The organism is Paraburkholderia ginsengiterrae, assembly GCF_001645125.1.
GTDB classification, from domain to species: Bacteria; Pseudomonadota; Gammaproteobacteria; order Burkholderiales; family Burkholderiaceae; genus Paraburkholderia; species Paraburkholderia ginsengiterrae.
Window position 1 is genome coordinate 1 of the sequence record NZ_LXKA01000110.1, and the last position, 57,671, is coordinate 57,671.

A 57,671-nucleotide genomic window follows, 5' to 3' on the forward strand; every position below is an offset into this window, starting at 1 on the left:
GTCTTGTCTATGCTGGAGGTATTCTTTAGTTTTTTTGTCTTGGGGGCGCTTTTTGTTGTGGTCTTTTGGCCGTGGGCTTTCCTTGTATTCACGGTGGTCTATTAGCGTTGCCCCTGTGCGGGGCGGCACCTACTTTCTTTGCATGCCGCAAAGAAAGTAGGCAAAGAAAGCGGCTTCCCACCGCTAATTCTTAAGCGGGCCCCTTGGCTTGGAAGGGGCAGTGGTGCATCTGGAATCCGTGCGCTCGCACATTCCCCGTCAGTGACTAGGCAGTCATTCTTCCGGCGGCGCTTCGCGCGCCGTCGCGGTAGTTCTTCAACCACCCGCCAGATCCTCCGTTCGTAGTAGTTCTAAGCGGCCAGTTTGTCCCTGCGTCAGAGACACACCGCCTTAAGCAGCAATCCTCCTCAAATCACTTGGTGTTTCCTCAGCCTAATGGTTCGCTGGAGCACGGGCGCGTCGGAACACACGCCCCAATCCACCCATCGTTACGGCGCTTCGCCGAGGCGAAGCCGATGGCCCCCACCGCCCGGCAGTGAAGCCGCCGGTTTTCCCGGCAGACCGTTCCGGCGAGCGCGCAGCGCGAGGCGGGAAGAATGACTGCCTTGTCACCGGGGCGGAGTGCGCGGGAGCACCGATTCCAGATGCACCACTACCCCCTCCAAGCCAGGGGACCCGCTTAAGAATTTGCGGTGTGAAGCGGCTTTCTTTGCCTACTTTCTTTGCCGCGGCAAAGAAAGTAGGTGCCGCCCCGCACAGGGGCAACGCTAATAGACCACCGTGAATTCAAGGAAAGGCCAACACCAACAGAAGACAACCAAACACGCCGAGCAGGCAAAAAACCCCATATCCCCGCCAGTACCCCCCAATTACTTTGACGTCGTCAACTCCGCCGATCATCGACTTTCATCCAGAAACAGAAACCACCTGCATCGAACAGCCGCGAACCCCACCGCCGCGGGCAAAAAACTTAAATCCGCCCATGGTGCAGACCAGGAAATAAACCGCTAATCTCGACGCTTCAAAGCCTCCCAAAGCCCCGCGCAGCGTAAAAAAAGCGTCTATACTGCACGAACGTAAAGGCCATAAAACAGCCACACCGCGCAGCGGTAAAAAGCACCCCTGGAGTACCGTTTGGAAAATTCAGCCGTCCCTGAAGACTGGATCGCCCGCAGCCTGCGGGCCGTCTGGCACCCCTGCACCCAGATGAAACACCACGAACGCCTGCCGCTCGTGCCCGTCGCGCGTGGCCAGGGCGCGTGGCTGTACGACCGTGCCAACCATCGTTATCTGGATGCAATCAGCTCCTGGTGGGTCAACCTGTTCGGTCACGCCAACCCGCGCATCAACGCAGCACTGAAAGATCAGCTCGACACGCTCGAACACGTCATGCTCGCCGGATGTACGCATGAACCGGCCATCGAACTGGCGGAGCGCCTCGGCGCGCTCACCAACAACACGCTCGGCCACGCGTTCTTCGCGTCGGACGGCGCGTCCGCTGTCGAAATCGCGCTGAAGATGAGCTTTCACTCGTGGCGCAACCAGGGTTTCGCCGACAAGCAGGAATTCGTCTGTATAGCCAACAGCTACCACGGCGAAACCATCGGCGCGCTCGGCGTCACAGATGTCGCGCTCTTCAAGGACGCCTACGATCCGCTGATCCGTCACGCGCACGTCGTGGCATCGCCGGATGCACGCCTTGCGCAAGCAGGCGAAACCGACGCCGACGTCGCGCGCCGTGCGCTGGATCACGTCCGCTCGCTATTCGAAGCTCGCGCCGCGAAAATCGCCGCGCTGATCGTCGAGCCGCTCGTGCAGTGCGCGGCCGGCATGGCCATGCACGACGCGTCGTATATCGCCGGATTGCGCGCACTCTGCGATCAGTACGGCGTGCATCTGATCGCCGACGAAATCGCCGTGGGCTGCGGCCGCACCGGCACCTTCTTCGCGTGCGAGCAAGCCGGTATCTGGCCGGACTTCCTGTGCTTGTCGAAGGGCATTAGCGGCGGTTATCTGCCGCTCTCGATCGTGCTGTCGCGTGACGAGATTTTCGCGGCCTTCTATCACGACGACACCGCGCGCGGCTTCCTGCACTCGCATTCCTATACCGGCAATCCGCTCGCCTGCCGCGCGGCGCTCGCCACGCTCGATCTGTTCGCAAGCGACAACGTGCTGGACGTCAACGCGCAAAAGTCCGCGAAACTGAAGGCGGCGCTTGCGCCGCTCGCTGATCATCCGCAAGTGCGCAATCTGCGCCAGTGCGGCACGATCTTCGCGTTCGACGCCGTGATCGACGATGCTCAGCAGACCAAAACGTTCTCGCGCCGCTTCTTCGAGAACGCCTTGCAGCGCGAACTGCTGCTGCGCCCGATCTCGACCACGGTGTATCTGATGCCCCCTTACATTCTCGACGACGAAGAACTCGCACTGCTCGCCTCGCGCACCCGCGACACCTTCGACGCCACGCTCGCGGAGACCCGCTAATGCATCTGCTCGACACACTCGCGGAAGGCCTGAAGGAGATCGACGCGCGCGGCCTGCGCCGCCGCCGCCGCACCGCTGAAACACCGTGCGCCGCGCACATGACGGTCGACGGCCGCGCGATCATCGGCTTCGCCAGCAACGACTATCTCGGCCTCGCCGCACATCCGCAGCTCATCGCTGCGATTGCCGAAGGCGCGCAGCGCTACCGCGCGGGCAGCGGCGGTTCGCATCTGCTCGGTGGCCACTCGCGCGCGCATGACCAGCTCGAAGACGACCTCGCGGCATTCGCCGGCGGATTCGTGGACACGCCGCGCGCGCTCTACTTCAGCACCGGCTACATGGCGAATCTCGCCACGCTCACCGCGCTCGCGGGCCGCGGCACGACGCTCTTCTCCGACGCGCTGAATCACGCCTCGCTGATTGACGGAGCGCGTCTGTCACGCGCCGATGTGCAGATCTACCCGCACTGCGATATGGAAGCGCTGAGCGCGATGCTCGAGGCCTCGGAGGCCGAGGTCAAAGTGATCGTCTCCGATACCGTCTTCAGCATGGACGGCGATATCGCGCCGCTCAAGCGCCTGCTCGAACTCGCGGAACAACACGGCGCGTGGCTGATCGTCGACGACGCGCACGGTTTCGGTGTGCTCGGTCCGCAGGGACGCGGCGCCATCGCGCAGGCCGCGTTGCGTTCGCCAAACCTCATTTCGATCGGCACGCTCGGCAAGGCGGCGGGCGTGTCGGGCGCGTTCGTCGTGGCGCATGAGACCGTGATCGAATGGCTCGTGCAACGCGCGCGTCCCTATATTTTCACCACCGCGTCGGTGCCCGCCGCGGCGCATGCGGTGTCGGCAAGCCTGCGCATTATCGGTGGCGAAGAAGGCGATGCCCGCCGCGCACATCTTCAGCAGCTGATCGAACGCACCCGCACGATGCTGAAGGCCACGCCGTGGATGCCGGTCGATTCGCACACCGCCGTGCAGCCGCTCATCATCGGCTCGAACGAAGAGACGCTGGACATCGCCGCGACGCTAGATCGCGCGGGTCTGTGGGTGCCGGCGATCCGTCCGCCAACCGTGCCTGTCGGCACATCGCGTTTGCGCATTTCGCTTTCGGCGGCGCACTCACAAGCTGATCTGGACCGGCTCGAAGCAGGCTTGCAACAGCTCGGAGCGAAAGCGGCATGAGCGGCACGAGCAACCTGGGGCAAAACGCCCTGTCCCTGTTCGTCACCGGCACCGATACGGAAATCGGCAAGACGTTCGTCTCGTCGGCGCTGTTGCGCGGTTTCGTGCGCGAGGGCCTGCAAGCCGCCGCGATGAAGCCGATCGCCGCCGGCGCATTCGAACTGGACGGCGTGCTGCATAACGAGGACGCGGATCAACTCGATGCCGCCTCCAACGTGCTGCTGCCGCCCGAGATGCGCACGCCGTATCTGCTGAAGGAACCGGCCGCGCCACACATTGCAGCCGCGCTGGAAAACGTCACCTTCGATCTCGGCCACATCATCGACTGCCACGCTCAGGCTGTGACGCGCGCGGAGATTGTCGTCGTGGAAGGCGTGGGTGGCTTTCGCGTGCCGCTGACCGCGACGCAGGACACGGCCGATCTCGCCGTCGCCCTGAAGCTGCCCGTCGTGCTGGTGGTCGGCATGCGGTTAGGCTGCATCAGCCATGCGCTGCTCACCGCCGAAGCCATCGTCGCGCGTGGGCTCACGCTGGCCGGCTGGGTCGCCAATCGCGTCGATCCGGACATGACCTTCCCCGACGAAAACATCGCATCGATCCGCGAGCATCTCGCGCGCGAGTACGACGCGCCCTTGCTCGGCATCGTGCCGTATCTGAGTCCGGCCGCGCCCGAACTCGCGGCGGATCAACTCGACATCAACCGGCTTTTGCAGACGCTGCGCCATGCGCAGCGCTGAATCACCATTACATGCATCCAGGAGGATTGACGACATGACGCAACTGAACATCACCCCGGCATCCGACAATGCCGCCGCCAACAGCAACGCCGCAGCAGGCACGAAACAGGTCGCGCGCTGGCGCGTCGCCGATATCGTCGCGCTGTACGAACTGCCGTTCAACGACCTGATGTTCCGCGCGCAACAGACCCACCGCGAGCATTTCGACGCCAACACCGTGCAATTGTCGACGCTGCTGTCGATCAAGACCGGCGGTTGCGAAGAAGATTGCGCGTACTGTCCGCAGTCGGTACACCACGACACTGGCCTGCAAGCCGACAAGCTGATGCCGGTCGACGAAGTGCTCGCAGCCGCGAAGACCGCCAAGGAAAACGGCGCGACGCGTTTCTGCATGGGTGCCGCGTGGCGCAATCCGAAAGACCGCCATCTCGAGCCGATCAAGGACATGATCCGTGGCGTGAAGGCGATGGGCCTCGAAACCTGCGTGACGCTCGGCATGCTCGAAGCGCATCAGGCGCAAGGCCTCGCCGAAGCGGGCCTCGACTACTACAACCACAACCTCGACACGTCGCCGGAGTTCTACGGCCAGATCATTTCGACGCGCACGTATCAGGACCGTCTCGACACGCTCGAACGCGTGCGCGACGCGGGCATCAACGTCTGCTGCGGCGGCATCGTTGGCCTGGGTGAATCGCGCCGCGAACGCGCCGGCCTGATCGCGCAACTGGCGAACATGGACCCGTATCCGGAATCGGTGCCCATCAACAATCTGGTGCAGGTTGAAGGCACGCCGCTGACCGGCACCGAAGCAATCGATCCGTTCGAATTCGTGCGCACCATTGCGGTTGCGCGCATCACCATGCCGCGCGCAATGGTGCGTCTGTCGGCCGGCCGCGAGCAGATGAACGAAGCGCTGCAGGCCATGTGCTTCCTCGCCGGCGCAAATTCGATTTTCTACGGCGATCAATTGCTGACCACGAGCAACCCGCAAGCGGAAGCGGACCGCAAGCTGCTGGAGCGCCTCGGCATTCGCGCCGAAGCCGCACAGCAGATGCCGCTCGATCAAAGCGGCTGCGAGCACGGCTGCGATAAACACGCCGCGCCGAATTGAAGCGGGCTGGACCGGGCTCAGTTGAGCTGGGTTACGTTGAAGCAGCGCGCGCGATAAGCCGCGTGCAATGAAAAGGGCGCCTCGTTTCTCCGAGGCGCCCTTTTCAGCTTCAGGAACCGGTCCTTCTTATCGTGCCGGAGACCCGCGCGTTCGCCACTTCACACCAGCGCATGCTGCGCGGCCTCGAACGACTCCTCACGAAAGCGCAGCGGCGCCGCGCAATGCGCCAGCGTGTCGATGAAATACTTCGCGCGCGGCCACGGACCGAAGCCGGCTGCGGTATTGATATGCCCCGCGTCGCCGAGATTGACGAACGCGCTGCCGAAACGCTGGGCGAGATCGCGCGAACCGGCGAGCGGCATCCACGGATCGGTTTCGCTGCCGATCAGGATCGACGGCACGCCGAGACGCCGGGCGTCGAACGGTCCCGCGAACGCGAACTTCTGCGGGCTGGCGGGCGCGACGAACAGCACGCCGACCACGTCGCTTGCGTATGAGGCCTGCTGCAAGGCATGCGCGGTCGCGAGGCAGCCGAAACTATGCGCCGCCAGCACGAACGGCCCACGCTCGCGTGCGAGCAGATCGCGCAGCGACTTCGCCCATAGCGCGAGGTCTGGCGCGTCCCAGTCGGCCTGCTCGACGCGCAGCGAGCGCGCGAACTGCCGCTCCAGCCATGTCTGCCAGTGCGCGCCTTCGCTGCCGTGCAGACCGGGCACGGTGACGAGCCGCGGCGGCCATGTCGATTTGGTGCATGAAAGCATGTCTGCCCCTCGCTGCGGGAATTCGGGTACTGATTGTCGCGCCGGGCGCCGCGTGGGCGAACCAAGATTTAGTGCTTTGGTTATGGGGCAAATGCGGGGGCAAATGCGCGGACGAGCGCGCCGCCACCGCAGCCCGCCCGTGTGGGCCGCAACCTCACCAAACCGCACGTCCGTGCGCAAATGCGCGCGATGCGCGTCGAAAAAGTAGAATGAAGCCTATCCATAAAAGGAGGAGGCCTCATGCCGCCAGCGTCGTCCGCCGCGCCGCAGCCGTCGCAGCCGACATACGGGGGCTTCGCACGGGTTTTCCTTCTTACTCGACCCAGTCTCGCAGGCACCACCTGGACCGTATGAAAATCCTCTTTTACATGCCGCACTCCGACGCCGCCGCGTGGCTGGACGACTTCGCTCGCGCGCTTCCGGAGGCCGAGTTGCGCGAATGGCGGCCGGGCGACACGGCGCCCGCCGACTTCGCGGTCGTGTGGCGTCCGCCGCGTGAGATGCTGGCCGGGCGCGACGATCTGCGCGCAATCTTCAATCTCGGCGCAGGCGTCGACGCGATTCTCGCGCTCGAACACGAGCATCCCGGCACTTTGCCGCGCAACGCGCCGTTGATCCGGCTGGAAGACACCGGCATGGCGCCGCAAATGGCCGAGTACGTGGCGCACGCGGTGCTGCGCTACCTGCGTCGCTTCGACGAGTATCAAACACTGCAGAACGAACGCCGCTGGGAAGTGCTCGAGCCGCATCCGCGTGAGACGTTCACGGTGGGGGTACTGGGACTCGGCGTGCTCGGCGCGCATGTCGCGCAGACGGTCGCGGCGCTCGGCGTGCCGGTGCGCGGCTACAGTCGCGGCGCACGGCAAATCGACGGCATTGCGACGTTCGCCGGCGAGGCTCAGTTCGACGCGTTTCTCGACGGCGTGAAAGTGCTGGTGAATCTGCTGCCGCACACGCCGGACACGGTCGACGTGCTGAACACGCGCACTTTCGCGAAGCTCGCGCGCGGCGCCTATCTGATCAACGTCGCGCGTGGTGGGCATCTGGTTGAAACGGATCTGCTCGACGCGCTCGCAAGCGGTCAGCTCACCGCCGCCACGCTCGACGTGTTTCGCAATGAACCGTTACCACAGGACCATCCGTTCTGGCGTGAACCGCGCATCACGATCACGCCGCACATCTCCGCGCTTACGTTGCGCGAAGAAAGCGTCGACCAGGTCGCACTAAAAATCGGCGCGCTCGCGCGCGGCGAGAGCGTCAGCGGCGTGGTGAGCCGCGAGCGCGGATATTGAACAACATTGTTGGAGACACATCATGGCCTTGCCCCAGCAGGTAAAAATCGTCGAAGTTGGTCCGCGTGACGGATTGCAGAACGAAAAAGACTTCGTTCCAACCGCCACCAAGATCGAGTTGATCAACCGCCTGTCGGCGGCGGGATTCCGCAACGTCGAGGCGGCCTCGTTCGTGTCGCCGAAATGGGTGCCGCAAATGGCCGACGGCGCCGACGTGATGGCCGGCATCGAGCGCCGTGCGGGCACGATCTATTCGGTGCTGACGCCGAATCTGCGCGGCTTCGAAGGCGCGCTCGCCGCGCGTGCCGACGAGATCGTGATTTTCGGCGCCGCCAGCGAAGCGTTTTCGCAGAAGAACATCAACTGCAGCATCGCGGAAAGCATCGACCGGTTCGTGCCTGTCGCGCAGGCGGCCAAGGAGCACGGCCTGCGGATTCGCGGCAGCGTGTCGTGCGCGCTGGGCTGTCCGTACCAGGGCGAGGTGCCGGTGGCGTCGGTCGTGGATGTCGTCGAGCGCTTCGCGGCGCTTGGCTGCGACGAGATCGATATCGCCGATACGATCGGCGTCGGCACGCCGAAGCGCACGCGCGAAGTGTATGAGGCGGTCACCAAGGTGTTTCCGCGCGAACGTCTGTCGGGCCACTTCCACGACACTTACGGCCAGGCGCTCGCGAACATCTATGCGGCGTTGCAGGAAGGCATCGAGATTTATCACGCGTCGGTGGCGGGGCTCGGCGGCTGTCCGTATGCGAAGGGTGCGACCGGCAACGTCGCGACCGAAGACGTCCTGTACCTGATGAACGGCCTTGGCATCGAAACGGGCGTCGATCTCGCGCAAGTGGTGGCAATCGGCGATTTCATCTCGACCTCGATCGGCCGGCCCAATGTCTCGCGCGCGGGCAAGGCGCTGCTCGCCAAGGCGCGCAGCGAAGCGGCCAACTGCGTCTGAGGCCCGGCCAACGAGCTCGCCCAACATTCACGCCATTCCATCATCAGGATCTGAATCGATGACAGACCACGCTTCTCTCGAATCCGACGATCTCACCGCGCTGCCCGACTCGGCGCGCCGCGTCGCGCTGCTGTTGCGCGAACGCGGGCATGCCGGCCACGTCGTGATGCTGCCGGAAACCGGCAAGACTTCAGCCGCAGCCGCCGCCGGGCTCGGCTGCTCGGTCGCGCAGATCGCCAAGTCGATTCTGTTTCGCCGCCGTGAAGACGACGCCCCGGTGCTGGTGGTCGCCAGCGGCGCGAATCGCGTCGACGAACACAAGGTCGCCGCGCAAGTCGGCGCCATCGGCCGCGCGGACGCGAAGTTCGTCCGCGAGAAAACCGGCTATGCGATTGGCGGCGTCTGCCCGATCGGTCACGCCACCACGCCCGTCACGCTGATCGACGCCGATCTGCTCGAACTGGACAGCCTGTGGGCGGCGGCGGGCCATCCGCACGCCGTATTCAATCTGACGGCGCAGGAGCTGGTTGCGCTGACGGGCGCGCCAGTGGTCGACGTGGCGTTGCGCGAGACCGCGTGACGCCATGACAGCAGGCATCGACCGCGAAGACGACGGCTCCGTGCCGTCGCCTTGCATCAGCGTGTGCAGGATGGACGCATCGACCGGCTGGTGTGAAGGGTGCCTGCGCACCATCGACGAAATCGCCGGCTGGTCGTTGTTCGACGACGACGCCAAACGCGCGGTCTGGGACGCGATCGAGGTGCGCCACGCACAGTTCATGGCGAACCTGCCGAAGGTCCAGCGATGAAGCCCGCGCCGCGCATCGTCACGATTGGAGAAACATTCAGCGCGACGCTGACGTTATCGGCCGAGTCGGTGAAATCGTTCGCCTCGCTCGTCAACGATCACAACCCGCTGCATCACGACGAAGCGTATGCCGCGCAAAGCCGCTTCGGCGGCCTGATCGCGTCGGGCACACAGCCGACCGCGCATTTCATGGCGTTGCTGGCGACGCATTTCTCGACCTACGCGCAGCCGCTCGGACTCGAATTCGATATCAAGCTGAAGAAAGCCGTCCACGCGAACGACACGCTCACCGTCAACTGGCGCGTCAAGGATGCGTTCTGGAAGTCGAGCCTGAATGGCGACCTGACGCATCTCGAGGGCACGGTCGTGAATCAGCGCGGCGACACCATGCTGACCGGCACGTCGACCATTCTCGTGATGCCGAAACCCGAGGCCTCCTCGAACACGGACGCCCTACCCCAACCAACATGATCACACTGCCGGAATCGATTCGGGTTTTCGAACGTGGCTGGCTGTCGTCGAACAACGTGCTGCTGGTGGACGACACTTGCACCGCGCTCGTCGATACCGGCTATGCGACGCACGCGCCACAAACCGTCGCGCTGGTGCGGCAGGCGCTCGGCGCGCGGCCGCTCGATCTGATCGTCAACACCCATCTGCATTCGGACCACTGCGGCGGCAATGCATTGCTGCAGGCGACCTGGCCGTGCCGCACAGTCATTCCCGACTCCGAAGCCGACGCCGTACGCGACTGGGACGAGGCACGCCTCACGTTTCGCGCCACCGGCCAGACCTGCGAGCGTTTCACCTTCACCGGAACGATTGCGCCGGGCGCGCGGCTGCGGCTTGGCGCGCTCGACTGGCAAGTGCTCGGCGCGCCGGGCCACGATCCTCATTCGCTGATCCTGTACTGCGCGGACGAGCGCATCCTCATTAGCGCGGACGCGTTGTGGGAAAACGGCTTCGGCGTGATTTTTCCCGAGCTGGAAGGCGAAAGCGGATTTGCGGAGGAACAGGCGGTGCTCGAAACGATTGCGAAGCTCGACGTGCGCCTCGTGATCCCCGGCCATGGCGCACCCTTCACTCATGTCGAACAGGCGCTTGAACGCGCGTTTTCGCGTGTCGCATGGTTGCGTGCCGATCCCACGCGCAACGCGAGAAATGCGTTGAAGGTGCTGATCGTGTTCAAGCTGCTCGAGGTCCGCGTAATGGGTTTCGACACCTTATTGCAGATGCTCGACGACGCCGCGGCAATGCGCGCCGCGGCATCCATGCTCAAACCGCGCGCGGAATGGCACGCGCTGGTGAAAGACATTGTCGGAGAATTGGCCGCGAAGAATGGGCCGCTCGAAGTGGATGGCGAGCGTATCGTCGCGCGCAAGGCGTAAGGCGCCGCGGAGGCCGGTGTGAGTCACGTTTTCCGTCGCCACAAAAAGAAAACCGCTCGCCCCTTAAAGGCGAGCGGCGGAAATTCTGTAGGACGTGATCAGCGTCAGGGTGAATGATACGCGCGCCGGTTTTTTGGCCGCATCGGTAATTTCCCTACAGAAGTTTGACGTTTGCTTTCAAAGCCGCATACAGCTCATGCTACGAAGGCCCGTAGCCGTGCATCTTTCGAATCATTACTCCGCTCATATGAGCAATTCAGGCAGCCCATTGCTCTGGAATCCGTAGCATTGCCGCCTGCCGTCTCGTCCAAGCACGAGACGTGTCAGGTCGATGACAGGCGCTTCTGCGGCACGATTCGCCAGCCGAGATTGACACCGGCCGCCGCCAACAGAATCAGCACCGCGCCGAGCACCTGAATCCACGCGAGCGTCTGCCCGAACGCCACCCGGTCGACGATGATCGCCACCACCGGATAGATGAACGAAAGCGCGCCCGTCATCGAAGTAGGCAGCTTCTGGATGGCGCCGTACAGCAGCACGTACATGAGACCGGTGTTGACGACGCCGAGCACCACCAGTTCCAGCCACTGCACGCCGCTCGTGGGCAACGCGTCGAAACGCACGAACGGTGCGAGCATCACCACGCCGAGCGACACCTGAATCAGCGCGATCAGATGCGGCGGCGTGCCCTTGAGCCGCTTCGTAATGATCGACGACACCGCATACATCGCTGCCGCGCCCACGGCATACGCGACGCCGACGAGATATTGCCCCGGCACCGCCAGCACCGCCGGCTCGACCTTCACGACGAACACGAGGCCGATGAACGCGACCACGAGCCAGGCCACCGTCGACGCGGTGATGCGCTCGCGAAACACCAGCGCGCCGAGCCCCACCAGCATGAAAGGCTGCGTGTTGTAGACGGCCGTGGCCATCGAGATCGACGCGCGCGAATACGCCGCGAACAGCAAGACCCAATTGACCACGATTGCCGCGCCGCCGAGCAAGGCGAGGCCGAGCATCTTCCACGAGAAGAGCTTGCGCCGGAACAGGCCCAGCACGGCGCATACGAGCGCCAGCGTCGCGCCGCCGAAAATGCAGCGGAAGAACACGACATTGAACGGGCTTTGCTGCGACGACACCACCAGCCAGCCGATGGTGCCGGACATCAGCATCGCCATGCTCATTTCCGCGGCGCCGCGGCGAATTTCATTTGAAGCCATGATTCGAACCTCGAATTGATTCCTTCATGACGAGCAGTGTAATTAATCCGCTCGCCCGAATACATGGTTAAACTTAAGCGTTCTTGCCGTTTCACCTAACAATCGAAGGGCATTATGTCCAAACGCCTTCCCCCTTTAGTCCAGGTTCCCCTCGACGAAACCGACCGCGCGCTGCTCGCCGCACTTGCGGAAGATGCCCGCCAGCCGGTCAGCGAACTGGCGCGCCGCGTCGGTCTGTCCGCGCCGAGCACGGCGGAGCGCATCCGCCGGCTCGAAGCGCAAGGCGTGATCGAGCGCTTCACGGTGCAGATCGATCCGCGCGCGCTCGGCTACACGCTGCAGGCGATCGTGCGCGTCAAGCCGCTACCCGGTCAGTTACATCTGGTGGAAGAGGTGATCCGGCGGATTCCGGAATTTGTCGAATGCGACAAGGTGACAGGCGACGATTGCTTTGTCTGCCGCCTGTACCTGCATTCCATTGAACAGCTCGACGAGATTCTGTCGAAAGTCACCGAGCGCGCGGAGACCAGCACCGCCATCATCAAGTCGACGCCGGTCGCGCGCCGCCTGCCGCCGCTCGCTTGAACGAGGTGCGGCCGCCGCGCTCGGGCCTCGGTAACACCCGGCGGCTTACTGCTCGACCGCCTCGAAGAAAGACAGCATTTCGGCAACGAGCTCGTCCGATGCTTCTTCGGGTATGTAGTGCCCGCACGAGAGCGGCCGGCCGCTGACGTCGCGCGCCACGTGACGCCATTCCTCCAGCGCGTCGAAGCACTTCTCGATCACACCCTTGTCGCCCCACAGCACGCGTAGCGGACAACCGATCTTGTGGCCGCGCTCGATGTCGGCGCGGTCGTGCTCCAGGTCGATGCTCGCCGACGCGCGGTAGTCCTCGCACATCGCGTGTACTGCCCCCGGCTGCGCGAGCGCCGAACGGTACGCAGCGAGCGAGGCGGGATCGAACGGCGCGAGACCCGAATGACGGCCGCCCATCACCGCATCGACATACGCGGCCGGGTTCGCGCCGATCAGCGTCTCAGGCAGCGGATCCGGCTGGATCAGGAAGAACCAGTGGAAGTAGGCCGTCGCGAAGGTGCGGTCGGTGGACTCGTACATCGCCAGCGTCGGCGCGATGTCGAGCAGCATCAAACGTTCGACGGCGTCGGCATGGTCGAGCGCCATGCGATGCGCCACGCGCGCGCCGCGATCATGCGCGCAGACGAGAAATCGTTCGAAGCCGAAATGGCGCATCACGGCGACCTGATCGGCCGCCATCACGCGTTTCGAATACGGCGTGTGCTTGTCGTCGCTCGGCGGTTTGCCCGATGCGCCGTAACCGCGCAGGTCGGTGGCGATGACAGTGAAGTGTTCGGCCAGCTGCGCGGCGCAGTTTTGCCAGATCAGATGCGACTGGGGGTGGCCGTGCAGCAGCAGGAGAGGCGGCCCTGCCCCACCCTTCACTCCAAAAATATCGACATCGCCCACAGCGACGCGAAAAGGCGTGAAATTGTCGAAGGCCATAGCGTCTCTCGTGTCATTTGGAATCCCTGCATTGTAGAAGCGCAAGGTGTCTAAACCAGGTGGGATAGCCCACGCAAACATAGAACCTGAACACTCCTTCCAACTGTTAAAAACCACCTGCCCGGCGCGAATGCCATACTTCGCCTATAATCGAACGACCGTGCTTAAATTTTCGGACGGCTGTGGCAGGAAGAGCAGTGCAAGCCGCATTGCAAACCCGTATTGCAGACCCGCTTTGCAGACCATATGCCGCTAAACTCGTTTATCGCCGGTCGCGCATCGACGCACCGGCCCGCTTAAATCAGGAGACTCGCACTATGGCATTGCCCGCCGTCCTGCAAAAACTCGCGCTGCCCGTCGTCGCCTCGCCGATGTTCATCGTCAGCTATCCCGAGCTGGTGCTGGCCCAATGCAAGGCCGGGATCGTCGGTTCGTTCCCCGCGCTGAACGCACGCCCCGCCGAATTGTTAGACGAATGGCTCACGCAGATTCAGGCGCAGCTCGCCGAGCACAAGGCGGCCAATCCCGACGCCATCATTGGGCCGATCGCGGTCAATCAGATCGTTCATCAGTCGAATGTGCGCCTCGAACACGACGTGCGCGTGTGCGTCGAACACAAGGTGCCGATTTTCATCACGAGCCTGCGGGCGCCGGCGCGCGAAATTGTCGACGCCGTGCATAGCTACGGCGGCATCGTGCTGCATGACGTCATCAATCTGCGCCATGCGCAGAAGGCGCTCGAAGCGGGCGTCGACGGGTTGATCCTGGTGGCCTCCGGTGCGGGCGGCCATGCGGGCACGACTTCGCCGTTCGCGCTGGTCGGCGAAGTGCGGCGCATGTTCGACGGCCCGATCGTGCTGTCGGGCTCCATCGCGAACGGCGGCTCGATTCTCGCGGCTCAGGCCATGGGCGCGGACCTGGCCTACATGGGCACGCGCTTCATCGCGACCAAGGAAGCGCACGCGGTCGACAGCTACAAGCAGGCCATCGTCAACTCCACGGCCTCCGACATCATCTACACGAACCTGTTCACCGGCGTGCACGGCAACTACATCCGCGAAAGCATCCTGAACGCGGGGCTGGACCCGGACGCACTGCCGGAATCGGACAAGACCAAGATGAACTTCGGCAGCGACAAGGCGAAGGCGTGGAAAGACATCTGGGGCGCGGGCCAGGGCGTCGGCCTGATGGACGACGTGCCGAGCGTGGGCGAGCTGGTGCAGCGTTTGTCGAAGGAATATAACGACGCAAAAGCGCGGCTGGGGATTGCGCGCTGAAACTTGCGCCGGGGTGTCGCGTCGGTGCGTCTCGCGTCAGCTGAACCCCCACGAGTGAAGCACTTTCGCCGCGGCCGTGGTTTCTGACTGCGGCGCGGCGCTTAACGTGCACGGCTCACATATTGCGGCGGTACTGCCCGCCCACTTCAAACAACGCGTGCGTGATCTGCCCGAGCGAGCAGACACGCACGACGTCCATCAGCGCCGCAAACACGTTGTCATCGTCGATCACCGCGCGCTTCAGGCGTTCGAGCGCCGCCGGCGCCGCTTCGCGATGCCGCGCCTGAAACGCATGCAGGCGGGTCAGCTGGCTCTGTTTTTCGTCCTCGGTGGAGCGGGCTAGCGCGATCGGCGGCGGCGCTTCATGCGGATGCGCGCTCAAAAACGTATTCACGCCGACAATCGGATACGAGCCGTCATGCTTGCGATGCTCGTACAGCATCGATTCGTCCTGAATGCGCCCGCGCTGATAGCCGGTTTCCATGGCGCCGAGCACGCCGCCGCGCTCGGTCAGCCGGTCGAATTCAGCCAGCACCGCCTCTTCCACCAGATCGGTCAGCTCCTCGATCACGAAGCTGCCCTGATTCGGGTTCTGATTCTTCGCCAGCCCCCATTCGCGGTTGATGATCAGCTGGATCGCCACCGCGCGGCGCACCGATTCCTCGGTGGGCGTGGTGATCGCTTCGTCGAAGGCATTCGTGTGGAGCGAATTGCAGTTGTCGTAGATCGCGATGAGCGCCTGCAACGTGGTGCGGATATCGTTGAAGTCGATCTCCTGCGCGTGGAGGCTGCGCCCCGACGTCTGCACGTGATACTTGAGCTTCTGGCTGCGCTCGTTCGCGCCATAGCGTTCGCGCATGGCGACGGCCCAGATGCGCCGCGCGACACGGCCGAGCACCGTGTACTCCGGGTCCATGCCGTTCGAAAAGAAAAACGACAGGTTTGGCGCGAAGTCGTCGATCGACATGCCGCGCGCCAGATAGGCCTCGACGTAGGTGAAACCGTTCGCGAGCGTATAGGCGAGCTGCGAGATCGGATTCGCGCCGGCTTCAGCGATGTGATAGCCGGAGATGGACACTGAATAGAAATTGCGCACCCCGTGCTCGACGAAATACGCCTGAATGTCGCCCATGACTTTCAGGCTGAACTCGGTCGAGAAAATGCACGTGTTCTGCCCCTGATCTTCTTTCAGGATGTCGGCCTGCACCGTGCCGCGCACGTTTTCCAGCGCCGTGCGGCGCGTCGCGGCGAGTTCGTCGTCCGTGAGCGGGCGGCCTTGCTGCTGCGTCATGCGCGCGATCTGCTGATCGATCGCGACGTTGAAGAACATGGCGAGAATGGTCGGCGCGGGGCCGTTGATCGTCATCGAGACCGACGTTTCCGGCGCGCACAGATCAAAGCCGTCGTAGAGCGCCTTCATGTCGTCGAGGGTCGCGACGGACACGCCCGAATTGCCCACCTTGCCGTAGATATCCGGCCGCTCGTGCGGCTCCTCGCCGTAGAGCGTGACCGAGTCGAAGGCTGTCGACAGACGCTTGGCCGGCATGCCCTCGGAGAGCAATTTGAAGCGGCGATTGGTGCGTTGCGGATCGCCCTCGCCCGCGAACATTCGCGTCGGGTCTTCGTTTTCGCGGCGGAACGGGAACACGCCGGCGGTAAAGGGAAAATAGCCGGGCAGATTATCGAGCATCAGCCAGCGCAGTATTTCACCGTGATCGACGAACTTCGGCAGCGAGACTTTGCGGACCTCTGAACCGGAAAGCGTTGTGACGGTGAGCGCGGTGCGGATTTCGCGGTCGCGGATGCGCACGATGTGTTCGGCGCCTGCGTACGCGGCGACGGTTTGCGGCCAGGCGTCGAGGAGATGGCGTTCGCGTTCGCCGAGCAAGGCGGTGCGTTGCTCGATTAGCGTGTCGAGTTGCGGGAGCGCGTGATCGGATGAGCCGGTGGACGTGGTTGAGGATGCGGACGTGGCTGAAGCTGTGCGCGTGGCAGACCCGGCGGCTGCCGAGCTGGCACCTGAGCTGGCGGAGGCGCCTGCACTCGCGCCCACCCTCGCCTCCGCCAGCATGCGGCGCGCTTCAATTAGCTGCCAACGCTCGCGTGCCACGCGCGCCTGCGCATCGGCTCGCTCACGGTAAGCGTGGACCGTCTGCGTAATGTCCGACAGATAGCGCACGCGCGCCGGCGGCACGATGGCGTGGCGGTCACTCGAGCAGCGCAGTGCTTCGGGCGCGGTGAGGCGTCCATGGCCCGCGCGCAGGCCGTGCTTGCCGAGCGCCGCGGCGACGTGCCGGTACAGTGCGGTCACCCCATCGTCGTTGAAACGGGATGCGATCGTGCCGAACACCGGCATCGTCTCGGGAGCCTTCCCGAACTCGCCGCGATTGCGCTGCACCTGCTTGGCGACATCGCGCAGCGCGTCCGGCGCGCCCTGGCGGTCGAACTTGTTGATCGCCACGAAGTCGGCGAAGTCGAGCATGTCGATCTTCTCCAACTGGCTGGCCGCGCCGAACTCCGGCGTCATCACATACAGCGATTCGTCGACGAACGGCACGATCGCCGCATCGCCCTGACCGATACCGGACGTTTCGACGACGATCAAATCGAAGCCCGCCGCCTTGCACAGCATCAGCGCGTCGGGCAACGCGTCGGAGATTTCACTCGACGCTTCGCGTGTGGCCATCGAGCGCAGATACACGCGCGGGCCGCCGCCCCAATCGCCGATCGCGTTCATGCGGATGCGGTCACCCAGCAGCGCGCCGCCGGACTTGCGGCGCGACGGGTCGATGGCGAGCACGGCGATGGCAAGGGTGTCGCCGTAGTCGAGCCGGAAGCGGCGGATCAGTTCGTCGGTGAGCGACGATTTGCCGGCGCCGCCGGTGCCTGTAATGCCGAGTATGGGCGTCCGCGCCACTTGCGCGAGGGCTGACAGCTTGTCCCGTCCGGCGGGGTCGATGCCGCCCGCTTCGAACGCGCTGATGAGTTGCGCGAGCCGGCGGAAGGTGAAGGACGCGGCGTCCGTGGTGCTGGCCGCGCTGTTGCCCACCTCGTTGGCCACCTCATTGGCCGCGTCGTTCGCTGCATCGTGATGCGAATCGAAACGCGGCAGCCGCCGCTCCGCAAATTCCGCGATCCACTCGCCAATCGGACTCGCTCCGGTGGCCGTGGCCGCGCGCGCGCCCTCGGCGCAGCGCGCGATCATGTCGTCGATCATGCCTTGCAGACCGAGCCGCTGGCCGTCCTGCGGCGAATAGATCCTCTCGACTCCATAGCGCTCGAGCTCGGCGATTTCCTCCGGGACGATCACCCCGCCACCGCCGCCGAATACCTTGATGCGCTCACCGCCGCGCGCACGCAGCAGATCGATCAGGTAGCGGAAATATTCGTTGTGCCCACCCTGGTAGCTCGACACGGCGACGCCGTCGGCGTCTTCCTGCAGCGCGGCGCTGGCGACTTCGGCGACGGAACGGTTGTGGCCGAGGTGAATCACCTCGACGCCGCTCGCCTGGAGAATGCGCCGCATGATGTTGATGGACGCATCGTGGCCGTCGAACAAGGCGGCCGCGGTGACAAAGCGCAGACGCCGGCCCGCGGGCAGCTTGTGGCTGCCGGCGCGCTGCGGCGTGGACAGATCGGTCATGTCTCCCCCAGATCGTTACGCGTATGGGTGCTGCCAACCAGTATAGCGAAACGGGTCGCGGCGCCGGGGCGCCCTTGTACCGCCACCCTGCCGCCGCCCTGCCGCGCGCTTCAGCCGACGTCGGCGCATCCCCGCGCGCCTACCGCACCGCCAGCGCCTTGATCTGTTCGAGCGACGGCCACAGCGATTCGTTCGCGAACCGGTCGGCCAGGAAGTCGACAAACGAGCGCACCTTGGCCGACAGATGCCGCCGGCTCGCGTAGACCACATGAATGGGCAGCTCGCGCGGCGGCAGGTCATCCACCAGCAGCGGCACGAGGCGCCCCTGCGCCAGATCCTCGCCGATCACCTCGGTGCCGAGCATCGCGATCCCCGCGCCCTGCAGCACGATGACGCGCAGCGCCTCCAGCTGGTTGACGATCAGATTGCCCGTCAGACGCACGCGCGGCGAGGCATCGCCGGGCGCAGGCGCGATTTCGAGCGGCGACACCCCGGCGTATTGAAGATAATTGTGACGCGCCAGATCGGCGACGCTCTTCGGCGTGCCGTGCCGCTTCAGATAGCCCGGCGAGGCGCACAGCACGAGATGCGCGGTCGCGATCTGCCGCGCGATCAGCGAAGACGACTTCAAGCCGCTCGGCGACGCCCGGATCGCGACATCGAAGCCCTCGTCGATCAACTCGACCACGCGGTCGCCCAGCGTCATGTCGACCGTGACCTGCGGATGTTGCGCGGCGTAGTCCGCCACTGCCGCCATCACGTGGCTCAGGCCGAACGCCGAGAGCGACGACACCCGCAGTCGCCCCTGCGGCACCACGCTCGCGGCGCCAACCACCTGCTCTGCTTCTTCGAGTTCGGACAGCACCTGGCTCAAGCGCTCGTAGTATTCGCGGCCCGCCTCTGTCGGCGCGACCCGCCGCGTCGTGCGGTTCAGCAGGCGTGCGCCGAGTTGCTGTTCGAGATGCATCACGTGCTTGCTCGCCATGGCCGCCGACATCTCCATCCGTTCAGCCGCGCCGACGAAGCTCCCCACTTCGACCACGTGGCGGAACACTTTCATGCTGATGAGGGTATCCATCCCAATCGCTCGCCTCAGGAATCAATCGGCGTAATTTTGCCCGCTTTATCAAAGACGGGTAAGCAAAAGAGCCTGTTGCGGCGGCCCAGAAGCGGCAAAGCCCGCCTTCCGGAGAAGGCGGGCTTTGTCGTGTTGCGGTTCGGCAGCGAGGCGGCGGCCTGCAGGCAGGCGCCGCCCGGCCACGCGCGGATGCTTAGAACTTCGCGCGCAGGCCGACGCCGTAGGTGTTGCCGCTCGACTGGTTGGTGATGTGGTCGTACATATACGCCGCGTAGATGTCCGTGCGCTTGGACAGCGGGTAGTCGTAGCCGATCGCCGCCGTCTGACGGGTCTGGTCGAAGCCGCCGCCATCGCGCGAGTACGCGTACGAGGCCATCACCGTGCCCGGGCCGACCGGCACCTGCACGCCGCCTTGCCCCGTGTTCACGTGCCAGCTCGTCATCTGCTGGTCGTTGTAGGTGTACATGTACTGGCCGAAGAACTTCACGAACTTCAGGTCATACGTCGCGCCGACCTGCGCCACGCTCTGGCTCTTCAGGCCGGGAACGCCCGAGGTGCTGAAGCTGCCCAAGTCGTCCGGCACGTTGTTGAAGTTCACGTACTGGTACACAGCGGTTGCCGCGAACGGACCGTTGAAGTACAGCACCTGACCGCTCCACTTCTTCGCGCCGTTCTCACCCGCCTTGTTGCCGAACGAGTACATCGCCGTCGCGGACAGGCCGTTGAAGTTCGGCGAAGAGTACGACACCGAATTGTTCCAGCCCGAGTCGCCGGTCACGCCCTGATCGGTCGAATACGTCGGGAACGTGCCGAGGCCGAGGTACACGTGAGCGACGATCGGCGAGAACACATACGAGTCGATGAACGGGTTGAACAGAATCGTCGACACGAACAGCGGCGTGGTCAGACGTCCAGCCGTGATCGTGCCGTACGGCGATTCGATGCCGACATACGCGTTACGCGAAAACGTCGTGTCGCCAGTGAAGCGGCCAAACTGACCGTTCTGCGCGAGGAAGAAGCCTTCAATCGTGAAGATCGCCTTGTAGCCGTTGCCCAGGTCCTCCGCCCCCTTGAAACCCCAGTACGAGGTCGACATGCCGCCGCCCGACACTTGCGCGGCGCTCTTGCCATCCGGGAATTTCTGCGAGCCGACCCATTCGTCGACCTGACCGTAGAGTTGAACGCTCGATTGCGCAAAAGCAGACGATGCACTGGCCAGCAGGGCGGCACACGCGGTTGCCTTGAGGGTGGTCTTCAGCGCACCGCTGATGCTTGTTTTCATGGGTTCTCCTGTCTTTGTCAAAAGGGGTGTGGCTGTGCGAAAGGGGGCGCTCGCGCGAACCATTGTTGTTGTCCGTCCGGTCATCGAGCCAATCTGGGCGGGACCATCTTTGCGGACCATTTTTATGGACAAAAATATCGTGGGTTATTGCCGGTATATCGGTCTGGTTAGTTTTGTCGCTTATCGGTCTGATAAAGCCCGTGCCGCACGTACGCTCGCCGCGCCGCCGCAGACTCCGACGTACCGCGCAAACCGTTACCGACACGGCAACGGACGGGTTTATATCACCCCGCAAGACATGCGCATGACGCATCGCGACAGATACGGCGAAATTTGACGATGTGAGAGGGGTTGCTGCCGAGTGTTTTCAAAAAAGTGTGGCGTCGAAACGTCACATTGACAGCGGACCGAGCATTGAAGTGATGCGCAGGAGTGCTAGCAAGCGGTTTGAAAGACGCGAGTTTCGAGGATGCGACTGGAAAAGCGCAGTTTGACGGCAGGTACCAGCGAGGGGGCGAAACGAAGCGGAGGGAATCCGGCGGCTAGTTGCGGTACGGCGCGCTTTCAGGCGGACGCGAGTCGTCTGACTGACGCGGCATGGCGCGTGATGTACCGCGCTCCTCGTTGTAGCGGGCGACGTCGGCGCGAATCGAACCGGTGGCGCGCGCCTGCGCATTGGCCGGTGGTCGCGGTACCGCGCGCGACTCGGCGCTGACCGGCGTAATGGCGCCGGCGTATTGCATGCCGCTGCCGCGTTCATTGCCGGGATAACCGGCCGGTCCCGCTACCCGGCGCATGCCCGGGTTGTAGGCGTTAAAGCCGTTGCCGTTAAACCTGTTGCCGTAATTGCCGCCCGCGAAGTTCGGGCCGCCACGCGGCACACGCGCGCTGCGCTCGGCCATGGGGTCGCGAGCCGGCCTTGCAGGGGGCGCGCCATAGTAGCGGCCGCTATTGTGCATGGCATGGTCGATTGGGGCGCGCGAATAGCCGGCCCCGCCGCCATGCGGCACGCTCGGCACTTTCGCATAGGCGAACGTGCACAGCGCGGCGATAACCGCGCCCAACGCCCAATGCCTCGTTCTCGACAACCCGTCCACCTGCTGACTCTCATGCCCGAAGACTTGCCTGAAATCCACCGTTCGAGCTGCAATGGATCTGTTCTGGGAGCGGCACGGGCGCCGCGGAAATATCGCAGCGCGGACGTATCCCGACGGCCTTTGATCGGTAATTTATGGGTACGGGCAAAGGGTGTCGAGCCAAAAAGTGTTAGGCCTCCCCTGCGGATGTAACACCTTGTTACTGCGACGTTTTTCTGCGACAGAGCACTTGCGCGAAAGCCCTGAAACCGCTTGCTTTCAAGGCTTTCGCGAGACGTTTCGAAGGCTCTGACGTATGACGAATCGCGGCACATTTTTCTGCCTGATTTCCAAAACGGCTTGGACCAAACTGATGGCGTCGCCAATACTGAAACGTGCGCGCCAGACCGGGTCAGATTCTTACAGTCGGGCGCCGGCAATGCGGAACATTCATTAATCGATTCGGCAAATGAATTTGTCTTTTCAATTGGTTTTCAACAACAATAGTGTCTTCCCATAGACTAAGGGCGGCGTTTCAACGCGCGGCCCGTGCGCTGTTCCGCATCACCGAATCGAGATTCCGCCATGGCTCGCCCGAAACTGCTTCCCGACAACTTCACCTTATGCCTTGTCGGCACCGTGATCCTTGCCAGCCTCCTGCCGGTTCATGGGCAGGCCGCCGTCGGGTTCAACTGGGTGACGAACGTGGCGGTCGGCCTGCTGTTTTTCCTGCACGGCGCAAAGCTCTCACGCGAGGCGATTATTGCGGGCGCGACGCACTGGCGCCTGCATGTGGTGGTGCTGCTCAGCACGTTCGCGCTGTTTCCGCTGCTCGGCCTCGCGCTTAAACCGCTCCTTTCGCCACTTGTCACGCCGGCGCTCTATGCGGGGGTCCTCTTCCTCTGCACGCTGCCGTCTACGGTTCAGTCGTCGATCGCGTTCACCTCCATTGCCAAAGGCAACGTGCCGGCCGCCGTATGCAGCGCGTCGGCCTCGAGCCTGCTCGGTATCTTCATCACACCCGCCCTCGTCAGCATGGTCGTCACCAGCCAGGCGGCCGGCGGCGGCGCTTCGCCGTGGCATACGGTGGGCAACATCGTGCTGCAACTGCTGGTGCCGTTCGTGGCCGGCCAGTTGCTGCGCCCGCTGATCGGCAAGTGGATCGAGCGCAACCGCGGCGTGCTGAAATTCGTCGACCAGGGTTCGATCCTGCTGGTGGTCTACGGCGCGTTCAGCGAAGCCGTGAACGAAGGCCTGTGGCACCAGATTCCGCTGTCCGCACTCGGCGGTCTGCTGGTGGTGAATGTCGTGCTGCTGGCGCTGGCGCTGGCCGTGACGATTTTCGTGAGCAAGCGGCTCGGTTTCAACCGCGCGGATCAGATCACCATCATCTTCTGCGGTTCGAAGAAGAGCCTCGCCGCCGGCGTGCCGATGGCCAAGGTGATTTTCGCCTCGCATGCGGTGGGCGCCGTGGTCCTGCCGCTGATGCTGTTTCACCAGATCCAGCTGATGGTGTGCGCCGCCCTCGCGCAACGCTGGGGCGCGCGCGATATCAGCAGCGAGCACCTCGCCGCCTCCCGTGAGCGGCCCGCCGCCGCTGTGGCGCGCCGTTGAATACGCGCGCAATGCAAACAGGACATTCATAAGCGCCCTCCCTGAGCGTTATTTGAAGAAAGCCGCCTCGCGCGGCTTTTTTGTTATTTCACGCGCAAACGCCGCCGCTGTCGCCTCGGCCGGATGGCATAGGCCAACTCCTGGCACGGCGAAACCCGCCACCAGAGGGACGCCGGCACGAGCGCACCTTTGCGGTGCAACACTTCATCAAAAATTCACTTAATTCTTCAGAGGGTGCGCCGATAAGCCGACAGTCGATCGCTACGTCTACCCGCCATGCAAGCTCGCTCGCCCTCCCGATATGCCGCGCCGCGCATCGAGGAGTTGATCGCCCGGCGCGATTTGTCCGCCGTATTCCAGCCGATCATCGAATTTGAAAACGGCGCGATCGTCGGCTACGAAGGCTTGATTCGCGCGCCGGCCGGCACGCCGCTCGAAGCGCCGTTCGCGCTGTTTTCCCAGGCGCTTGCCGAGGGCTGCGCAATCGAGCTCGAACGAGCGGCCGCGCGCACCTGCATCGAAGCCTTTGCGCAACTCGACTTCGACGGCAAGCTGTTCCTCAACTTCAGCGCCGGCGCGATCCGCCGGCTCGCCGAGGCGCGCGAGGACACGCTCACGCTCCTGCGCCATCGCGGGGTGGACCCGCAACGGATCGTGATCGAGCTGACCGAGCAGAGCACGATTCCGGATGTCGACAGCTTTCTGCCGCTGATTTCGGCGCTGCGCACCGTGGGCGCGCAATTCGCGCTCGACGACTACGGCACGGCGAACGCGAGCATGAATCTATGGGTCCGGCTTCAACCGGACCTGGTGAAGATCGACCGCTTCTTCATTCACGACATCGCCTGCGATCCGCTCAAGTTCGAGGCGGTGCGCGCAATGCAGCACTTCGCCAACGCGAGCGGCGCGCAGCTCGTGGCCGAGGGCATCGAAAACGAAGCGGATCTGATCGTGGTGCGGGATATGGGAATCGGCTGCGGGCAAGGCTATTTCTTCGGCCGCCCGCACGCGCAACCGGCTCGCCAGGTGAGCGACGACGCTCGCGAAGCGCTGCGCGCCGGCCACATCGCCGTGTTTCCGGAGTCCACGCGCACGGTGAGCAGCGCCTCGCCGTCGGGCGGCATGGCTTCGGCGAAGATGCTGGTGCCCGCGCCCGCGCTGCCGCGCCAGGCCACCAACAATGACGTTCTCGAACTGTTCAACCGTCTGCCCGATCTGCACGCGGTCGCGGTGGTCGAAAACGACGAGCCGGTCGCGCTGATCAACCGCCGCAGCTTCATGGACCGCTACGCGCTGCCGTACCACCGAGAGCTGTTCGGCAAGCGCCCTTGCCTGCAGTTCGCCAACGCGTCGCCGGTGATCATCGAGAAGTCGATGACCGTCGAGCAGATGGCCAAGCTCCTCGCGAGCGACGATCAGCGCTATCTCGCCGACGGCTTCGTCATTACCGAGAACGGCAAATACGTCGGCCTCGGCACCGGCGAGAACCTGGTGCGCGCGGTCACCGAGGTGCGCATCGAGGCCGCGCGCTACGCGAACCCGCTGACCTTCCTGCCCGGCAATATTCCGATCAGTTCGCACATCGGCCGCCTGCTCGGCAACGACGCCGGCTTCTACGCGTGCTACGTCGACCTGAACCACTTCAAGCCGTTCAACGACCAGTACGGTTACTGGCAGGGCGACGAGGTGCTGAAATTCGCCGCCGCCGTGCTCGCCGACGTGTGCGATTCCACCCGCGACTTCCTCGGGCATGTGGGCGGCGACGACTTCCTGATCCTGTTCCAGAGCGACGACTGGCGCGAGCGCGTGCTGCGCGCGATCTACGTCTTCAACGAGGGCGCGCAACGCTTCTATGCGCCGGCCGATCGGCTTGCCGGCGGCATCCACGGTGAGGACCGGCGCGGCAATCCGACGTTCTTTGGTTTCGTGACGATGGCGATTGGCTGCGTGCGCGTCGAGCCGACGGGCGGGCCGTCGCTTTACAGCAGCGAGGAAATCGCCTCGGTCGCCGCGCTGGCCAAACGACGCGCGAAGCACGAGACGAGCGGCTTCGTACTGATCGACGCCGACGAAAGCGTAGCCTTGCTACGAGGCCAGGCGGAGGCCGCTCACGCATCCCTGGAGTAAAGATTTCGCCTTCTCCGACGTTGTTTCGAGGCGCGTTTAGCAATTTTTACTAAACAGCATATTTCGGGCCAACGTCAATATCTACGGGTACTTCCTGGTATCTGACGGCTGTTTTTCAGGCGGTTTCAGCATCGTTTTACTATACAATCGCCCGAACTTAAACACCGTGCGGCCGCCCCGGCGTCGCCGCCTGATTCGATGGCCACAACCATCCGCGACGTCGCCCGTGCGGCCAGCGTGTCGATCGGCACTGTTTCACGCGCACTGAAAAACCAGCCCGGCCTGTCCGAGGCCACCCGCCTGCGCGTCGTCGAAGCGGCGCGGCAGCTCGGCTACGACGCCGCCCAATTGCGCCCGCGCATTCGCCGCCTCACCTTTCTGCTGCACCGCCAGCACAACAACTTCGCGGTCAGCCCGTTCTTTTCGCACGTGCTGCACGGCGTGGAGGACGCGTGCCGGGAGCGCGGCATCGTGCCTTCGGTGCTGACCGCCGGCCCGACCGAAGACGTGATCCAGCAGATGCGCCTGCACGCACCGGACGCCGTGGCGATTGCCGGTTTCGTCGAACCGGAAACTTTGACCATGCTGGTGGCCATGCAGCGCCCGCTCGTGCTGATCGACCTGTGGGCTCCCGGCCTGCGCTCGGTCAATCTCGACAACGCCGCGGGCGCCACGCTCGCCATGCGGCATCTATTCGAACAGCAGCGCACGCGCGTCGCGTTCATCGGCGGCTCGCTCGCGCACTTCAGCATCGCGCAGCGCGCGCTCGGCTACCGGCGCGCGTTTTTCGAAGCAGGGCTGTTGTTCGACCCGTCGCTGGAAGTCACGATCGACGCCGGCCTCGACCCCGACACCGGCGCCGCGCGCGCCATGCATCAGCTGCTCGACGCGCCCGGCCCGCGCCCCGACGCCGTGTTTGCCTATAACGACGCCGCCGCGCTCGCCGCGCTGCGGGCCTGCCTCGCGCGCGGCGTGCGGGTGCCCGAGGACATCGCCATCATCGGCTTCGACGACATTCCGGCCACCGCTCACTCCACGCCGCCGCTGTCGACCATCTCGGTCGACAAGGAAGCGCTCGGCCGGCGCGGTGTCGAACTGCTGCTCGAGGACACGCCGGCCGAGCTTGAAATCCGCCTGCCCGTTCATCTCATTGCCCGTGCCAGTACTTTGGTGAAGACACCATGACACAAACCGCTTCGCTCCACCCCGCCAACGGCGCCGCCGCGGCACCGCCCGTCGAGAGTTTTCGCGCGCGCGAGTTCCTGCTCTCGCATGTGCAGGACACCCTGCGCTTTTACGCGCCCAACGTGCTCGATCCGAGCGGCGGCTTCTTTCACTTCTTCCGCGACGACGGTTCGGTCTACGACACAACCACGCGGCATCTGGTGAGCAGTTGTCGCTACGTGTTCAACTACGCGATGGCGTATCGCCAGTTCGGCGACCCGCAGCATCTCGAGTACGCGCGCCACGGTTTGCGGTTTCTGCGCGAAGCGCATTGGGACGCCCAGCAGGCAGGCTACGACTGGGAACTCGAATGGCGCGACGGCAGGAAGCGCACGCTCGACGCGACGCGCCACTGCTACGGTCTCGCGTTCGTCCTGCTCGCGTATTCGCATGCGGCGATGGCCGGCATCGAGGAAGCGAAGCCGATGATCGGCGCGACCTTCGAGTTGATGGAGCACCGCTTCTGGGACGCCGCCGCCGGGCTCTATGCCGACGAGGCATCACCCGACTGGCGGGTGAGTTCGTACCGAGGGCAAAACGCGAACATGCACACCACCGAGGCGCTGCTCGCCGCGCACGAGGCGACCGGTCATCTGGTCTACCTGGACCGCGCCGAGCGGGTGGCGTCGAATATCACGCTGCGCCAGGCGAAGCTGTCGCAGGGGCTGGTGTGGGAGCATTTTCATGCGGACTGGTCGGTCGACTGGCACTATAACGAAGAAGACAGTTCGAACATCTTTCGTCCGTGGGGCTTTCAGCCGGGGCATCAAACCGAATGGGCGAAGCTGCTGCTGATTCTCGAGCGCTTCCGTCCGTTGCCGTGGCTGCTGCCGCGCGCTATCGAGCTATTCGACGCCGCTATGACGCACGCGTGGGACGAAGACCACGGCGGGCTCTATTACGGCTTCGGGCCGGACGGCACGGTGTGCGACCACGACAAGTATTTCTGGGTCCAGGCGGAGACCTTCGCGACGGCCGCGCTGCTCGGCAAGCGCACCGGCAACGAACGTTTCTGGGACTGGTACGACGAAATCTGGCGCTATAGCTGGGCGCATTTCGTCGATCACAAGTATGGCGCGTGGTATCGCATTCTCACGTGCGACAACCGCAAGTACAGCGACGAAAAAAGCCCGGCCGGCAAGACCGACTATCACACCATGGGCGCGTGCTACGAAGTGCTGGCGCACGCCTTGCCCGACGGCGCGGCCGCTGCGTCTGAATCCGCGGAGCAAACAAAATGAGCAACCTCGGCGCAAACAGCGAATTCCCCCTCTTCGTTTCGGCCGGCGACATCCTCACCGACCTGGTGCGCTCCGGCGCTTCGCAGTGGCTCTCGCGGCCCGGCGGCGCGGGCTGGAACGTGGCGCGCTGCGTGGCGCGGCTCGGGTTGCCGACTGCGTGCGCGGGCTCGCTCGGCGTCGACAACTTCTCCGACGACCTGTGGAACGCGAGCGTCGCCGCGGGGCTCGACATGCGCTTCATGCAGCGCGTGGAGCGTCCGCCCTTGCTCGCGGTCGTGCATCAGACGCATCCGCCTGCGTACTTCTTCATGGGTGAGAACGCCGCCGATCTGGCCTTCGATCCTTTACGGCTGCCGGCCGGCTGGATGGGTCACGTGAAGTGGGCGCACTTCGGCTGCATCAGCCTCGTGCGGCAACCGATCGGCGCGACGCTCGCCGCGTTGGCCGCAGAACTCCGCGCACACGGCGTGAAGATCAGTTTCGATCCGAACTACCGGAATCTGATGGAGCATGGGTATGAACCCACGCTGCGGAAAATGGCCGCGCTCGCTGATCTGATCAAGGTGTCGGACGAAGATTTGCGCCTGCTGTTCAAGACCGACGACGAAGCCGGCGCGCTGGCCCAGTTGCGCGCCATGAATCCGGCCGCCACCGTGCTGGTGACGCGCGGGCCGGAGGCCGCCATGCTGATCGACGGCGACACGGTAAGTGAAGCGCGGCCGCCGCGCATCGAGATAGTCGACACCGTCGGCGCCGGCGACGCCTCGATTGGCGGCCTGCTATTCAGCCTCATGACCGCCCCGCAGCGGGCCTGGCCGGAGCACCTGGCGTTCGCGCTCGCCGCCGGCGCGGCCGCCTGCCGGCATGCGGGTGCGCACGCGCCGACGCTGGATGAGGTTGTCGCGCTGCTGTAATTCTGCTGCCTTGTGCGGCGCGCATTGTCACGGACATGGAGCGCTGCCGGGGCACTGAACGGGGCCTCCATCATCGTGCTAGGATGAAAAAACCGGAAGCCTTGCGAGAAGGAGCGAGCCATGGAAGACACCACTTACACCAAGGGCATCTACACGGCCATCGCCTCGGTAAGAGAAGTTCAGAAGGACACCTGGCAAGGCGTGGTCACGCTGTCGCGCGACGAAGGGGAAGCCGAAGCCGATCAGGAAACCACGCTCTACGAAGTCGACACCGGTTCGTCGACACCGGAAGAAGCCCTCGAAGAAGCCAAAGCGCTGGCTCACCGTATTCTTGGGGAAATCGAACTCTAGGTTGACCGGCGCCGCGCCTGCCGCGTCGGCGTCGGCGTGCGCGTTGCGCCACCTTGAAACAGCCGGCTGGAGGCAATCATGGCTGAACAGCTCTTTCTTTACGGCGTGTATTCGATCCACGTCCGCCCACTCGAACTCAACGGCGCGCGCTGGGACGCGGAGTACGAAATCCGCCATCGCGAGAAAGCCGTCAAGGCGTGGACGACCGTGGGCGGTGACGGCGGCTACGGTGATGAAGCGGAAGCTGTGGCTGCGGCCCACCAGCAAGCCGTCGACGATATCGAACACGGCGCCGGCATTCCCAAGCCGCGCGCCTTTCCGTAAGGCGGCGGGCGCCCGTCAGCACTTCATTCCAATTGCCGCCGCTTGCGGTGCGTGAGCGGGCGCGGGCGCGGGCCTCGATACCGCGGGCTGGCATCCCGATTCCTCGGCCGACACAAGCAACCGCGAAGCGATTCGGCATCCAAACCGGCTTGTGGTGCGCGAGATCCGCTCACCAAAGATTGTCGAGAAGAAGGTGAGCGATTGCGTACGAGGTGGAAAAAATGAGCATGCACGCCATAAACATAGCGAAGTCCATATACAGGTGAATATGGACTTCGAGGTGCTGGGCGAGCAGGCTGTCCGGATCTACAGGCAGCGCACTGCGTGCACGAGACTCCTCGCTTCCGGGCTTCATGCTCTCCACACCGTAAAGATCAGAGGCCATAAAGCAAAAGGTATGTGCCGGTAACGACGCCCATGGAGAACGCCGCGCACCCAAGGCCGGAGTAGAGATCGATAAGGTATCCCCTCTGGTGCTGCATGAATTTGGCGACCTCGAGGGCCGGATTCACGACCTCAGATTGACCAGCGTTCGATTCATTGCCGCTGTCCAGCGTATCCACGTACTTCGTCAAGTGCGCTGTATCCGGCGGCAACTGCGGGCTCATGGCTATTCTCCAACACAAAATTTCCGAATCAGATGACAGAATAGGCTGACGGTAACGCGGCCCATATAGGACGAGTCCGAGAACGCGGTGACCTCGATTCGTGCTTACCTGGAGCCGCCCCCAGAGGAACCCACACACGTGCCCGCGAAATTCCAATCCCAAGGGGTGGGGGCGTTGTCACGCTGCTGCGTGGCCAGGCAAGATTGAGGGATGAAGAGAAAATCGGCGTCTCACGAGGCCGGCGCCATCGCGCGACACCCAGCGAACGCCTGACAGAATGCACGGCTGGCCAGAACTCGAACGATCGGGTGGCACAAGCCAGGCGGCGTGCTACGCTTTGCGCGTTTTCATTTCACGAGCACGCGATGGCTACCGAACCGTCAGACCGTCCCTCCGGCATCGGCGACGCCGGCGCGCACCCGCCCAGGCACCATCTGCGCGGCAGCCGCGAGCTGTATATCGGCAATCGCAAGGTCGTCGTGCACGGCATGTCGACGCGAGTCTGGCAGGATCTCTACCATCGCGCGCTCATGGTTCGCTGGCCGCTGTTTTTCGTTTCGCTCGCGTTCCTGTTCCTGCTGCTCAACACCGTGTTCGCCACGCTCTACATGCTGGGCGATGCGCCGATCGCCAATCAGTATCCAGCGGGCTTCGGCGGCGCATTTTTCTTCAGTGTCGAGACGCTGGCCACGGTCGGCTATGGCGACATGCATCCGCAAACGGTCTACGCACATTGGATCGCCACGCTTGAGATTTTTGTCGGCATGTCCAGCATCGCGTTGGCGACGGGACTGATCTTCGCGCGTTTTTCGCGCCCGCGCGCCAAGATCGTTTTCGCCCGCTACGCGGTCGTCCGGCCGCTCGACGGCCGCATGACGCTGATGGTGCGCTCGGCCAACGGGCGCCAGAATGTCATCTCCGAGGCCCAGGCAAGGCTGCGCATTCTGCGCAAGGAAACCTCCGCCGAAGGTTATACGCTTCGCAAGCTCTATGACCTGACACTGGTGCGCAACCAGCATCCGATTTTCAAGCTCGGCTGGACCGTGATGCACGTCATCGACGAAAGCAGCCCGCTGTTCGGCGAATCCGCCGAGACGCTAAAGGATAGCGACATGTCGCTCCTGCTCACTATCGAAGGCGTCGACGAATCGACCGCGCAAACCATGCAGGCACGCCACTCGTGGGCCTGCGATCAGATCTTCTGGCACTACCGTTACGTCGACGTCATGAGCGAGCAGGATGGTGTGAGCCACCTCGACTACTCGCTGTTCAACGACATCGCGCCACTCGATACGGCGCACACCGCCCCCACCAAAGCGGACACGCTGACGCCGTAAGCAACCCGGGCGGCACCTGTCGCCCGTCCCGCTGCCTTAGAACTTGTGGCGAATCCCCACCACGCCCACCACCTGGGTGCTGGAGCTCGACGGGTTGCTGATCCCCTCGACCGCGGCCACCGCGTTCGACGACGAACGCTGATAGATCGCGTTCACATAGAGGTCGGTGCGCTTCGACAGGTAATACTGCACGCCCGCGCTCGTCTGCAGATAGTGCACGCTCGGCTTCGCGCTTTGCGTCGTATGAACCTGCGTGTACGTCTCGCCGATCGCGAACGCCACGTCCGGCGCGAAGCGGTAGCGGAAGCTGCCTTCGTAGTTGTTGAAGCGCTGCGACGCGCCGGTCTGCAGATTGAAGAGCGACGTCGTGTACATCAGCCCGAAGGTGGCCGCGCCAAAATCATAGGTGCCGGCCGCACCCCAGATCTGCTGCTTCGTAATGCCCTTCAGGAAGGTGTAGTAGTTGTCCGACGGAATCGCGCCGGTCGTATCGAGCGCGGGGTTGTCGAGCACCACGTACGCCACACCCAGGTGCACCGGACCTTGCCCATACGTGCCGCCGACGCTCCAGCTACGATTCGCCGCGAAGTTGGTCGCGTTGGAAAAGCCGTACATCGCATTGCCCTGGAAGCCGGCGAAATTCGGCGTGACGTACTTCACCGAGTTGTCGGTGCGGAAGGTGTTGTTCAGATCGTCGGTGTCGAACGGATGCAGCGCGTACTGCGTGAGCGACGTGCTGGCGCCGACCTGCAACGGCGCGAGCGAATCCTGCGCGGCGTTGTACTGACGGCCCATGGTGAACGTCCCCCAGCGCTGGTTCGACAAGCCCACCCACGCCTGACGGCCGAACATGCGGCCGTTCGCGCTGGCCGTGCCGGTCTCGATGTTAAAGCCGTTCTCCAGCTTGAAAATCGCTGAGGTGCCGCCGCCGAGGTCTTCCGTGCCCTGCATGCCCCAGCGCGTGCCCTGCTCGTTGCCGCCGGTCGCCTGCCAGGTCGTGTGGCCTTTCTGGTTGCTCGTGTAAGTGATGCCGGAGTCGACGATGCCGTACAACGTCACGCTCGACTGCGCCGCCGCGTTACCGCATAACACCGCGCCGATCCCCGCACCTGCAAGCGCCATCGCCAAACCTTTGCTGTTCATCTGCGTTTCCTTTGTTGTGAGTGTGTGTGAGTCAAGACGCTTTGTTTTATTGATTAAAACGACGTATTGTTTATTATTCGAAACGCAAAATTATCTGGTCAAGGTTTGGGCACGATACTGGTTTGCCCGCATTGACGGTGTGTCCTATCGGCCGGGGTTTCACTTAATAAAACGACGCAAATCCTTACCCATCAGGCCTTCACAAATAGACAGTCCGAACTGCAAGGCTTTGAAATGGTGACTTGACCTATATTCTGGTTCGTCGTTAAATATTGATACGCTGTTTTATTTAATAAAACACACGGCACACTTACTCCGGTCAAGACGGTCTTTCAGGCGCGTCGGCCACCCGAAAGGAATTTGTTTTGACGCCCGATAGCAACACTTTTGCCACGCCGCCGGACGCGCCGTTCTTCGTCGCGGAACCCAATGGCGTTCCGTTGCCGATCCTGTTCGATTCGCCTCACAGCGGCATCGTCCTGCCCGCCGACTTCGGCACATGCGCGCCGGTCGCCGCCATTCGCAGTTCGTGGGACGCGTTCGTCGACACTCTGTGGGCCGGTGTGCCCGCACAAGGCGGCGTGCTGATCGGCGCGTGCTTTCCGCGCGCCTACATCGACCCCAATCGCGCGATCACCGACATCGACGTGCAGTTGCTCGCCGAGCCCTGGCCCGAGCCGCTCGCGCCGGAGAAGTACACGCTGCGCGGCATGGGCCTGATCCGGCGCGACGCGCTGCCGAATGTGCCGATGTACGACCGCAAACTGTCGGTCGCCGAAGTGCGGCATCGGATCGACGCGTACTACCGCCCGTACCGCGCCGCGCTCAGCGCCGCCGCCGAGCGCACCTACGCGCGGCACGGCGCGCTGTGGCACGTCGACTGTCATTCGATGAAATCGCGCGGCAACGAAATGAATGTCGATGCGGGCGAAGCTCGGCCCGACTTCGTGATCAGCGACCGCCTCGGCACCACCGCCGACCCCGCCTTCACGCAATGGGTAGCCGACTATTTCAGCGGCGCGGGCTATAGCGTGCAGGTGAACGAGCCGTATCAGGGCGGTGACCTGCTGGCTGCCGTGAGCGATCCGGCGCGTCGCCGGCACAGCATCCAGATCGAACTGAATCGCGCGCTGTACATGGACGAAGCCACGTTCGTCAAACATGCCGGCTTCGACGCGCTCAAGCGCGACCTCGACGCCTTCGCCGCCGCGCTCGCCGATTACGTGCGCGCACAACTTGCCGCGCCGCATGCGGCGCAATGAAGGACCTAACGTGAACTACATCGTCGATTCCGTCGACAGCGCGCTCAAGCTGTTGAGCCACGTGGCCGAAAATCCTGGCCTCGGCGTTACCGAACTCGCCAACCAGCTCGGCATCAACAAGTCGCGCGCGTACCGCATGCTGTGCACGCTCGAACTGCACCGCTTCGTCGTGCAGGACGCGCGCGCCTCGACCTACTCGCTCGGTCCGCAGGCGTTCGTGATCGGCGTCGCGGCCGCGCAGCAGAATACGCTGGTGCGCTCGGCGCAGAAGCACATGCTTGTGCTCAACCAGGCCATCAACGAGAACGTCGTGCTGCGCGTGCGTGAAGGGCTGGAAACGGTGTGCGTCGCGCGTTGCGAAAGCACGCACGAGATGCGCACCATCGGCGCGGTCGGCAATCGCCGGCCGCTCAATAGCGGCGCGTCCGGCAGGATCCTGCTCGCGTTCGCGCCGGACGCGGTGAAAAGCGAATACCTGGCTCGCCTGAAGAAATTACCGCAGCCGCCGGACCTGCTGAAACTCGTCGACGAACTAGATGCGATCACGCGCAAAGGCTATGCGGTGAGCGTGGGTGAAGTCACCGCGGGTGCGGTGGCGATCTCGGTGCCGGTGCGCGATATGAGCGGCGCGACGGTCGCCGCGGTCAGCATCTCGGGGCCGGAAATGCGCATCAGCCGGATCGAGATTCCGGATTACCTCGAGCGTCTGCAGGCCTGCAGCCGGACCATATCAACCGAACTTGGCTACACCGCGCCGCAGTCGCAGCCGCAACCGGCGTGAACCCGGCAAGGCCGGCGGCCGGCGCTCGCGCGCTGACCGCTCGGCGCTGAATTCGCCGCTGAATTCGCCTTTAAGCTCGCCGCCAGTCGCGCATTGAACCGCACCACAGGAACCCGCACATGACCACGCTCGCGCCCACCGCGGCATCCACCGCCGACGACGATCAGCCGCAAGGCAGCCACTCAGGCAACGGCAGCGATGAGAAGAAACCCCACGGCAAAATGCTGCATCCGGTGGTGATGATGATCTGGGTCCTGCTCGCCGCCGTGGCGCTGACCTATCTGATCGACGCCGGCCTTTTCGAGCGCCACGACAAGCTGGTGGTGCCAGGCACCTATCAGGTGGTGCCGAAGAGCCACAGCCTTGCCACGCTGGTTGCGCCGGTTGTCACCAGAAGCACGCCCGAACAGGCCGCGCCGGCCAGTCTCGTGTCGGCCTTCGTGGCGGTGCCCAACGGACTCATCAAGAACGCGCCGCTGATCTTCATGGTGATGTTCGTCGGCGGCATGTTCGGCGTGAGCCGCAAAACGGGCGTGGTGGACGCGGGCATCGACCGGCTGCTGCAACTCACCGCCGGCAACGTCTATGTGCTCGCGCCGCTGCTGATGGTCCTGATTGGCCTCGGCAGCACGCTGCTCGGCTTCATCTCCGAATACCTCGTGATCATTCCAATGGTGATGGTGCTGGCGCGGCGGCTCGGCCTGTCGAACCTGTTCGCGGTCGGGCTCGTCGCGATCGCGGCCAAGGTCGGCTACATCGCCTCGGTGACCAATCCGCTGTCGCTCGCGGTCGCGCAGCCGATCGTCGGCGTGCCGCTCTTTAGCGGCATCGGCATGCGCATCGGCGTATTCGTGGTGTTCCTCACGCTCGGCATTCTCTATCTGCTGGTGCACGTGCGCCTGAGCGGCTACCGGCTGGCGGCCGCGCGCGCGAGCCTCGACGAGCGTATGCACACGAAGCTCTCGGGCCGGCACAAGGCGACGCTGATCGTGCTGGCCGTGGCCGCCGCAATGCTCGTGATCGGCACGCGCGAGTTGCATTGGGGCAACGTGGAACTGTCGTCGTTCTACGTGTTCATCAGCATCGTGACCGCGGTAGTGGGCCGGCTAGATTCGCGCAGCGCGGCCGATGCGTTCGTCGACGGCATGAAGGGCATGATTCTGGCCGGCCTGCTGATCGGCCTCGCGGCCTCGGTCGAACTGATCCTGCAGAACAGTCTCGTGCTCGACACGCTGATCGAGCACTTCACGCGCCTCGCGCGCGGCCAGTCCGCGGTGTGGGTCGCCAACGGCCTGATGGCCGTGCAGATGGTGCTCGACGTGTTCATTCCGTCGGTGTCGGGCAAGGCCGCGGTCAGCATGCCGATCATAGGCCCGATCGCGCAGTTGTCCGGCGTGAGCGGCCAGACCTCGGTGCTCGCTTTCGTGCTCGGCGGCGGCCTGACGAACCTGGTCACACCCACCTCGGGCATGCTGCTCGCCTATCTCGCCACCGCGCGGGTCGGCTACGGTCAATGGATCCGCTTCATCCTGCCGCTGTTCGTCGTGCTGCTGTTGCTGGCCGGCGGCGCGCTGGCGCTGGCAGTCTGGACAGGGTATTGACGGAGTACTGAAACGCACCAGGGCTTACCCGAATCGGGCCGCCGCGTGGCAGATCTATCTCAAAACTTCGTTAAAACGCGCGGCTCCTCTCGCCTATTCGTGACTGGTCAATCAAAGTAGAAAAAATCCTCTCCAATCGGCGCTAAAAAATAGAGTCTCTTTCGCTGCGCAACTTTCGTGGTCCCCACCACCGCGGGCGGATGCCATAAAGAGGAGACTCACCCATGACCGCTCGCCTGCCCATCGACGGCACGCCCGCTCTCGCCGACTACAAACTGTCCGACAACCTCACCGCGACGCGCGGCCGGATCTTCCTGACCGGCACGCAAGCGCTGGTGCGCCTCGCGCTGATGCAACGCGCCGCCGACCGCGCGCGCGGCATGAACACCGCCGGCTTCATCAGCGGCTATCGCGGCTCGCCGCTCGGCATGGTCGATCAGCAGTTGTGGAAAGCGAACAAACTGCTCGCGGCGAGTGATATTCGCTTCCTGCCCGCGATCAACGAAGAACTCGGCGGCACGGCCGTGCTCGGCACGCAGCGGGTGGAAGCGGACCCGGAGCGCACCGTCGAGGGCGTGTTCGCGATGTGGTACGGCAAAGGCCCGGGCGTGGATCGCGCGGGCGACGCGCTCAAGCATGGCAACGCGTACGGCTCGTCGGCGCATGGCGGCGTGCTGGTGGTCGCGGGCGACGACCACGGCTGCGTGTCGTCGTCGATGCCGCATCAGAGTGACTTTGCGATGATGGCCTGGCACATGCCGGTCGTGAATCCGTCGAACATTGCCGACATGCTCGAATTCGGCCTGTACGGTTGGGAGCTGTCGCGCTTCTCGGGCGCATGGGTCGGCTACAAGGCGATTTCCGAAACGGTCGAATCGGGCTCGACAGTCGATCTCGACGCGCTGCGCACCGACTGGACGATGCCGCAGGACTTCGCGGCCCCGGCCGGCGGCCTGCACAATCGCTGGCCTGATCTGCCGAGCCTGACGATCGAATCGCGCATGCACGCGAAACTCGACGCCGTGCGCCATTTCGCGCGCGTGAACAGCATCGACAAATGGATCGCACCGAGTCCGCACGCGAACGTCGGGATCGTGACGTGCGGCAAGGCGCACCTGGACCTGATGGAAACGCTGCGCCGGCTCGATCTGACTGTTGCCGATCTGGACGCGGCCGGCGTGCGGATCTACAAGGTCGGCCTGTCTTTTCCGCTGGAAATGACGCGGATCGACGCCTTCGTCTCCGGCTTGTCCGAAGTGCTGGTGATCGAGGAGAAAGGCCCGGTCATCGAACAGCAGATCAAGGACTATCTGTACAACCGCACGCAAGGCACGCGGCCGATCGTGATCGGCAAGCACGCCGAAGACGGCACGCTGCTGCTGTCCTCGCTCGGCGAGCTGCGGCCCTCGCGCATTCTGCCGGTGTTTGCGAACTGGCTGGCAAAGCACAAGCCCGCGCTCGACCGGCGCGACCGCGTGGTCGATCTCGTCGCGCCGCAAATTCTCTCGAACGCCGCGGACAGCGTGAAGCGCACGCCCTATTTCTGCTCGGGCTGTCCGCACAACACCTCGACCAAAGTGCCGGAGGGATCGATCGCGCACGCGGGCATCGGCTGTCACTTCATGGCGTCGTGGATGGAGCGCGACACGACCGGTCTGATCCAGATGGGCGGCGAAGGCGTGGACTGGGCATCGCATTCGATGTTCACGAAAACGCGCCACGTGTTCCAGAATCTCGGCGACGGCACTTACTTTCACTCGGGCATTCTCGCGATCCGCCAGGCAGTCGCCGCGAAAACCACCATCACGTACAAGATTCTCTATAACGATGCGGTGGCGATGACCGGCGGCCAGCCCGTGGACGGCAGCATTTCGGTGCCGCAGATCGCGCGCCAGGTGGAAGCCGAAGGCGTGTCACGCTTCGTCGTGGTCAGCGACGAACCGGAGAAGTACGACGGTCATCACGATCTGTTTCCGAAGGGCACCACGTTCCACCATCGCGACGAAATGGACACCGTGCAGCGCGAGTTGCGCGACACCGACGGCGTGACTGTGCTGATCTACGACCAGACCTGTGCCGCGGAAAAACGCCGCCGCCGGAAAAAAGGCGAATTCCCCGACCCGGACAAGCGTCTTTTCATCAACGAGGAAGTGTGCGAAGGCTGCGGCGATTGCGGCGTGCAGTCGAACTGCCTCTCGGTGGAGCCGGTTGAAACGGCCCTCGGCCGCAAGCGTCGCATCGACCAATCGTCGTGCAACAAAGACTACTCGTGCGTGAACGGCTTCTGCCCGAGCTTCGTCACGGTGGAAGGCGGCAAGCTGAAGAAAGCCGCGGGCGCGGCCTTCGATCCGCAAGCGCTCGCCGCGCGCGTCGACGCCTTGCCGATTCCGGCGACGCATCTCGACGCCGCGCCGTACGACATTCTGGTGACGGGCGTGGGCGGCACGGGCGTCGTGACGGTCGGCGCGTTGATCAGCATGGCAGCGCATCTGGAAGGCAAGAGCGCGTCCGTGCTCGACTTCATGGGCTTCGCGCAGAAGGGCGGCTCGGTGCTGTCGTTCGTGCGCTTCGCCGCGCGCGACGAGTGGCTCAATCAGGTGCGTATCGACACGCAACAGGCCGACGTGCTGCTCGCCTGCGACATGGTAGTCGGCGCAAGCGCCGATGCGCTGCAAACGGTGCGTCATGGCCGCACGCGTATTGTCGTGAACACGCATGCGATTCCGAACGCAACCTTCGTGCAGAACCCGGATGCCACGCTGCACGCCGACGCGCTGATCGACAAGATGCGCCACGCGGCCGGCGCGGAACGGATGTCGACGTGCGATGCCCAGGCGCTCGCCACGCGTTTTCTCGGCGACACGATCGGCGCGAACATTCTGATGCTCGGTTATGCCTGGCAACTCGGCCTGGTGCCGGTGTCGTTCGGCGCGATGATGCGCGCGATCGAACTGAACAACGTCGCGGTGCAGATGAACCAGTTGGCGTTCTCGATCGGCCGCCTCGCCGCCGAAGATCCGGCCGCGCTCGAATCGCTGTGGCAGGCACGGCATGCGGTGAAGCCGAGCGTGCGCGTCGATACGCTCGATGAGTTGATCGCGCATCGCGAGGGGCGTCTTCAGACGTACGGTGGCGCGAGCTACGTGAAGCGCTACCGCGCGCTGGTCGATGCGGCGCGCCACGCGGAGCGCGCAGTGGATGCACAGAGCGAACGCGTAACGCGCGCGGTGGCGACCACGTTCTATCGCCTGCTCGCGGTGAAGGACGAATACGAAGTGGCCCGCCTGCATACCGATGCCGCTTTCCGTGAAGCACTGGAAGCGCAATTCGAAGGCGTCGCCGGCAAGGACTTCGGCATCCGCTTCAACCTCGCGCCGCCGACGCTCGCGCGCCCGCAGCCCGGCAAGAATCCGGCGAAAAAGACCTTCGGGCAATGGATGTGGCCGGTGCTCGGCATAATGGCGAGTTGGCGCGGCTTGCGCGGCACCATGCTCGATCCGTTCGGCCGCACTCTCGAGCGCAAGATGGAGCGCGAACTCGCGGGCGATTACGAAATCACGATGCAGCGTGCGCTCGCGAAACTCAACGCGAACAATCTGGACGACGTAGCGAAGCTGGCTGACCTGCACGCGCGTGTGCGCGGCTACGGTCACGTGAAGCTGGCGAATCTGGCAGGCGTGAAGCGCGGCGAGCGCGATCTCGCTGCACGCCTGCAGATCGACGCGGCGACGGGTGCCGCGGTGACGAAGTCACTGGAAGAGGTGAAAGGCGCCGGGCAGTTGCGCGGTATTCCGGTGGTCGTGGCGAAGTAGTGCTTTCGCACGCGTAGGTGTTGGACGTCGTGAAAAAATGCCGCTTCAGGTGTGTTCCTGAAGCGGCATTTTTCTTCGTCCGGCGATTCAGTTATGTGGCGCCTGGTTTGCGTTCACCGGTTTGCGTCCAGTAACGCTCTGACCTGCGCGACCTTGTCCGCATCGACGGGTGCGAGGCCTTGGCTGCCTACCCGAACGCCCGAGCCGAAGTGCACAGCCTGGACTTGCGTCCTGCTCACAAAACCGGAAACGGCATCGACCGTCAACCCCGCGCCGGCCAGCACCGTGCAATGCGAGCCGGCCGCCTGCCGCACCAGTTCGCGAATCGTCGCTTCGGCGTTCAGCACCGACGGTTGCCCACCCGAGGTCAGCACATTCATCACTGCCTCGAAACCGAGCAGCACGTCGAGCGAGGCATGCAGATCGCGCGCTTCGTCGAACGCGCGATGGAAAGTGATGGCGAGACCGTCGGCCGCATCGATTACGCGCGCGAGACCGTCGCGGTCGATCTCGCCCTCGCCGTCCAGCATGCCGATCACGACGCCATGCGCGCCCGCCGCCTTGACCGCGCGCACGTCGCGCAGCATCACCGCGTAGTCGTCGGCGTCGTACACGAACGAACGGCTATGCGGCCGCACAATCACGTTCACGGGAATAGTCACCGCTGCCACCACCGCCTCGATCAGGCCGAGGCTCGGCGTCAGGCCGCCCTCACCCATCGCGGTGACGAGTTCGAGACGGTCGGCTCCCGCACGCGCCGCAAGGCGCGCGTCGGCAACGGTCGTGGCAATGACTTCGAGAAGAACGGACATAAGCGCGGCTGAGAGTCGTTGAAAACGACATGATCTCAGAACGGCTCTTCCTCCACCCAGTCGATATCGCCGCACAGCACGCAGGTCTGCTCACCGACCCGCGTCGCCACGGAAAGCGTCACGCACGGCAGCGCCTCGTTGATCGACAGATACGGACGCGTCACGTGCACGCGCTCCGGCGCATTGATCGCATCGCGGAAATACGGACGGCGCAGCCAGTTCGCCCCTTGCGCGTCGGCAAGCGGCAGGAAGCGCGTCTCATGCGCGGCGCGATCGGCCCGCAGCACGACGTTGCGGCCCGCCTGCTTGCCCTTGGCATCGAGTAGGAAGCAGCGCGCGGCATGGTCGAGCGCGAGAAAATTCCAGCAGACCTCCTCGAGCGGCTCGCCGGCCGCCAGCCGCTCCGCCGCGCGCTCGAACGCGCGCAAATACGGCGCGAGACGGCTGGCATTGCGGCGCTCGCGCGCCTCGGTCTGATCGCGATAGCGTTCGGTGAGTTCGCTGATGCAGGCCGCCGCCTGCGCTGCATCGGCCGCGCCGGGATTCGGGCGGCCGAAGAAAAAGCCCTGCACGAAGTCGGCGTTGCAGGCGAGCGCCATCTGCGCTTCATGCTCCGTTTCCACTCCTTCGATCAGCACCAGCTTGCCCGCCTCGTGCAGCAACGCGACGAGTCCCGGCAGAATCGTCGCCATGTCGGCGCGATGCGCGGCGTGCGAGAGCATGATGCGGTCGAGCTTCACGATGTCCGGATTCAATTGCCAGATCCGTTCGACGTTCGAATGTCCCGCACCGAAATCGTCGAGGGCGATCAGGAAGCCGCGCTCGCGGAACTGGCGCACCGCGTCGGCGAGACGTTCGAGGTCGTCGGCGCGCTGCTCGAGCACTTCGAGCACGATGCGCCGCGGCGGCAGATCGAGCCGCTTCAGCGTGGCCAGCAACGCGGCCGAGAGATACGGATCGGTCAGCGCACCGGGATGCACGTTCAGGAACAGCCACTCGCGCTCGGCGCCGAGCACGTTGAAATTCTCGAGATGCAGGGTCTGCGCGAGCCGGTCGACGTGCAGCACGTCGCCGACGCGCGCCGCGTCGCCGAACACGTCGAGCGGCGACACGGGCCGGTCGAGCGCGTCGTGCGCGCGCAGCAGCCCCTCGTAGCCGACCGCCCGCATGTGCGACAGGCTGAAAATCGGTTGAAACACGCTCGTCAGCGTCAGCTCGCCATGCTGCACTGAGAAACGTTCGAGCCCCGACGTCACCTCCACGTCGAAGCCATGCGGCGCGGCGGCCGTCCTTTCCTGTTGCGCAATCGTCATGCCATCCTCTTACGCCAGAGAGCCGGGCCGGTCCGAACGCGGGCGCGAACAACCTCGGCACCATCTCCCAAATGTGCGTCATCGGAATGGCTTAAGCAAGCTCCATGCGCACGCTGGCGCACGTACGATTGAAATTCGCATGAAAGCGTGCACCGGTGGACCGGCCGATGCGCTGTGCGTGGGCGTGGGACGCACCAGCAAGGTGCATCGCAGGTATGGCGCGTTCACTTGCCGTGGTTCGTCCCGTTGCGCGCCGTCGTGCCAGGCCGGCGGCGGTGCGGCGCATCATCGGGCTAAACTCGGCGGGCTACACTTCGCCATGGCGCGTCGTGAACGCTACGCGGCGCCAACGTCGGCCGCCACCAAAGAAGCCACCGTCATATCCCCAGAAACAGACCGATGGACATTGTCTTTACCGTATTGATCCTGTTGCTCGCCGTCGCCGCATCCGGCGTCGTCGTCCGTTTGCTTCCGGTCGCGCTGCCGCTGCCGCTCGTGCAGATCGCGATCGGCGCGATGCTCGCGTGGCCGAGACTCGGTCTGCACGTCACCTTCGATCCGGAGATTTTCATGCTGCTGTTCGTTCCGCCGCTGCTGTTCGCGGACGGATGGCGCATTCCCAAGCGTGAGTTCTTCATGGCGCGCCGCTCGATCCTGATGCTCGCGCTCGGACTGGTTTTCATGACGGTGCTAGTGGTCGGCTACTTCGTGCATGCGCTGGTGCCGTCGATCTCGCTGCCGGTTGCGTTCGCGCCCGCCGCGGTGCTGTCGCCGACCGATGCGGTGGCACTCACCGGCATCGCGGGCAAGGGCAGGATCCCTGGGCAGCTCATGCACATTCTCGAAGGCGAGGCGCTGATGAACGACGCGTCGGGCCTCGTCGCGTTGAAGTTCGCGATTGCCGCGGCACTGACCGGCGTGTTTTCGCTGCGCGACGCGTCGATCAGTTTCGTGATTATCGCCGTGGGCGGGCTCGCGACGGGCGCGGCGGTGAGTTGGCTGTTCAGCTTCGTGTCGGCGCGTTTTCTGAATCTCACGCAAGAAGGCGATCCGGCGCCCGGCGTGGTGATGACGCTGCTGATTCCGTTCGCCGCTTATCTGATCGCCGAGCGCTTCGAGCTGTCCGGCATTCTGGCTGCGGTCGCGGCCGGCATGATGATGAACTACGCGGCGATTGCGACCGTCGGGCCGGTGTCGTCGCGGGTGCGGGCCAACAGCACGTGGACCATGATCGAGTTCGTCTTCAACGGCATGGTGTTCATTCTGCTCGGGCTGCAATTTCCGCACATTCTCGGCCGCGCATTGCTCGACGCGCACGAAACCAGCGACGCGCAGGTAGGGCTGCTGATCGGCTATATCGCCGCGGTAGGCGCGGCGCTCTACGCGATGCGTTTCGTGTGGGTGTGGCTGCTGCGCTGGTTTGCGAGCCGTGGCGCCGCGAAGCGTGGCATGGCGAACGCCGTGCCGGGCTTGCGCACCGTGGCGGTGACAACGGTAGCGGGCGTGCGCGGCGCGCTGACGCTGGCGGGCGTGTTGTCGTTACCGGAAATCTTGCCTGGCGGCGTGCCGTTGCCGGGCCGCGATCTGGCGATTTTCATCGCCTCGGGCGTGATTCTGTTGTCGCTGCTGGTGGCGGTGGTGGCGTTACCGTTGTTGCTGAGCGGCTGGCGGCGTGGCAAGGATCCGCATGCCGCCGAGGAAGCGCTCGCCCGTACCTTGGCCGCGCAAGCCGCGATTCGCGCGGTCGACGACATGCACGACACCGAGTGCGCGAATCTGGATGAATCGGCTTCGGCCTACGCGGTCGATGTCACCGCGCGGGTGATGGATCTCTACCGGCGCCGCCTCGCCACGCTCGACGAAGAACGCGAACCCCGCGAGCTGGCGCGCCGCGCCGATGCGCTGGAGTTCAGAATGAAGCTGGCAGCCATGCGGGCTGAACGCAAGACACTGCTGGGGTTGCGCAGCAGTCAGGCCATCAACGACGAGACGTTGAACAAGCTGATGCGCGAAGTGGATCTGTCGGAAACGGCGCTGACCGCGCGCAGGAAATAGCGCGGTTTGGATAGCGTGCTCAGGCTACCGGTGCGGACTAAGGTGCGGACTCAGGCGCCGCCGGCGAACCGGCGGTAACAGGTCATTCAGCAAGGGAGGTGAATCAGGCCACGGCCCCCTGGGCCGGCTTCCGCCTCAGAAGCGCGTACAGAATGATCGCGCCGAACGTCGCGGTACCGATACCGCCGAGGCCAAAACCGCCCAGCTTCAACGAAAAGTCCCCGGCGCCGAGCACGAGAGTCACGGCCGCCACGATCAGGTTCCGGTTGTCGGAGAAGTCCACCTTGTTGACCACCCAGATGCGCGCGCCGGTCACGGCGATCAGCCCGAACACGACGATCGACACGCCGCCCAGCACCGGCCCCGGAATGGTCTGGATCACCGCGCCGAACTTCGGCGAAAAACCCAGCACCAGTGCGATCAGCGCCGCGATCACGAACACCAGCGTCGAATAGATTTTGGTGACCGCCATCACGCCGATGTTCTCGGCATACGTCGTCACGCCGGTGCCGCCCGCAAAACCGGACACGATCGTGGCGAGGCCGTCGCCGAGAAACGCGCGGCCGACGTAGCGGTCGAGGTTCTGCCCGGTCATCGCGCTCACCGCCTTGATATGCCCGAGATTCTCGGCCACCAGAATCACTGCGATCGGCGCGAGCAAAGTCATGGCCTGGAAGTTGAACACCGGCGCCGTGAAGTGCGGCATGCCGAACCACGCGGCGTTCGCGACAATCGAAAAATCGATCGGCTTGCCCATCCCCATGCCGTTCGTGACGATGGCGTAAATCACATACGCCATCAGCAGGCCGACCAGGATCAGCAGACGCTGCAGCATGCCGTGCGCGAACACCGCCACTGCGCCCACGCACAGCACGGTGATCAAGGCCATCCACGAATCGAAGTTGCTGCCGCTCACGCCGTGCACCGCGATCGGCGCGAGATTCAAACCGATCACGCAGACGATCGCGCCGGTCACCACCGGCGGCATCAGCGTCTCGATCCATGTGGTGCCCACCGCCGAAACGATCAGGCCGACGATCGCGTACACCACGCCGCACGCGATGATCCCGCCCAGCGCCACCGGAATGTTCAGATTCGGACCATGCCCGCCGTACCCCGTCACCGCGATCACGAGACCGATGAACGCGAAGCTCGACCCGAGATAGCTCGGCACGCGGCCGCCCACCAGCACGAAGAACAGCAATGTGCCGATGCCCGACATGAAGATGCACAGGTTCGGATCGAAGCCCATCAGCAGCGGCGCGAGCACAGTCGAGCCGAACATCGCGACCACGTGCTGCACGCCCATGGCGAACATCTGCGGCCAGGCGAGCCGCTCGTCGGTGCCGACCACGCGGCCTTCGGCGCCGGCTGACTGGGGGCGCCAGCGGGGGAAATAGGAATCGGCCATGGCGGGGGTTCTCCTCTGTTCGGCGCTTGGTGTGGTGGAAGGCGCCGGAGTCCGGCGCCGTCAGGAATTACGCGCGAGTGTACGGAGTGCCATTGGGCCTGGCAAGCGCCACGCAAAGCGCGTGGCCGAGGGCTGGCGAGGACATGGCGAACCCGCCCCCGCTGGTGCGCAACGCGCTCAGCCGTGCCGCGATTCCAGCGAAAACACCGTGACGGCCGCCTGCAACTGCCGCGCCTGATCCGCCATCGATGCCGCCGCGGCCGCCGCCTGCTCGACCAGCGCCGCGTTCTGCTGGGTCACGTCGTCCATCTGCGCGACCGCGCGGTTGACTTCTTCGATGCCGGTGCTTTGCTCCTGCGAGGCCGAGGAAATCTCACCCATGATGTCTGTCACGCGTTTGACCGCGTGCGTGACTTCGGCCATGGTCTGCCCGGCACGCTCGGCCAGTTCGGCGCCGCTGCCCACGCGCGCCGTCGAGCTTTCGATCAGCTCCTTGATCTCCTTGGCCGAGACCGCGCTGCGCTGCGCGAGCGAGCGCACCTCGCCCGCCACGACCGCGAAGCCGCGGCCCTGTTCGCCAGCGCGCGCCGCTTCCACGGCTGCGTTCAGCGCGAGGATATTGGTCTGGAACGCGATCCCTTCGATCACCGCGATGATGTCGGTCATGCGCTTCGAGCCGGCCGCGAGCTCACGCATCGTTTCGACCACGTCGCTGACGAGATGGCTGCCGCGCGCCGCGACTTCGGACGCGCCGTGCGCCACGCCGCCCGCCTGCTGCGCGTTCTCGGCGTTCATCTTCACCGTCGAGGTCAGCTCCTGCATGCTCGACGCGGTTTCCTGCAATGCGGCGGCCTGCTCTTCGGTGCGCTGCGACAGATCGGTATTGCCCTGCGCGATCTCGCCGGACGCCATCAGGATCGACTCGCTCGATTCGCTGATGCCCGAGACGATCCCCGCCAGCCGCTCACGCATGTTGCGCAACGCGAACAGCATGCTGTGGTTGTCGCCCGCGCGGGTGTCGACGCGCACGCTCAGATCGCCGTCCGCGATGCGGTTGGCAATCTGCATGGCGTAATCCGGTTCGCCGCCGAGCTGCCGCGACAGACGGCGCGCAATCACCATCGCGAGCACCATGCCTGCGACCAGCGCACCGAGCACCAGCGCGATCATCACGATGCGCATGTGTTGATAATCAGCGGTCGCTTCCTGCTGCGCGTCGTTGGCTTGCTGGCGGCGATAGTCGATCAGCGCCGTGATGCGATCGCGCAGTGCCTCGCTCGACGCAATCGCACGGCGCACGAGTTCGTTGTTGTCGACGCCGGCCGGAATCGGTTCGAGTCCGATCTGCTGATGCACGATGCCTTCCCACACCGCAGACTTGCGCAGCACGTCGTCGAACAGTTCCTGGCCCTTGCCCGTCTCGATCGTCGTCCGGTATTGATCGTAGGCGCCGTGCATGCTCCTGAGCGAGCCGACAATGCTGTCCTTCAACTTTTGACGGCCGGCGTCATCGGCGGCGTAGCCGAGATTCGCTGCGGCCAGATCGGAATCGATCTTGTGGCGGTTGGCCTCTTCCATCCAGTAGAGGCCGTTCATGTGCCGATTGTAGATGGCATCGGTAATCCCGTGCATCGACGCCAGCGTGCTCAGCGAAGTCCCGCCGATCACGACGCAAAAGCCAATCACCACGGCAAACGCCAGCAGCAGCTTCCTGAATACGGGCATGCGGTCGAACCACTTCATTTCACTATCCTTCGCGAGTCGCAACGGGACACATGCGCCGCCACGCCGTCGCGAAACATTCGCGATCCAGCGGACACGTAGCGGCTATCCCATCTCATTTACGGCGGACAAAGAGGAGTCTTGATCTGATGAATGGCGGGTATAAGCGGGACAGGATGTTGTAAGCGGCACCGCGCGCCGACGACGAGGTTCACGAAAGGCCGGGCGCGTTGCGAGCTAGTGTCACCATTGAGTCCGTCTTTGGGATTTGTCTGATGTATGGCGAAGCGGGGGACTCTTAGACTTCTGTGGCTGCGTTGACCCCCACGAGTGGACGCACGCGTTGTTGTAACTCTCCGACTTTTCCGCTCACGCATCCCCAGTGTGAGCGGATTTTTTTTTGCCTGTGCGACTCGTTGAGTTAACAGCGGCTATGAGTCGACCGCCGTTATACAGGCATCGCGAAGGCGCGCTCAGCAAGCCGCGACACATGCTCGCGCACGTCTTCCGGCCATGCGGCCACGATCTCGCCCAGGCGCGCGCGATCGCCGGCATAGAGTGCACGGGTGGCCTCTTCATAGAGCGGCAGATTGCCCGCAAGCGCAGTCATGAAGCGATACACCGCTTCCTGCGCCGCACGTTGGCGGTCCTTGTTTTCACTCGCGGCGCGGGCCGCGTCGACCAGTTTGCGCAACGCGACCGAGGCGCCTCCCGATTGCCCATTCAGCCAGTCCCAATGACGCGGCAGCAGCGTGACCTCGCGGGCCACGACACCGAGCTTGGGCCGGCCACGCCCGCGCGGTGCGTCGTCCTCTGACGCACCGGCGTTTGGGGCCGTTGCTTGGGTGGAATCGGCGCTCGCCAGCCGCGCGACGATCTCGTCGGGCGTGCCGCGCAAATCGAACTCGACCGGACGGCTCGTGATGTCGTCAAAAACTAGAACCGGCGCCTGTTCGCCGCGCGCGAGCACCGCGCTGACCGCCAGCGCCACCTCGGGCAGCGTGCCCGAGGCGATGCGGCGATGTCCTTCGAAGGCGGTGCAGGTAGCAGGATGAGGGGTCATGACAAACTCCGAAAAGAAGAATTTGTCGAATTATATCCGGGTTAAATTAATACACAACATATTACCCGGATAAAATTATGGTCGCCGCGCTAGATGGAGTTTCGGGCTTCACTGCCCGGCGCCTTGGCGGCCGTGTCAGGCAGCGGGTGAGCCAACGCGCGATAGCACAGCACACGGTTGCGCCCCGCGTCTTTCGCTTCGTAGAGCGCCTCGTCGGAGGCGTTCACGAGGGCGCGGCTCGTGGCGAACGACTGCCCCAGCGTGGTGGCGATTCCAATACTCACCGTCAGCACGTGGTGCGAACTCGCCACGTGGCGCAACTGGAGCGCCTGAACCGCGGCGCGAATCTTCTCGGCGATGCCGATCGCTCCGGCTTCGTCGGTATCCGGCAACAGCACGGCAAACTCTTCGCCGCCGTAGCGCGCCGCCGTATCGCCCGGACGCCGCACGCTCTGCGCAATGCAGCGCGCCACGCCGATCAGCGCGTCGTCGCCCGCCGAATGACCGTACAGGTCGTTGAAGCCTTTGAAACTGTCCACGTCGATCAGCAGCATGGAAAGCGGCCACGCATTGCGCTGGGCGCGGCGCCACTCCACTTCGGCATGCTCTTCGAAGGTACGGCGGTTATTCAGGCCGGTCAGCCCATCCGTGCGTGCCAGCACGCGCAACTCTTCCTCGGCGGCGTAGCGGCGCTGCAGTTGATGCGCAAACAGGAACGCCAGCGCGATGATCGTCGCGTCGAGCGAGAGAATCAGCGAGCCGATGATCCAGGCGCGACGCCGCCACCCCACGTAGATATCACGCGTGGACAGCGCCACGTCGAGAATCATCGGATACATGTCGATATGCCGGAATGCATACCAGCGCTCGACGCCATCGATCGCCGCTGTGCCGAAGAAGTCGCCGCTCGGTTGCTGGGTGAAGCGCGTGTAATTGGCCGTGCCGGTCAGATTGATGCCAATGATTTTCGGATCGTACGGACGCCGCATCAGCATGGTGCCGTCGCTCAGCATCAGCGCCATCGATCCGCCGGCGCCGAGGTTCATACCGTCGAACAACTTGCGGAAATACGCGAGGCGCATGGTGCCGGCCACCACACCGGCGAAGCTGCCGTCCGGCCGCGAGATACGCCGGCTCAACGCAATGCTGGTTTCCTTGCTCGCGATCTTGGGCGTGAACGGGCGGCTGACGTACAGGCCGACGTTGGGCGAGTCGCGCTGCACCTTGAAGTAGTCACGGTCTGCGACATTGATGTGGCGCGGCGGCGAGGCTTGCGAATCGAACGTTACGACGCCGTTTTCGTCGGTCACGATGATCGAGCCCAGATCTTTCGCGCTTGCCGAGCCGTCGAACAGCACCATATGACGGATGGTGGGCGACAACTCCAGCAAGCCGGGCTGCTTCAGCCCCTCGATGACGGCCCGCAACGACAGATCGTAGATCTCCAGATTGCGCGACACGTCGCGCTCGACGAGCAACGACACGTTGAAAACGGAATCCTGAGCGCGCCGCAACGCGTCATCGCGCATTTGCGCCAGCACCCATACCGCGATCGCAAGAATTGCGCTCGCCAGCACGATGCTAATCGCGATAACGATGTTCGGTCGGCGCGTCATCTGAAGCTGTCCAGTTGACCACGCGCTGACCAGAGCGCGTGGGGAATTGGGCCGCGTCCGGTGAGGCGCGTGCCGTGAACCGGTAGCGTAACAGAGGCTCTGGTGCGCGGAACAGGAACATTCGTGATGCGTGCGATATGGCCGCGGCACGCCCGCACCAGCGCTTTCTCGAAGATGAAATGAAATCGTAATCTTATGCTTTCATCAGGCGAGAAATTATAGTCATTCCCCATTAAATTTCCGTGTTCTTCTCTCATTTCGCGCAAGTTTATAGCGATATACCCGATCCGACTTAAGTCCTCGTGCGTCCGATCCGATAACCAATAGATGGGATACCCGTTTGCGTCTTGTGTCGTTGCATGGCAAATCATGCAATTGGCATAAGACTCCGAAGGGAAAAACCGCGCGGGGCCGCCGTGATGTTCGGCAGGCAACTAGACGCTCCCATGCCCGGACCTGAGAGTCCATTGCGAACACGTTCACGTTTCGTTATTGGAGAATAACAAGATGTCACTCAAGCACCTCACGATCAAGACCAAACTCATCACGGGTTTCGGCCTTCTGTCATGCATTGTCGTCGCGGTTTCCGGGCTGTCCCTGAAAGCGCTAAGCGACTCAACCGATGGTTTCTCCAACTACGTGCACGGCATCAACGCACGCGCGGATATGGCGGTGCAGGTGCGAACCGCCGTCGACCGCCGCGCGATTGCCGCGCGCAATCTCGTGCTGGTGACCACACCCCAGGATCTCGACCTGGAAAAAGCGGACGTGCTGCGCGCGCACGAAGACGTGCAGACCGACCTGAAAAAGCTGAACGACATGATTGCGAAAGCAACCGACACCACGGAAAAAGCGCGCAGCCTCGTCGCGGAAATCAACCGGGTGGAAGCGTCCTACGGACCGGTCGCACTCGACATCGTCAACTCCGCACTGGCCAACAAGAAAGATGAAGCCATTGCCAAGATGGACACTCAATGCCGGCCGTTGCTCGCCGCACTGATTCGCGCGACTGATGCGTATGCCGACTATACGCATGGCCGCCAGGAGCAATTGGTCAACGAATACGCCGCGCACTACGAGAACCAGCGCAATCTGCTGATTGCGTTGAGCCTGATCGCCATCGCGCTCGCGATCGGCGCCTGCGTGCTGATCACGCGCTCGGTGACCGGTCCGTTGCGCTTTGCAATCGACGTGGCGCGCACGGTGTCGGAAGGCGATCTGCGCACGCGCATCACCGTTGAGGGCCGCGACGAAACCAGCAAGCTGTTGAATGCCCTGCGCGAGATGAACGAACGGCTAACGTCGATTGTCGGACGCGTGCGCGACAGCAGCACGAGCATTGCCGGCGCCGCCCGCGAGATTGCCGCGGGCAATATGGACCTGAGCCAGCGCACCGAACAGCAGGCCGCGTCGTTGCAGGAAACGGCAGCGAGCATGGAAGAGCTGACTTCCACGGTGAAGCAGAATGCCGACAACGCGCAGCAAGGCAGCATGCTGGCGGCAAACGCTTCGTCGGTCGCGCAGAAAGGCAGCACGGTGGTGAGCCAGGTGGTGAACACCATGCACGACATCAGCGACAGCTCGACCAAGATCGCGGACATCACCGGCATCATCGAAGGCATTGCATTCCAGACCAACATCCTCGCGCTGAATGCGGCCGTCGAAGCGGCGCGGGCCGGCGAACAGGGCCGTGGCTTCGCGGTGGTCGCAAGCGAAGTGCGAAGCCTCGCGCAACGTTCATCGACCGCGGCCAAGGAAATCAAGGATCTGATCGCCACTTCCGTAGAAAAGATCCGCGACGGCTCGTCGCTCGCCGGCGAAGCAGGCAAGACGATGGCCGAAGTCACCCAGGCCGTGGCACGCGTGACGGACATCATGTCGGAGATCGCGGCGGCGTCGACCGAGCAAAGCCGTGGCATCGAGCAGGTCAACGTGGCGATTACGCAGATGGACAACGTCACGCAGCAGAACGCCGCTTTGGTGGAACAGGCGGCGGCGGCTTCGCGGTCGATGGAAGATCAGGGCCAGCAGCTGAATGAAGCCGTGGCGTTCTTCCAGATTCTGACGAATCATTCCGCGGGAGCTTCCGGTGCCGGCTCGGCGTCTCATTCGCCTTTGCGCAAAGAGACGCCGCGGCGCGAGAGCGCTGTCGCACCCGTGCGGCGCGCCGCGCGTGCTACGCCTGCGCCGGTTGCCGCGCTGGCAGCGGTCGCGGCCGGCGCGGAAGACGGCTGGGATAAGTTCTAAGCGCGACGCTCTTACGCTGACGCGCTGCGCCAGTACGGGCAGCGCGAGCGCAACGGCATGGACATAACGCTTGCGCCGGTAATCGGGTTACTCGACAGTCACGCTGCGCGCCGGCGCATGCGTGCGCTGGCGTGTCTCCCATCCCTCGGCAAGACCCACGTCGGCGTCGGACGGCGGCAGCATCGACGCACCGCGAACCAGATCCGAAGCACGCTCGGCGAGCATGATAGTCGGCGCATTCAGGTTGCCGTTGGGCTCCGTCGGGAATACTGACGAATCGATCACCCGCAGCCCGTCGATGCCGCGCACCCGCAACTCGGAATCGACCACCGCCATGTCGTCTTCGCCCATGCGGCACGAGCCGCACGGATGCATCGTGCTCTCGAGATTCGCCCTGACGAACGCGTCGATCTGCTCGTCCGTCTGAACGCCGGGACCGGGAGCGAGTTCGGCATCGCGGAAACGATCCATTGCCGGCTGCCCGATGATTTCCCGCGTCAGGCGCACGCAGCGCCGGAATCCTTCGCGGTCCTCTTCACGATCCAGATAGTTGAAGCGGATCTCCGGGTGCGCGTACGGATCGGCCGATACCGCTCGCACGTGACCTCGGCTCTTCGGCTTGTTCGGTCCGGTCAGCACCATGAAGCCGTGGCCCTTGAACGGCTTGTCGCCGTCATAACGCATGGCCGCGGGCAGGAAATGGAACTGGATGTCCGGCCAGCGCAAACCCGCTTCGGAACGGATGAATCCGCCCGCCTCGAAATGGTTGCTGGCGCCCAGACCATCCTTGAACAGAAGCCAGCGCAGTCCGATCATGAACTTGCTGAACGGGTCCATCTTCGAGTTGAGCGTGACAGGCTCCTTGCACGCGTACTGGATATAAATTTCCGCGTGATCCTGCAGGTTTTCGCCGACCCCGGGCAGGTGATGCTTGACCTCGATTCCCGCCTTGCGCAGAACGTCGGCCGGCCCGATGCCGGAGCGTTGCAGCAGGTGGGGCGAACCGATCGGCCCCGAGGCGATCAACACTTCAGCACGGCAGCGCGCGACATGCGTGCGGCCGCCTTGATCGTAAGCGACTCCAACGGCGCGCTTGCCCTCGAGAATCACCTGACGCGTCATCGCGTTCGTCACCACCTTGAGATTGGGCCGCTTCATCGCCGGGCGCAGGTAGGCGTTGGCCGTCGACCAGCGCACGCCGTTCTTAACCGTCATATGCATCGCGCCGAAGCCTTCCTGCATGTGACCGTTGCAGTCCTCCGTCTTGATGTAGCCAGCCTCCGCACCCGCCTCGACCCATGCGCCGTAAAGCGGATTTGCCATGTTGTTGCCGTTGTTGGTGCACAGCGGTCCCGCCGCGCCCCGGTATTCGTCGCCGCCGAACTTATAGGTCTCGGCACGCCGGAAGTACGGCAAACAGTTGCGATAGCCCCAGCCGCGCGCGCCCAGTTCTTCCCACTCGTCGAAGTCGTAAGCGTGGCCGCGAATATAGACGAGGCCGTTGATCGACGACGACCCGCCCAACACTTTGCCGCGCGGACAATGCAACTGGCGCCCATTGAGATGCGGTTCAGGTGCGGTCTGATAACGCCAGTTGAATTTCGACGTGTTCATCGGCATCGAAAACGCGCTCGGCATCTGGATGATGACGCTGCGATCGCTGCCGCCGTATTCCAACACCAGAACGCTAACCTTCGGGTCCTCGGTGAGCCGGTTGGCCAATACGCAGCCGGCCGACCCGGCGCCCACAATGATGTAATCGAATTGCTCGGTAGCCATGATATTTACCTGACTTTCTAATCGTGAAGGGTTCGCCGCCATGTCAGTAGCGGCCTTTGTCGCCTGTGGTGTATTGCGGAGAGGTCCTCTCGATCTGCGCGATAACCGATTCCTCATGCTTCAGATCGAGCGAGCGCGACAACGCGTAATACGCAATGCCCGAGACGAACAGACCGACCAGCCAGGCGAGGTCGACGCTGCCCATCGCGCGGGCAAGCGGACCCACATACACTTCGTTGGCGCCGTCGAGCACGCAGAAGAACGGAATCATCGCGACGAAGCCGATTGCGTACGCGATCAAACCGCGCGCGCCCCATTTGCCGTAGAGGTTGTTGTGAGGCATGAAGAAGTGCGGGATCGCATAGCGCCCCTTGCGGACGAAAAAGTAATCCGTCAGATTGACCGCGGTCCACGGCACCAGGAAATACAGCATGACGACGAGGTAAATGTTCAGGACGGAAAGCCCCTTGCCCGAGGTATAGATGCTGAGCGCCACGCCGAGTTGAAGAACGACCACGAAGAGAATTGCCAGAATGCGCGCGGCCGGGGTCGGCTGGACTTTGCGGAACGAATCCAATGCCGTGATGGCTGTCAGCTTCGCGCTATAGATGTTCATCGCGATCACCGGCAAAAACGCGAGGATCGTGACGCCCACCACGACGCTGCCCATTCCCGGCGCCATATCGCTGCCCACCTGGTTCAGTGCGACCAGCACGTCGGTGGCATGCAGATGGTCCGCGAGCCAGCCGCCAATCGCGATCATCCACGCCCCGGACAACGAGGCGCCAAGGAATACCGCCGCGATCAGTTTGCCGCTCGGCGTGTTTTTCGGCAGGTAGCGCGAATAGTCGGACACATACGGTGCATACGCGATGTTGTAGCTGGCGGCGGCCGCGAATTGCGCGATGAATGCGGTCCAGTTGAAGCCCAGCGGCGGCGTCGGCGCGGCGCCCGGTGCGACAGCGGCAAGGGGCACGTCATGCACCCAATGCATCAGGACCGCCACCGTGACGATGCCGTAAAGCGGCAGCGACAGATACAACGCCCATTTGAAACTGCGGTGCATCCAGTCGTGGCCGAGCACCGCAAGAACCGAAGCCGGCACCGTGACGGCTAGCGCCACCTTGATGGGGTCCCACGCGAACAGCGATTTGAGACCCTGCATCATCAGCACTAGGTTGACGATATTGAATCCCGCGAACACGAACAGTGTCGCCAGCAGGACGACCACCACTCCGCGATAGCCGAACTGCGCTCTCGACTGAATCATCTGCGGCAGGCCGAGATGCGGACCCTGCGAGCCGTGAAAGGCCATGAACAACGTGCCGAACATGATGCCAAGCGTGCCGGCTATCGTGGTCCATAGCGCGCTAAGACCAATGCTCGGACCAACGAAGCCGATGGTCATGGTGAAAAACGTGAAATTGCCTAGAAACCAGAACGGCCCCTGCCTGGATAATCTATCCGTTCTTTCGTTATCCGGAATGAAATCGATTGAGTGGCCTTCAATGACGCCGTGCTCGATCCCGGCTACCGCGCCCTTCACTGCTTCATCTGTTGCTTGCATCATGCACCCCTGGCTGCGATGAGAGGTTGATGGAATGGAGATGGATCCGGATTGCCGGTTCAACGCAACGTGATCCAGACCGCCTTGCTCTCCATCAGATGATCGAGTTGTTCGGGACCGAGGTCTTTGCCGAAACCGGACGCCTTGAATCCGCCGAACGGCATCGACGGGTCGATCGTGCTATGGGCATTGACGTAGACAGTCCCCGCGCGCAATTGCGGAATCAGCCGATGCACGCGGTTCAGGTCATTGGAGTAGATCGCGGCTGCGAGACCGTACGGTGAATCATTGGCTTGAGACAACGCATCGCCCAGGTCATCAAACGGTGTGGTCACCAGCACGGGGCCGAAAATTTCTTCGCGGACGATTTTCATGCCGCTGCGGCAGTGCGCGAAGATGGTCGGTTCGACGAAGTAACCCGGCCGGTCCAGCACGCGGCCGCCATGGACGAGTTCCGCGCCTTCGCGCCGCCCGGCTTCGATATACGACGCCACGCGATCCATCTGGAGAGCGGACACAAGCGGGCTGATGAAGCAATCCCGATCGAGCCCGGGTGCGATCTTCAGCGAGCGTGTGTGTTCGATCAGCGCACCCATGAATTTGTCGTGAATGCCGCGTTGAACGTACACCCGCGTGCCTGCATCGCAAACCTGTCCGGAATTGAAGAAGATGCCGTTCGCCACGGCTTGGGCTGCTGCCTCGATGTCGGCATCGTCCAGCACCAGCACCGGCGATTTGCCGCCCAGTTCAAGCGTGAGGCGTTTGATGCCGCTCGCGGCCGTGTGGCCGACCGTGCGGCCCACCTCGGTGGAACCCGTGAACGTGATCTTGTCGATGCCGGGATGAGCAGCCATGGCCGCGCCAATGTCGCGCCCTCGTCCGGTGATGACGCTCACCACGCCGTCCGGAATGCCGGCCTCCTGCACCAGTTCCGCGAAGCGCAGCGTGGACAGCGAAGTCAGTTCAGCCGGCTTGATGACGGTCGTGCACCCCGTGGCAAGCGCAGCCGCTACCTTCCACGCCATGGTTTGCAGCGGGAAATTCCACGGCACGATTACGCCAATCACGCCGATCGGCTCTTTGCGCGTGTAGGCCACGTAATCGCCGGGCAGCGAGGGTTCCACCGTGCGGCCGTGAAGCTTCGACGCCCAGCCCGCAAAATAACGGAACGTATCGACCGTGCCTTGAATGTCGACGTCGCGTGCATTGGCGACCGACTTGCCGACGTCGATCGACTCGATTTCGGCCAGCTCCGTCGCATTGGCTTCGATCAGATCCGCGAGCCGATGGAGCAGCCGTTCACGCTCGAGCGGCTTGAGCCTGCGCCACGCTCCACCGTCGAATTGCTGGCGGGCCGCCTCGACCGCGCGATCGAGATCGGCCATCGTGCCGAGCGGAATGTGCGTGATCACGCCCGCGGTGGACGGCTCGATCACCGCAAAGGATTCCCGGTCGCCTTGCGCGATCCAGGTCCCGCCAATCAGCATCTTCTGCGGCTTGGCGAGAAAGCGCTGCGTCGCTTCGCACACGCCGAATTGCTCGAGGTACTGTTGTACAACGCTGTCCATCTTTGTCTCCTGTCTTTTGGATTGGCCGCTATCGAGCCGTGTACAAACGGCCGGTGCGCCATCGATATAAACGCGGGTTGTGACTGCGACGCGTTTTGAGAGACTATGGACGAGACGATAAAGGGTAAAAATCACGTGAATCAGATGTTCATATCGGGAAATTCGAAGCAAGCAGTGCAATAGGAGCGAGACGGTGATTCAGTTGCAGGACGTGGACCTCAAACTGCTGAGGGTCTTCATGACGGTGGTTCGATGCGGCGGGTTTTCCGCCGCCCAGGCGACCCTGAACGTCAGCCAGTCGACGATCAGCGAGCAGATGACGACGCTGGAAACGCGCCTGGGGCTCAAGCTTTGCGAGCGAGGCC

The 57,671-nt window shown here is 63.8% G+C and carries 46 protein-coding genes (1 of these 46 running past the window's edge); 28 read left to right on the forward strand and 18 right to left on the reverse strand.

Annotated elements, in window-relative coordinates; translation table 11 throughout:
* Positions 1-1,134 precede the first annotated feature (1,134 nt).
* From bioA to bioB, 4 genes are read left to right on the forward strand one after another with little or no spacing between them, the layout of a single operon-like run.
* The gene (gene bioA, locus A6V37_RS08150; RefSeq protein ID WP_064266763.1) at positions 1,135-2,484 is read left to right on the forward strand and encodes an adenosylmethionine--8-amino-7-oxononanoate transaminase; all 1,350 of its coding nucleotides are present in this window, start codon (positions 1,135-1,137) and stop codon (positions 2,482-2,484) included.
* Positions 2,484-3,668, forward strand: coding sequence for an 8-amino-7-oxononanoate synthase (bioF, locus tag A6V37_RS08155; RefSeq protein WP_064285897.1), 1,185 nt, complete (start codon positions 2,484-2,486; stop codon positions 3,666-3,668). The genes bioA and bioF overlap by 1 nt, the downstream gene beginning before the upstream one ends.
* A complete protein-coding gene (gene bioD, locus A6V37_RS08160) occupies positions 3,665-4,405 on the forward strand; it encodes a dethiobiotin synthase (protein ID WP_064266765.1) in 741 nt (246 codons plus the stop codon). The genes bioF and bioD overlap by 4 nt, the downstream gene beginning before the upstream one ends.
* 34 nt (positions 4,406-4,439) lie before the next feature.
* Positions 4,440-5,516: a biotin synthase BioB gene (gene bioB, locus A6V37_RS08165; protein WP_064266766.1), complete on the forward strand. Its 1,077-nt coding sequence runs from the start codon at positions 4,440-4,442 to the stop codon at positions 5,514-5,516.
* A 158-nt stretch (positions 5,517-5,674) separates the two neighbouring features.
* On the opposite strand, the gene A6V37_RS08170 is transcribed toward bioB, so the two are convergent.
* Positions 5,675-6,277, reverse strand: a complete 603-nt coding sequence (locus A6V37_RS08170) for an RBBP9/YdeN family alpha/beta hydrolase (protein WP_064285898.1) — start codon at positions 6,275-6,277, stop codon at positions 5,675-5,677.
* Between the two features lie 350 nt (positions 6,278-6,627).
* Between A6V37_RS08170 and A6V37_RS08175 the strand changes: the two genes are divergently transcribed.
* From A6V37_RS08175 to A6V37_RS08200, 6 genes are read left to right on the forward strand one after another with little or no spacing between them, the layout of a single operon-like run.
* Positions 6,628-7,569 carry a 2-hydroxyacid dehydrogenase gene (locus A6V37_RS08175; protein WP_064266768.1) on the forward strand — a complete coding sequence of 314 codons (942 nt, stop codon included), beginning with the start codon at positions 6,628-6,630 and terminating at the stop codon, positions 7,567-7,569.
* 22 nt (positions 7,570-7,591) lie between these two features.
* The gene (locus A6V37_RS08180; RefSeq protein WP_064266769.1) at positions 7,592-8,518 is read left to right on the forward strand and encodes a hydroxymethylglutaryl-CoA lyase; all 927 of its coding nucleotides are present in this window, start codon (positions 7,592-7,594) and stop codon (positions 8,516-8,518) included.
* Positions 8,519-8,576: 58 nt separating this feature from the next.
* Complete coding sequence (locus A6V37_RS08185) at positions 8,577-9,098, forward strand: YbaK/EbsC family protein (RefSeq protein ID WP_064285899.1); 522 nt, start codon at positions 8,577-8,579, stop codon at positions 9,096-9,098.
* A 4-nt stretch (positions 9,099-9,102) separates the two neighbouring features.
* Positions 9,103-9,327, forward strand: a complete 225-nt coding sequence (locus tag A6V37_RS08190; RefSeq protein WP_064266771.1) for a DUF1289 domain-containing protein — start codon at positions 9,103-9,105, stop codon at positions 9,325-9,327.
* A complete protein-coding gene (locus A6V37_RS08195; RefSeq protein WP_064266772.1) occupies positions 9,324-9,797 on the forward strand; it encodes a MaoC family dehydratase in 474 nt (157 codons plus the stop codon). The genes A6V37_RS08190 and A6V37_RS08195 overlap by 4 nt, the downstream gene beginning before the upstream one ends.
* Positions 9,794-10,714 (forward strand): MBL fold metallo-hydrolase, encoded by a 921-nt coding sequence (locus tag A6V37_RS08200; protein ID WP_064266773.1) that lies wholly within the window; start codon positions 9,794-9,796, stop codon positions 10,712-10,714. The genes A6V37_RS08195 and A6V37_RS08200 overlap by 4 nt, the downstream gene beginning before the upstream one ends.
* A gap of 323 nt (positions 10,715-11,037) precedes the next feature.
* Here the strand turns inward: A6V37_RS08200 and A6V37_RS08205 are convergent, their stop codons facing one another.
* Positions 11,038-11,937: a DMT family transporter gene (locus A6V37_RS08205; protein ID WP_064285900.1), complete on the reverse strand. Its 900-nt coding sequence runs from the start codon at positions 11,935-11,937 to the stop codon at positions 11,038-11,040.
* Between the two features lie 114 nt (positions 11,938-12,051).
* Here A6V37_RS08205 and A6V37_RS08210 point away from each other — a divergent pair, with 114 nt between their 5' ends.
* Positions 12,052-12,522 carry an Lrp/AsnC family transcriptional regulator gene (locus A6V37_RS08210; RefSeq protein WP_064266775.1) on the forward strand — a complete coding sequence of 157 codons (471 nt, stop codon included), beginning with the start codon at positions 12,052-12,054 and terminating at the stop codon, positions 12,520-12,522.
* A gap of 45 nt (positions 12,523-12,567) precedes the next feature.
* On the opposite strand, the gene A6V37_RS08215 is transcribed toward A6V37_RS08210, so the two are convergent.
* Complete coding sequence (locus tag A6V37_RS08215; protein WP_064266776.1) at positions 12,568-13,458, reverse strand: alpha/beta fold hydrolase; 891 nt, start codon at positions 13,456-13,458, stop codon at positions 12,568-12,570.
* 317 nt (positions 13,459-13,775) lie between these two features.
* Between A6V37_RS08215 and A6V37_RS08220 the strand changes: the two genes are divergently transcribed.
* A complete protein-coding gene (locus A6V37_RS08220) occupies positions 13,776-14,735 on the forward strand; it encodes an NAD(P)H-dependent flavin oxidoreductase (RefSeq protein ID WP_064266777.1) in 960 nt (319 codons plus the stop codon).
* A gap of 115 nt (positions 14,736-14,850) precedes the next feature.
* On the opposite strand, the gene A6V37_RS08225 is transcribed toward A6V37_RS08220, so the two are convergent.
* The 3 genes from A6V37_RS08225 to A6V37_RS08235 form a co-directional block, all read right to left on the reverse strand.
* Positions 14,851-18,378 (reverse strand): methylmalonyl-CoA mutase family protein, encoded by a 3,528-nt coding sequence (locus A6V37_RS08225; RefSeq protein WP_064266778.1) that lies wholly within the window; start codon positions 18,376-18,378, stop codon positions 14,851-14,853.
* Positions 18,379-18,517: 139 nt separating this feature from the next.
* Positions 18,518-19,456, reverse strand: coding sequence for a LysR family transcriptional regulator (locus A6V37_RS08230; RefSeq protein WP_064266779.1), 939 nt, complete (start codon positions 19,454-19,456; stop codon positions 18,518-18,520).
* 193 nt (positions 19,457-19,649) lie between these two features.
* A complete protein-coding gene (locus A6V37_RS08235) occupies positions 19,650-20,738 on the reverse strand; it encodes a porin (RefSeq protein WP_064266780.1) in 1,089 nt (362 codons plus the stop codon).
* Positions 20,739-20,862: 124 nt separating this feature from the next.
* On the opposite strand from A6V37_RS08235, the gene A6V37_RS40515 reads away from it, so the two are divergent.
* The gene (locus tag A6V37_RS40515) at positions 20,863-21,075 is read left to right on the forward strand and encodes a hypothetical protein (RefSeq protein WP_131799835.1); all 213 of its coding nucleotides are present in this window, start codon (positions 20,863-20,865) and stop codon (positions 21,073-21,075) included.
* Between the two features lie 205 nt (positions 21,076-21,280).
* On the opposite strand, the gene A6V37_RS08240 is transcribed toward A6V37_RS40515, so the two are convergent.
* Positions 21,281-21,874, reverse strand: coding sequence for a hypothetical protein (locus tag A6V37_RS08240; RefSeq protein ID WP_242665761.1), 594 nt, complete (start codon positions 21,872-21,874; stop codon positions 21,281-21,283).
* Between the two features lie 525 nt (positions 21,875-22,399).
* Between A6V37_RS08240 and A6V37_RS08245 the strand changes: the two genes are divergently transcribed.
* From A6V37_RS08245 to A6V37_RS08275, 7 genes are all read left to right on the forward strand, one after another.
* Positions 22,400-23,428, forward strand: coding sequence for a bile acid:sodium symporter family protein (locus A6V37_RS08245; RefSeq protein WP_064285901.1), 1,029 nt, complete (start codon positions 22,400-22,402; stop codon positions 23,426-23,428).
* Positions 23,429-23,704: 276 nt separating this feature from the next.
* Positions 23,705-25,555, forward strand: coding sequence for an EAL domain-containing protein (locus A6V37_RS08250; RefSeq protein ID WP_064285902.1), 1,851 nt, complete (start codon positions 23,705-23,707; stop codon positions 25,553-25,555).
* A gap of 198 nt (positions 25,556-25,753) precedes the next feature.
* Complete coding sequence (locus A6V37_RS08255; protein WP_064266784.1) at positions 25,754-26,740, forward strand: LacI family DNA-binding transcriptional regulator; 987 nt, start codon at positions 25,754-25,756, stop codon at positions 26,738-26,740.
* Complete coding sequence (locus A6V37_RS08260; protein ID WP_064266785.1) at positions 26,737-28,020, forward strand: AGE family epimerase/isomerase; 1,284 nt, start codon at positions 26,737-26,739, stop codon at positions 28,018-28,020. Before A6V37_RS08255 ends, A6V37_RS08260 begins: the two co-directional genes overlap by 4 nt.
* Positions 28,017-28,934 (forward strand): carbohydrate kinase family protein, encoded by a 918-nt coding sequence (locus A6V37_RS08265; RefSeq protein ID WP_064285903.1) that lies wholly within the window; start codon positions 28,017-28,019, stop codon positions 28,932-28,934. Before A6V37_RS08260 ends, A6V37_RS08265 begins: the two co-directional genes overlap by 4 nt.
* 120 nt (positions 28,935-29,054) lie before the next feature.
* Entirely contained in the window at positions 29,055-29,285 is a 231-nt protein-coding gene (locus A6V37_RS08270) for a hypothetical protein (protein WP_064266787.1), read from the forward strand.
* 78 nt (positions 29,286-29,363) lie between these two features.
* The gene (locus A6V37_RS08275) at positions 29,364-29,609 is read left to right on the forward strand and encodes a hypothetical protein (protein ID WP_064266788.1); all 246 of its coding nucleotides are present in this window, start codon (positions 29,364-29,366) and stop codon (positions 29,607-29,609) included.
* Positions 29,610-29,983: 374 nt separating this feature from the next.
* Here A6V37_RS08275 and A6V37_RS08285 read toward each other — a convergent pair whose 3' ends face one another.
* A complete protein-coding gene (locus A6V37_RS08285) occupies positions 29,984-30,217 on the reverse strand; it encodes a hypothetical protein (protein WP_064266790.1) in 234 nt (77 codons plus the stop codon).
* A 365-nt stretch (positions 30,218-30,582) separates the two neighbouring features.
* On the opposite strand from A6V37_RS08285, the gene A6V37_RS08290 reads away from it, so the two are divergent.
* Positions 30,583-31,554 (forward strand): ion channel, encoded by a 972-nt coding sequence (locus A6V37_RS08290; RefSeq protein ID WP_064266791.1) that lies wholly within the window; start codon positions 30,583-30,585, stop codon positions 31,552-31,554.
* Positions 31,555-31,590: 36 nt separating this feature from the next.
* Here A6V37_RS08290 and A6V37_RS08295 read toward each other — a convergent pair whose 3' ends face one another.
* Complete coding sequence (locus A6V37_RS08295) at positions 31,591-32,697, reverse strand: porin (protein WP_064266792.1); 1,107 nt, start codon at positions 32,695-32,697, stop codon at positions 31,591-31,593.
* 365 nt (positions 32,698-33,062) lie between these two features.
* Between A6V37_RS08295 and A6V37_RS08300 the strand changes: the two genes are divergently transcribed.
* The 4 genes from A6V37_RS08300 to A6V37_RS08315 all read left to right on the forward strand — a co-directional run bounded on the left by A6V37_RS08300 (position 33,063) and on the right by A6V37_RS08315 (position 40,153).
* Positions 33,063-33,959 carry an N-formylglutamate amidohydrolase gene (locus A6V37_RS08300; protein WP_064266793.1) on the forward strand — a complete coding sequence of 299 codons (897 nt, stop codon included), beginning with the start codon at positions 33,063-33,065 and terminating at the stop codon, positions 33,957-33,959.
* Between the two features lie 10 nt (positions 33,960-33,969).
* The gene (locus A6V37_RS08305) at positions 33,970-34,740 is read left to right on the forward strand and encodes an IclR family transcriptional regulator (RefSeq protein WP_064266794.1); all 771 of its coding nucleotides are present in this window, start codon (positions 33,970-33,972) and stop codon (positions 34,738-34,740) included.
* A 119-nt stretch (positions 34,741-34,859) separates the two neighbouring features.
* Positions 34,860-36,341 (forward strand): YfcC family protein, encoded by a 1,482-nt coding sequence (locus tag A6V37_RS08310; protein ID WP_064285904.1) that lies wholly within the window; start codon positions 34,860-34,862, stop codon positions 36,339-36,341.
* Between the two features lie 224 nt (positions 36,342-36,565).
* Positions 36,566-40,153, forward strand: a complete 3,588-nt coding sequence (locus A6V37_RS08315; protein WP_064266796.1) for an indolepyruvate ferredoxin oxidoreductase family protein — start codon at positions 36,566-36,568, stop codon at positions 40,151-40,153.
* Positions 40,154-40,266: 113 nt separating this feature from the next.
* Here A6V37_RS08315 and A6V37_RS08320 read toward each other — a convergent pair whose 3' ends face one another.
* Both A6V37_RS08320 and A6V37_RS08325 read right to left on the reverse strand, forming a co-directional pair.
* Positions 40,267-40,965: a copper homeostasis protein CutC gene (locus A6V37_RS08320; RefSeq protein WP_064266797.1), complete on the reverse strand. Its 699-nt coding sequence runs from the start codon at positions 40,963-40,965 to the stop codon at positions 40,267-40,269.
* 35 nt (positions 40,966-41,000) lie between these two features.
* Positions 41,001-42,278, reverse strand: coding sequence for a sensor domain-containing phosphodiesterase (locus A6V37_RS08325; RefSeq protein WP_064266798.1), 1,278 nt, complete (start codon positions 42,276-42,278; stop codon positions 41,001-41,003).
* A gap of 399 nt (positions 42,279-42,677) precedes the next feature.
* On the opposite strand from A6V37_RS08325, the gene A6V37_RS08330 reads away from it, so the two are divergent.
* On the forward strand, positions 42,678-44,333 hold the full coding sequence (locus A6V37_RS08330; RefSeq protein WP_064285905.1) for a Na+/H+ antiporter: 1,656 nt from the start codon (positions 42,678-42,680) through the stop codon (positions 44,331-44,333).
* A gap of 103 nt (positions 44,334-44,436) precedes the next feature.
* Here A6V37_RS08330 and A6V37_RS08335 read toward each other — a convergent pair whose 3' ends face one another.
* The 4 genes from A6V37_RS08335 to A6V37_RS08350 form a co-directional block, all read right to left on the reverse strand.
* On the reverse strand, positions 44,437-45,744 hold the full coding sequence (locus A6V37_RS08335; protein WP_064266800.1) for a solute carrier family 23 protein: 1,308 nt from the start codon (positions 45,742-45,744) through the stop codon (positions 44,437-44,439).
* Positions 45,745-45,921: 177 nt separating this feature from the next.
* Positions 45,922-47,487 (reverse strand): methyl-accepting chemotaxis protein, encoded by a 1,566-nt coding sequence (locus tag A6V37_RS08340; RefSeq protein WP_064266801.1) that lies wholly within the window; start codon positions 47,485-47,487, stop codon positions 45,922-45,924.
* A gap of 427 nt (positions 47,488-47,914) precedes the next feature.
* Positions 47,915-48,529 (reverse strand): DUF2239 family protein, encoded by a 615-nt coding sequence (locus A6V37_RS08345; protein WP_064285906.1) that lies wholly within the window; start codon positions 48,527-48,529, stop codon positions 47,915-47,917.
* Between the two features lie 89 nt (positions 48,530-48,618).
* Positions 48,619-50,145 carry a sensor domain-containing diguanylate cyclase gene (locus A6V37_RS08350; protein WP_064266803.1) on the reverse strand — a complete coding sequence of 509 codons (1,527 nt, stop codon included), beginning with the start codon at positions 50,143-50,145 and terminating at the stop codon, positions 48,619-48,621.
* 507 nt (positions 50,146-50,652) lie between these two features.
* Here A6V37_RS08350 and A6V37_RS08355 point away from each other — a divergent pair.
* Positions 50,653-52,392, forward strand: coding sequence for a methyl-accepting chemotaxis protein (locus tag A6V37_RS08355; protein WP_064266804.1), 1,740 nt, complete (start codon positions 50,653-50,655; stop codon positions 52,390-52,392).
* 87 nt (positions 52,393-52,479) lie between these two features.
* On the opposite strand, the gene betA is transcribed toward A6V37_RS08355, so the two are convergent.
* From betA to A6V37_RS08370, 3 genes are read right to left on the reverse strand one after another with little or no spacing between them, the layout of a single operon-like run.
* Complete coding sequence (gene betA / locus A6V37_RS08360) at positions 52,480-54,171, reverse strand: choline dehydrogenase (RefSeq protein WP_064266805.1); 1,692 nt, start codon at positions 54,169-54,171, stop codon at positions 52,480-52,482.
* Between the two features lie 43 nt (positions 54,172-54,214).
* Positions 54,215-55,741: a purine-cytosine permease family protein gene (locus A6V37_RS08365; protein ID WP_100249360.1), complete on the reverse strand. Its 1,527-nt coding sequence runs from the start codon at positions 55,739-55,741 to the stop codon at positions 54,215-54,217.
* Between the two features lie 56 nt (positions 55,742-55,797).
* The gene (locus tag A6V37_RS08370; protein ID WP_064266806.1) at positions 55,798-57,306 is read right to left on the reverse strand and encodes an aldehyde dehydrogenase family protein; all 1,509 of its coding nucleotides are present in this window, start codon (positions 57,304-57,306) and stop codon (positions 55,798-55,800) included.
* A gap of 193 nt (positions 57,307-57,499) precedes the next feature.
* Here A6V37_RS08370 and A6V37_RS08375 point away from each other — a divergent pair, with 193 nt between their 5' ends.
* Positions 57,500-57,671, forward strand: partial view of a LysR family transcriptional regulator gene (locus tag A6V37_RS08375; RefSeq protein WP_064266807.1) — the start only. 755 nt of this gene lie beyond the right edge of the window; 172 of the gene's 927 nt are visible here — the first part of the coding sequence; the start codon lies at positions 57,500-57,502; its stop codon lies off the right edge, out of view.

Bases quoted from the DNA above. Each gene is read 5' to 3' on its own strand.
- bioF (WP_064285897.1), top strand. From the start codon at position 2,484: ATGCATCTGCTCGACACACTCGCGGAAGGCCTGAAGGAGATCGACGCG.
- bioD (WP_064266765.1), top strand. From the start codon at position 3,665: ATGAGCGGCACGAGCAACCTGGGGCAAAACGCCCTGTCCCTGTTCGTC.
- bioB (WP_064266766.1), top strand. From the start codon at position 4,440: ATGACGCAACTGAACATCACCCCGGCATCCGACAATGCCGCCGCCAAC.
- A6V37_RS08170 (WP_064285898.1), bottom strand. From the start codon at position 6,277: ATGCTTTCATGCACCAAATCGACATGGCCGCCGCGGCTCGTCACCGTG.
- A6V37_RS08175 (WP_064266768.1), top strand. From the start codon at position 6,628: ATGAAAATCCTCTTTTACATGCCGCACTCCGACGCCGCCGCGTGGCTG.
- A6V37_RS08180 (WP_064266769.1), top strand. From the start codon at position 7,592: ATGGCCTTGCCCCAGCAGGTAAAAATCGTCGAAGTTGGTCCGCGTGAC.
- A6V37_RS08185 (WP_064285899.1), top strand. From the start codon at position 8,577: ATGACAGACCACGCTTCTCTCGAATCCGACGATCTCACCGCGCTGCCC.
- A6V37_RS08190 (WP_064266771.1), top strand. From the start codon at position 9,103: ATGACAGCAGGCATCGACCGCGAAGACGACGGCTCCGTGCCGTCGCCT.
- A6V37_RS08195 (WP_064266772.1), top strand. From the start codon at position 9,324: ATGAAGCCCGCGCCGCGCATCGTCACGATTGGAGAAACATTCAGCGCG.
- A6V37_RS08200 (WP_064266773.1), top strand. From the start codon at position 9,794: ATGATCACACTGCCGGAATCGATTCGGGTTTTCGAACGTGGCTGGCTG.
- A6V37_RS08205 (WP_064285900.1), bottom strand. From the start codon at position 11,937: ATGGCTTCAAATGAAATTCGCCGCGGCGCCGCGGAAATGAGCATGGCG.
- A6V37_RS08210 (WP_064266775.1), top strand. From the start codon at position 12,052: ATGTCCAAACGCCTTCCCCCTTTAGTCCAGGTTCCCCTCGACGAAACC.
- A6V37_RS08215 (WP_064266776.1), bottom strand. From the start codon at position 13,458: ATGGCCTTCGACAATTTCACGCCTTTTCGCGTCGCTGTGGGCGATGTC.
- A6V37_RS08220 (WP_064266777.1), top strand. From the start codon at position 13,776: ATGGCATTGCCCGCCGTCCTGCAAAAACTCGCGCTGCCCGTCGTCGCC.
- A6V37_RS08225 (WP_064266778.1), bottom strand. From the start codon at position 18,378: ATGACCGATCTGTCCACGCCGCAGCGCGCCGGCAGCCACAAGCTGCCC.
- A6V37_RS08230 (WP_064266779.1), bottom strand. From the start codon at position 19,456: ATGGATACCCTCATCAGCATGAAAGTGTTCCGCCACGTGGTCGAAGTG.
- A6V37_RS08235 (WP_064266780.1), bottom strand. From the start codon at position 20,738: ATGAAAACAAGCATCAGCGGTGCGCTGAAGACCACCCTCAAGGCAACC.
- A6V37_RS40515 (WP_131799835.1), top strand. From the start codon at position 20,863: ATGGACAAAAATATCGTGGGTTATTGCCGGTATATCGGTCTGGTTAGT.
- A6V37_RS08245 (WP_064285901.1), top strand. From the start codon at position 22,400: ATGGCTCGCCCGAAACTGCTTCCCGACAACTTCACCTTATGCCTTGTC.
- A6V37_RS08250 (WP_064285902.1), top strand. From the start codon at position 23,705: ATGCAAGCTCGCTCGCCCTCCCGATATGCCGCGCCGCGCATCGAGGAG.
- A6V37_RS08255 (WP_064266784.1), top strand. From the start codon at position 25,754: ATGGCCACAACCATCCGCGACGTCGCCCGTGCGGCCAGCGTGTCGATC.
- A6V37_RS08260 (WP_064266785.1), top strand. From the start codon at position 26,737: ATGACACAAACCGCTTCGCTCCACCCCGCCAACGGCGCCGCCGCGGCA.
- A6V37_RS08265 (WP_064285903.1), top strand. From the start codon at position 28,017: ATGAGCAACCTCGGCGCAAACAGCGAATTCCCCCTCTTCGTTTCGGCC.
- A6V37_RS08270 (WP_064266787.1), top strand. From the start codon at position 29,055: ATGGAAGACACCACTTACACCAAGGGCATCTACACGGCCATCGCCTCG.
- A6V37_RS08275 (WP_064266788.1), top strand. From the start codon at position 29,364: ATGGCTGAACAGCTCTTTCTTTACGGCGTGTATTCGATCCACGTCCGC.
- A6V37_RS08285 (WP_064266790.1), bottom strand. From the start codon at position 30,217: ATGAGCCCGCAGTTGCCGCCGGATACAGCGCACTTGACGAAGTACGTG.
- A6V37_RS08290 (WP_064266791.1), top strand. From the start codon at position 30,583: ATGGCTACCGAACCGTCAGACCGTCCCTCCGGCATCGGCGACGCCGGC.
- A6V37_RS08295 (WP_064266792.1), bottom strand. From the start codon at position 32,697: ATGAACAGCAAAGGTTTGGCGATGGCGCTTGCAGGTGCGGGGATCGGC.
- A6V37_RS08310 (WP_064285904.1), top strand. From the start codon at position 34,860: ATGACCACGCTCGCGCCCACCGCGGCATCCACCGCCGACGACGATCAG.
- A6V37_RS08315 (WP_064266796.1), top strand. From the start codon at position 36,566: ATGACCGCTCGCCTGCCCATCGACGGCACGCCCGCTCTCGCCGACTAC.
- A6V37_RS08320 (WP_064266797.1), bottom strand. From the start codon at position 40,965: ATGTCCGTTCTTCTCGAAGTCATTGCCACGACCGTTGCCGACGCGCGC.
- A6V37_RS08325 (WP_064266798.1), bottom strand. From the start codon at position 42,278: ATGACGATTGCGCAACAGGAAAGGACGGCCGCCGCGCCGCATGGCTTC.
- A6V37_RS08330 (WP_064285905.1), top strand. From the start codon at position 42,678: ATGGACATTGTCTTTACCGTATTGATCCTGTTGCTCGCCGTCGCCGCA.
- A6V37_RS08335 (WP_064266800.1), bottom strand. From the start codon at position 45,744: ATGGCCGATTCCTATTTCCCCCGCTGGCGCCCCCAGTCAGCCGGCGCC.
- A6V37_RS08340 (WP_064266801.1), bottom strand. From the start codon at position 47,487: ATGAAGTGGTTCGACCGCATGCCCGTATTCAGGAAGCTGCTGCTGGCG.
- A6V37_RS08345 (WP_064285906.1), bottom strand. From the start codon at position 48,529: ATGACCCCTCATCCTGCTACCTGCACCGCCTTCGAAGGACATCGCCGC.
- A6V37_RS08350 (WP_064266803.1), bottom strand. From the start codon at position 50,145: ATGACGCGCCGACCGAACATCGTTATCGCGATTAGCATCGTGCTGGCG.
- A6V37_RS08355 (WP_064266804.1), top strand. From the start codon at position 50,653: ATGTCACTCAAGCACCTCACGATCAAGACCAAACTCATCACGGGTTTC.
- betA (WP_064266805.1), bottom strand. From the start codon at position 54,171: ATGGCTACCGAGCAATTCGATTACATCATTGTGGGCGCCGGGTCGGCC.
- A6V37_RS08365 (WP_100249360.1), bottom strand. From the start codon at position 55,741: ATGATGCAAGCAACAGATGAAGCAGTGAAGGGCGCGGTAGCCGGGATC.
- A6V37_RS08370 (WP_064266806.1), bottom strand. From the start codon at position 57,306: ATGGACAGCGTTGTACAACAGTACCTCGAGCAATTCGGCGTGTGCGAA.